Source organism: Dyella sp. (assembly GCF_035503745.1).
Taxonomy (GTDB): Bacteria; Pseudomonadota; Gammaproteobacteria; order Xanthomonadales; family Rhodanobacteraceae; genus Dyella_B.
In genome coordinates this window covers 1-57,671 of record NZ_DATJTC010000002.1, presented here as the reverse complement: position 1 = coordinate 57,671, position 57,671 = coordinate 1, and the positions used below count along the sequence as shown (strand labels likewise).

At 64.0% G+C, this 57,671-nt stretch carries 46 protein-coding genes and 2 pseudogenes (1 of these 48 running past the window's edge); 29 read left to right on the top strand and 19 right to left on the bottom strand.

Annotated features, from left to right (window positions below):
* Together VME63_RS00455 and ttcA are read right to left on the bottom strand one after the other, a co-directional pair.
* Positions 1-1,118, bottom strand: the 5' portion of a protein-coding gene (locus VME63_RS00455) for an amino acid aminotransferase (RefSeq protein ID WP_325429124.1). Its footprint begins 82 nt before the window's first position; the window shows 1,118 of its 1,200 coding nt (coding positions 1-1,118); its start codon is at positions 1,116-1,118; its stop codon lies off the left edge, out of view.
* Between the two features lie 55 nt (positions 1,119-1,173).
* Entirely contained in the window at positions 1,174-2,058 is an 885-nt protein-coding gene (gene ttcA, locus VME63_RS00450) for a tRNA 2-thiocytidine(32) synthetase TtcA (RefSeq protein ID WP_325429122.1), read from the bottom strand.
* A 106-nt stretch (positions 2,059-2,164) separates the two neighbouring features.
* On the opposite strand from ttcA, the gene VME63_RS00445 reads away from it, so the two are divergent.
* A complete protein-coding gene (locus tag VME63_RS00445; RefSeq protein ID WP_325429120.1) occupies positions 2,165-2,371 on the top strand; it encodes a YdcH family protein in 207 nt (68 codons plus the stop codon).
* A gap of 4 nt (positions 2,372-2,375) precedes the next feature.
* Positions 2,376-2,987 carry a GNAT family protein gene (locus tag VME63_RS00440; protein ID WP_325429118.1) on the top strand — a complete coding sequence of 204 codons (612 nt, stop codon included), beginning with the start codon at positions 2,376-2,378 and terminating at the stop codon, positions 2,985-2,987.
* Here VME63_RS00440 and pssA read toward each other — a convergent pair.
* Positions 2,971-4,368, bottom strand: a complete 1,398-nt coding sequence (gene pssA, locus VME63_RS00435) for a CDP-diacylglycerol--serine O-phosphatidyltransferase (RefSeq protein ID WP_325429116.1) — start codon at positions 4,366-4,368, stop codon at positions 2,971-2,973. The two genes, VME63_RS00440 and pssA, sit on opposite strands and share 17 nt — an antisense overlap.
* A 612-nt stretch (positions 4,369-4,980) precedes the next feature.
* Between pssA and VME63_RS00430 the strand changes: the two genes are divergently transcribed.
* The 11 genes from VME63_RS00430 to ilvA all read left to right on the top strand — a co-directional run bounded on the left by VME63_RS00430 (position 4,981) and on the right by ilvA (position 17,568).
* Positions 4,981-6,588, top strand: coding sequence for a 2-isopropylmalate synthase (locus VME63_RS00430; protein ID WP_325429114.1), 1,608 nt, complete (start codon positions 4,981-4,983; stop codon positions 6,586-6,588).
* The gene (locus VME63_RS00425; protein WP_325429112.1) at positions 6,585-7,589 is read left to right on the top strand and encodes a branched-chain amino acid transaminase; all 1,005 of its coding nucleotides are present in this window, start codon (positions 6,585-6,587) and stop codon (positions 7,587-7,589) included. Before VME63_RS00430 ends, VME63_RS00425 begins: the two co-directional genes overlap by 4 nt.
* Positions 7,586-8,998 carry a 3-isopropylmalate dehydratase large subunit gene (gene leuC, locus VME63_RS00420; RefSeq protein WP_325429110.1) on the top strand — a complete coding sequence of 471 codons (1,413 nt, stop codon included), beginning with the start codon at positions 7,586-7,588 and terminating at the stop codon, positions 8,996-8,998. Before VME63_RS00425 ends, leuC begins: the two co-directional genes overlap by 4 nt.
* Entirely contained in the window at positions 8,995-9,579 is a 585-nt protein-coding gene (gene leuD / locus VME63_RS00415) for a 3-isopropylmalate dehydratase small subunit (protein ID WP_325429108.1), read from the top strand. The genes leuC and leuD overlap by 4 nt, the downstream gene beginning before the upstream one ends.
* Positions 9,576-10,667, top strand: a complete 1,092-nt coding sequence (gene leuB / locus VME63_RS00410; RefSeq protein ID WP_325429106.1) for a 3-isopropylmalate dehydrogenase — start codon at positions 9,576-9,578, stop codon at positions 10,665-10,667. The genes leuD and leuB overlap by 4 nt, the downstream gene beginning before the upstream one ends.
* An 11-nt stretch (positions 10,668-10,678) precedes the next feature.
* On the top strand, positions 10,679-12,391 hold the full coding sequence (ilvD, locus tag VME63_RS00405) for a dihydroxy-acid dehydratase (protein ID WP_325429104.1): 1,713 nt from the start codon (positions 10,679-10,681) through the stop codon (positions 12,389-12,391).
* Positions 12,388-13,404, top strand: a complete 1,017-nt coding sequence (gene ilvC / locus VME63_RS00400) for a ketol-acid reductoisomerase (protein WP_325429102.1) — start codon at positions 12,388-12,390, stop codon at positions 13,402-13,404. The genes ilvD and ilvC overlap by 4 nt, the downstream gene beginning before the upstream one ends.
* Positions 13,405-13,485: 81 nt before the next feature.
* Positions 13,486-13,800 (top strand): hypothetical protein, encoded by a 315-nt coding sequence (locus VME63_RS00395; RefSeq protein ID WP_325429100.1) that lies wholly within the window; start codon positions 13,486-13,488, stop codon positions 13,798-13,800.
* Positions 13,801-13,864: 64 nt separating this feature from the next.
* Positions 13,865-15,739, top strand: a complete 1,875-nt coding sequence (gene ilvB / locus VME63_RS00390; RefSeq protein ID WP_325429098.1) for a biosynthetic-type acetolactate synthase large subunit — start codon at positions 13,865-13,867, stop codon at positions 15,737-15,739.
* Between the two features lie 27 nt (positions 15,740-15,766).
* Entirely contained in the window at positions 15,767-16,006 is a 240-nt protein-coding gene (gene ilvN, locus VME63_RS00385; protein WP_325429096.1) for an acetolactate synthase small subunit, read from the top strand.
* Entirely contained in the window at positions 16,003-17,568 is a 1,566-nt protein-coding gene (gene ilvA, locus VME63_RS00380) for a threonine ammonia-lyase, biosynthetic (protein WP_325429094.1), read from the top strand. Before ilvN ends, ilvA begins: the two co-directional genes overlap by 4 nt.
* A gap of 15 nt (positions 17,569-17,583) precedes the next feature.
* On the opposite strand, the gene VME63_RS00375 is transcribed toward ilvA, so the two are convergent.
* Positions 17,584-17,958 (bottom strand): VOC family protein, encoded by a 375-nt coding sequence (locus VME63_RS00375; RefSeq protein ID WP_325429092.1) that lies wholly within the window; start codon positions 17,956-17,958, stop codon positions 17,584-17,586.
* A gap of 262 nt (positions 17,959-18,220) precedes the next feature.
* Between VME63_RS00375 and ubiA the strand changes: the two genes are divergently transcribed.
* Positions 18,221-19,120: a 4-hydroxybenzoate octaprenyltransferase gene (gene ubiA / locus VME63_RS00370; RefSeq protein ID WP_325429282.1), complete on the top strand. Its 900-nt coding sequence runs from the start codon at positions 18,221-18,223 to the stop codon at positions 19,118-19,120.
* Between the two features lie 10 nt (positions 19,121-19,130).
* Here ubiA and VME63_RS00365 read toward each other — a convergent pair whose 3' ends face one another.
* Complete coding sequence (locus VME63_RS00365) at positions 19,131-19,841, bottom strand: ComF family protein (protein WP_325429090.1); 711 nt, start codon at positions 19,839-19,841, stop codon at positions 19,131-19,133.
* Positions 19,842-20,059: 218 nt separating this feature from the next.
* On the opposite strand from VME63_RS00365, the gene bioB reads away from it, so the two are divergent.
* Genes bioB through bioC form a run of 5 tightly spaced genes read left to right on the top strand, consistent with a single transcriptional unit; the run spans position 20,060 to position 24,727 of the window.
* Positions 20,060-21,103 carry a biotin synthase BioB gene (bioB, locus tag VME63_RS00360; protein ID WP_325429088.1) on the top strand — a complete coding sequence of 348 codons (1,044 nt, stop codon included), beginning with the start codon at positions 20,060-20,062 and terminating at the stop codon, positions 21,101-21,103.
* Positions 21,090-22,274 (top strand): 8-amino-7-oxononanoate synthase, encoded by a 1,185-nt coding sequence (gene bioF / locus VME63_RS00355; RefSeq protein WP_325429086.1) that lies wholly within the window; start codon positions 21,090-21,092, stop codon positions 22,272-22,274. The genes bioB and bioF overlap by 14 nt, the downstream gene beginning before the upstream one ends.
* A 28-nt stretch (positions 22,275-22,302) precedes the next feature.
* Entirely contained in the window at positions 22,303-23,079 is a 777-nt protein-coding gene (locus tag VME63_RS00350; RefSeq protein ID WP_325429279.1) for a sulfurtransferase, read from the top strand.
* Positions 23,076-23,849: a pimeloyl-ACP methyl ester esterase BioH gene (bioH, locus tag VME63_RS00345; protein WP_325429084.1), complete on the top strand. Its 774-nt coding sequence runs from the start codon at positions 23,076-23,078 to the stop codon at positions 23,847-23,849. Before VME63_RS00350 ends, bioH begins: the two co-directional genes overlap by 4 nt.
* On the top strand, positions 23,846-24,727 hold the full coding sequence (gene bioC, locus VME63_RS00340) for a malonyl-ACP O-methyltransferase BioC (RefSeq protein ID WP_325429082.1): 882 nt from the start codon (positions 23,846-23,848) through the stop codon (positions 24,725-24,727). The genes bioH and bioC overlap by 4 nt, the downstream gene beginning before the upstream one ends.
* A gap of 31 nt (positions 24,728-24,758) precedes the next feature.
* On the opposite strand, the gene VME63_RS00335 is transcribed toward bioC, so the two are convergent.
* From VME63_RS00335 to VME63_RS00325, 3 genes are all read right to left on the bottom strand, one after another.
* Positions 24,759-25,340, bottom strand: coding sequence for a DNA-3-methyladenine glycosylase I (locus VME63_RS00335; RefSeq protein WP_325429080.1), 582 nt, complete (start codon positions 25,338-25,340; stop codon positions 24,759-24,761).
* A complete protein-coding gene (locus VME63_RS00330) occupies positions 25,337-25,528 on the bottom strand; it encodes a hypothetical protein (RefSeq protein ID WP_325429078.1) in 192 nt (63 codons plus the stop codon). The genes VME63_RS00335 and VME63_RS00330 overlap by 4 nt, the downstream gene beginning before the upstream one ends.
* Before the next feature lie 839 nt (positions 25,529-26,367).
* Positions 26,368-26,724 (bottom strand): hypothetical protein, encoded by a 357-nt coding sequence (locus VME63_RS00325; protein WP_325429076.1) that lies wholly within the window; start codon positions 26,722-26,724, stop codon positions 26,368-26,370.
* Positions 26,725-27,095: 371 nt separating this feature from the next.
* On the opposite strand from VME63_RS00325, the pseudogene VME63_RS00320 reads away from it, so the two are divergent.
* Positions 27,096-27,856, top strand: a pseudogene (locus tag VME63_RS00320) (transposase); the annotation flags it as partial.
* A gap of 279 nt (positions 27,857-28,135) precedes the next feature.
* On the opposite strand, the gene VME63_RS00315 reads toward VME63_RS00320, so the two are convergent.
* On the bottom strand, positions 28,136-29,413 hold the full coding sequence (locus VME63_RS00315) for an IS110 family transposase (protein ID WP_325429074.1): 1,278 nt from the start codon (positions 29,411-29,413) through the stop codon (positions 28,136-28,138).
* 100 nt (positions 29,414-29,513) lie between these two features.
* Here VME63_RS00315 and VME63_RS00310 point away from each other — a divergent pair.
* Positions 29,514-29,805, top strand: a pseudogene (locus tag VME63_RS00310) (integrase core domain-containing protein); the annotation flags it as partial.
* Positions 29,806-29,909: 104 nt separating this feature from the next.
* On the opposite strand, the gene VME63_RS00305 reads toward VME63_RS00310, so the two are convergent.
* The 4 genes from VME63_RS00305 to VME63_RS00290 form a co-directional block, all read right to left on the bottom strand.
* Entirely contained in the window at positions 29,910-30,308 is a 399-nt protein-coding gene (locus VME63_RS00305; RefSeq protein ID WP_325429072.1) for a hypothetical protein, read from the bottom strand.
* 14 nt (positions 30,309-30,322) lie between these two features.
* Complete coding sequence (locus VME63_RS00300; RefSeq protein ID WP_325429070.1) at positions 30,323-34,789, bottom strand: RHS repeat-associated core domain-containing protein; 4,467 nt, start codon at positions 34,787-34,789, stop codon at positions 30,323-30,325.
* 990 nt (positions 34,790-35,779) lie between these two features.
* Positions 35,780-36,730 carry a pyridoxal-phosphate dependent enzyme gene (locus tag VME63_RS00295; protein ID WP_325429068.1) on the bottom strand — a complete coding sequence of 317 codons (951 nt, stop codon included), beginning with the start codon at positions 36,728-36,730 and terminating at the stop codon, positions 35,780-35,782.
* Positions 36,727-37,734: an aldose epimerase gene (locus VME63_RS00290; RefSeq protein WP_325429066.1), complete on the bottom strand. Its 1,008-nt coding sequence runs from the start codon at positions 37,732-37,734 to the stop codon at positions 36,727-36,729. The genes VME63_RS00295 and VME63_RS00290 overlap by 4 nt, the downstream gene beginning before the upstream one ends.
* Positions 37,735-37,800: 66 nt before the next feature.
* Between VME63_RS00290 and pepN the strand changes: the two genes are divergently transcribed.
* Positions 37,801-40,443 carry an aminopeptidase N gene (pepN, locus tag VME63_RS00285; protein WP_325429064.1) on the top strand — a complete coding sequence of 881 codons (2,643 nt, stop codon included), beginning with the start codon at positions 37,801-37,803 and terminating at the stop codon, positions 40,441-40,443.
* Between the two features lie 82 nt (positions 40,444-40,525).
* On the opposite strand, the gene VME63_RS00280 is transcribed toward pepN, so the two are convergent.
* Positions 40,526-40,711: a hypothetical protein gene (locus VME63_RS00280; RefSeq protein ID WP_325429062.1), complete on the bottom strand. Its 186-nt coding sequence runs from the start codon at positions 40,709-40,711 to the stop codon at positions 40,526-40,528.
* A 545-nt stretch (positions 40,712-41,256) separates the two neighbouring features.
* On the opposite strand from VME63_RS00280, the gene mnmG reads away from it, so the two are divergent.
* The 4 genes from mnmG (at position 41,257) to VME63_RS00260 (ending at position 48,467) form a co-directional block, all read left to right on the top strand.
* Positions 41,257-43,134: a tRNA uridine-5-carboxymethylaminomethyl(34) synthesis enzyme MnmG gene (gene mnmG, locus VME63_RS00275; protein ID WP_325429060.1), complete on the top strand. Its 1,878-nt coding sequence runs from the start codon at positions 41,257-41,259 to the stop codon at positions 43,132-43,134.
* A gap of 58 nt (positions 43,135-43,192) precedes the next feature.
* Entirely contained in the window at positions 43,193-43,975 is a 783-nt protein-coding gene (locus VME63_RS00270) for an RDD family protein (RefSeq protein ID WP_325429058.1), read from the top strand.
* Between the two features lie 137 nt (positions 43,976-44,112).
* A complete protein-coding gene (locus VME63_RS00265) occupies positions 44,113-46,443 on the top strand; it encodes a Tex family protein (RefSeq protein ID WP_325429056.1) in 2,331 nt (776 codons plus the stop codon).
* A 173-nt stretch (positions 46,444-46,616) separates the two neighbouring features.
* On the top strand, positions 46,617-48,467 hold the full coding sequence (locus VME63_RS00260) for an autotransporter domain-containing protein (protein ID WP_325429054.1): 1,851 nt from the start codon (positions 46,617-46,619) through the stop codon (positions 48,465-48,467).
* A 90-nt stretch (positions 48,468-48,557) separates the two neighbouring features.
* Here the strand turns inward: VME63_RS00260 and VME63_RS00255 are convergent, their stop codons facing one another.
* Complete coding sequence (locus VME63_RS00255) at positions 48,558-49,421, bottom strand: YbaY family lipoprotein (protein ID WP_325429052.1); 864 nt, start codon at positions 49,419-49,421, stop codon at positions 48,558-48,560.
* A gap of 580 nt (positions 49,422-50,001) precedes the next feature.
* On the opposite strand from VME63_RS00255, the gene VME63_RS00250 reads away from it, so the two are divergent.
* On the top strand, positions 50,002-50,586 hold the full coding sequence (locus VME63_RS00250; protein WP_325429050.1) for a helix-turn-helix transcriptional regulator: 585 nt from the start codon (positions 50,002-50,004) through the stop codon (positions 50,584-50,586).
* Positions 50,587-50,650: 64 nt separating this feature from the next.
* Here the strand turns inward: VME63_RS00250 and glyS are convergent, their stop codons facing one another.
* The gene (glyS, locus tag VME63_RS00245; RefSeq protein ID WP_325429048.1) at positions 50,651-52,798 is read right to left on the bottom strand and encodes a glycine--tRNA ligase subunit beta; all 2,148 of its coding nucleotides are present in this window, start codon (positions 52,796-52,798) and stop codon (positions 50,651-50,653) included.
* Positions 52,795-53,706 (bottom strand): glycine--tRNA ligase subunit alpha, encoded by a 912-nt coding sequence (gene glyQ / locus VME63_RS00240; RefSeq protein ID WP_325429046.1) that lies wholly within the window; start codon positions 53,704-53,706, stop codon positions 52,795-52,797. The genes glyS and glyQ overlap by 4 nt, the downstream gene beginning before the upstream one ends.
* 102 nt (positions 53,707-53,808) lie before the next feature.
* Between glyQ and VME63_RS00235 the strand changes: the two genes are divergently transcribed.
* Positions 53,809-55,629 carry a GspE/PulE family protein gene (locus VME63_RS00235; RefSeq protein WP_325429044.1) on the top strand — a complete coding sequence of 607 codons (1,821 nt, stop codon included), beginning with the start codon at positions 53,809-53,811 and terminating at the stop codon, positions 55,627-55,629.
* Between the two features lie 30 nt (positions 55,630-55,659).
* Positions 55,660-56,382: a glutamine amidotransferase gene (locus tag VME63_RS00230; RefSeq protein WP_325429041.1), complete on the top strand. Its 723-nt coding sequence runs from the start codon at positions 55,660-55,662 to the stop codon at positions 56,380-56,382.
* A 13-nt stretch (positions 56,383-56,395) separates the two neighbouring features.
* Here the strand turns inward: VME63_RS00230 and VME63_RS00225 are convergent, their stop codons facing one another.
* Entirely contained in the window at positions 56,396-56,719 is a 324-nt protein-coding gene (locus VME63_RS00225) for a DUF1820 family protein (RefSeq protein WP_325429039.1), read from the bottom strand.
* 9 nt (positions 56,720-56,728) lie between these two features.
* A complete protein-coding gene (locus tag VME63_RS00220) occupies positions 56,729-57,412 on the bottom strand; it encodes a rhomboid family intramembrane serine protease (protein ID WP_325429037.1) in 684 nt (227 codons plus the stop codon).
* Positions 57,413-57,671: the final 259 nt, after the last annotated feature.

The window sequence follows — 57,671 nt, the reverse complement described above, 5'->3', positions numbered from 1 at the left end:
CCGATCGCATAGATGGCGTGCTCTTCGCGCAAGCGGTCCACCTGTGCCTTGCTAAGGCCCGAATAGGAAAACATGCCTGCCTGCTGCTGGATGAAGCCAAATTGCGGTGCACCGCTGGCGGCCAGCTTCTCCACCATGCCTGCGCGCATGGCGTGGATGCGTTCGCGCATCTGCGTAAGCTCCTTCGCCCACATCGCGCGCAGCTCGACACTGTTGAGCACGCCGGCCACCAGTGCACCGCCATGCGTGGAAGGGCTGGAATAGATCGAGCGGATGATGCGCTTGACCAGCGACTGCACGCGCAGCGCTTCCTCGCGGTTGGCGCCCACGATCGACAACGCGCCCACGCGCTCGCCATACAGCGAGAACGACTTCGAATACGAGTTGGCGACCACGAACGATTCGATGCCCGACTCGGCGAACAGGCGCACCGCCGCGGCATCCTCATCGATGCCCTTGTCGAAGCCCTGGTACGCCATGTCGATGAACGGCACCAGGCCGCGATCCTTGACCTGCGCGACCACCTGCTTCCACTGCTCGACGGTGAGATCCACACCCGTGGGGTTGTGGCAGCACGCGTGCAACAGCACCACGGTGCCGGGCTCCAGCTTGCCAAGATCGGCGAGCATGCCCGCGAAATCCAGGCCGTGCGTGGCGGCATCATAGTAAGCGTAGTCGAGCACCTCGAAACCGGCCGCGGCAAACACCACGCGATGGTTTTCCCAGCTCGGCGTGCTGATGGCGACCTTGGCGTTGGGCAGCGCCTTGCGCAGCAATTCCGCGCCCACGCGCAACGCACCGCTGCCGCCGATGGTTTGCGAGGTCGCCACGCGGCCGGCCGCCAGCAGCGGCGACTCGGCGCCGAACACCAGTTTCTGCGTGGCCTGGTTGTAGGCCGGCAGGCCGTCGATCGGCAGGTAGCCGCGCGGCTTGGCCTCGCGCGCCAGCGCCTCTTCCACTTCGCGCACGGCGTTGAGCAGCGGAATGCGGCCGGTTTCGTCGTAGTAGATACCCACGCCCAGATTGACCTTGCCCGGACGCGTATCGGTCACGAACGCCTCGGTAAGGCCCAGGATCGGATCGCCCGGGGTCATTTCAACGGATGCAAAGGAGGACACGGCTTTACTCGATGTGATAAATGGATGGATGGACGTCCAAACGTCCGCTGGAAGATCAATGCTGGCCGTCGCTTTCGGCTCCTGCCAGCCAGCCATGCGCGTCGGCGCGATGGGCGCCTTCGCGCGAACCTAAATTCGCGAAGTCGAACAGCCGGCGGTCGGCAAGCTGGGAGGGTGCCACATTCGCCAGCGCGCGGAAAATGGTTTCGCTGCGTCCGGGGTGGGTACGTTCCCATTCATGCAGCATGCGGCCGACTGCCTTGCGCTGCAGGTTTTCCTGCGAGCCGCACAGGTTACAGGGAATGATCGGAAACTGCCTGTGCGCCGCGTAGTCGGCGATGTCGCTTTCCTTGCAATAGGCCAGCGGGCGAATCACCACATGGCGCCCGTCGTCCGAGCGCAATTTCGGCGGCATCGCCTTCAGGCTGGCCTGGTAGAACAGGTTCAGGAAAAACGTGCCGAGGATGTCGTCGCGATGATGCCCCAGCGCGATCTTGCTGACGCCGTTGGCCGCCGCCCACGTGTACAGCGCGCCGCGACGCAGTCGCGAGCACAAGCTGCACATGGTCTTGCCCTCGGGAATCACCCGCGTCACGGTGCTGTAGGTGTCCTGCTCGATAATGTGGAAGGGCACGCCGCGTTCGCTGAGGTACTGCGGCAGCACGTGCTCGGGAAAGCCCGGCTGTTTCTGGTCCAGGTTCACCGCGACCAGCTCAAAGCGCACCGGCGCCTTGGCCTGCAGCGACAGCAACACGTCCAGCATCGTGTAGGAGTCCTTGCCGCCGGACAGGCACACCATCACCTTGTCGCCGTCTTCGATCATGTTGAAGTCGGCGATCGCCTGACCCACCTGATGGCGCAGGCGCTTGGCCAGCTTGCCGGCCTCGTAGGCCTGCTTGCGTGTGGGTTCCGAAGGAATGAGGTCGGGATGGGCGGACATGGGCACAGCGTCGGACGGGCAAGCGCATAGTGTACCTGCCTCTCTCCCGCCATTTTTGCGCGCTACAATTGGCTATCTTCCGCCGCCCAAGCGATTGATTGCCCCCATGCAGGCCCAGGATCAGTCCCAGATCGTCCATCTCCTGGCCGAACTGCGCCAGGAGCATCGCGACCTGGACGCGGCAATCGAGCAGATGGGTCACTCGCTGGGCAGCGACGAGCTGCAGATCACCCGCCTGAAGAAGCGCAAGCTGCTGCTGAAAGACACCATCGCGCGGCTGGAAAGCAAGCTGATTCCCGACCTCGACGCCTGATCCGATGCCCACCCTGACTCCGGTCTCACTCCAGGACGAGCACGTCCTGCTCGAACCCCTCGCCCCGCATCACGCCTCCGACCTGGAAGCGGCCGCCGCGGATGGCCAGCTGTGGGAACTGTGGTTTACCAGCGCCCCGGCCCCCGGGCAGGCCCCGGCCTACATCCAGAAAGCGCTGGATGGCCTGGCCGCCAACACCATGCTGCCGTTCGCCGTGCGCGAAAAAAGCAGCGGCGAGATCGTCGGTACTACCCGCTTCTACGAATTCGATCCGGCGCTGCCGCGTATCGCCATCGGCTACACCTGGTACGCCCGGCGCTGGCAGAAAAGCCACCTGAACACCGCCTGCAAGCGCCTGTTGCTGCAGCACGCCTTCGAGCGCCTGCAATGCGTGGCGGTGGAATTGCACACCGACGGCCGCAATCTAGACTCGCAGCGCGCGATCGAACGCCTGGGCGCCCATCGCGATGGCGTGCTGCGCGCCCACAAGCGCCGTCCCGACGGCACCCTGCGCGATACGGTGTGCTATTCGATCATCGCCAGCGAGTGGCCGGACGTATCGCGCTGGCTTCAGATGCGCCTGGCGCGCCTGCACGCGCTCAAAGCAGCCGATTGAGCAACCGGTCCAGCCGCACCCGGCTGAGCCGGCGCAGCAGCCGGCGCACCTGGGGCGGATAGTGGCGCGGATTGTCCAGCGCGCTGTAATCGTCCAACCGGGTGGCGTGGCGGCGCAGGGCGGCCCACTCCGCTTCGTGACGCGCCGTCAGCAGATGCGCGGGATCGCGCAACAGCAGACCGTTCTCCAGGTCCAGCCCCCACCCGCGCGGATTGAGGTTGTTGCCGGTGAGCACGGCGACCTCCTCGTCGATCAGCAGGCCCTTGAGGTGATAACTGTTATCGCCGTCGCGCCACAGCCAGACATTGAGCTGGCCGCGCATGACGTGCGTGCGATGCAGTCGCAGAAAGCGGCGCAGATTGCTTTCGTATAGATACGGCAGCAAGCCGGTCTTACGGAAGGGTTCGCTGGGTGGAATGTAGAAATCGTTCGCGGTCTTGTCCCCCACCATGATGTCGATGCTGCAGCCGCGGCGCAGCAAGTGGCCCAGCACCGCGCGCACCGGCCGCGGCAGGTTGAAGTAGGGCGTGAACAGCACCACGCGCCGCCGCGTGTCGCGCAGCAACGCCAGCAGCACATCGTTGAGCTGGTTGTCGGTGCGGCCGAAGCCGACCAGCGGCGTCACCGCCACCGCCCCGTCCGGCAACGCCTCGTGCGGCACCTGGTAATGCGCCCGTTGCAATTGCCGGCGCAGGTGCCGGATCGGATTCTGCAGCTCGCGGGTGGGCGGCAACGGCGGCCGGTCCAGCCGGATCACCGCGTCGCTGCCCTTGAAATGCCGGTGCACGAAGCCGGCCAGGCTATCGGCAAGGCCCGCATGGCGCAGCAGATGGTAGCGATCGAGCCGGTAGCGTCCGTGCCGGGCCAGATAAACCTCGTTGAGGCTGGCGCCGCTGTAGAGCACTTCGTCGTCGATCACGAAACCTTTCAGATGCAGGACGCCGAACACTTCGCGGTTTTGCACCGGTACCCCGTGGATCGCCACGCCGTCGCCCAAGCGCGCGGCGTACTGGCGATACATCGCGGCATTGCCATCGCTGTCGGCATGGCCGATCAGTCCGCGCCGGGCGCGATGCCAGTCGACATAGATTTCCACTGCCAATGCGGGATTGGCGCGCTTTGCCGCATACAGCGCATCGAGCACTTCGCGGCCGACGTCATCGTCCTGCAGGTACAGCGCCACGATCACGATCCGCCGCTGCGCCCGCGCGATCGACGCCAGCAGCGCCGCGCGGAACGCGGCCGGGCCGTCCAGCACGCGGATGCCATCGGCCGGCACCGCAAAGGCGTGCAGCGCATTCAGTTGCGGACGCAGGAAACGGCGCAACGGCAACAACCGCCGAGTCAGGCGACGAGGCGTCAAGAGGCGGGAAACATTCATGTCGCTATGGTACCGAGTCCTCTCCAGAGCTCAATCCGGCGGGGCCGCGCTGCCTAACGCACATTGCTGCGGGACAGCCGACGCCAGCAACAGACTCGGGATCATCCGACCGCATGTCAGCCCCTGCATGCGCCGTGCTCGTCGCCTCATTGGGCCCCGATGGATGCATGCGCGACCGGCAAATTGGCAATCGTGCCTACATCGCGCGCTACTTTTTATTGGTTTCTTTTGAAACGAATAAATACGAAACACGTTGGTACATATGGACGTCCAGCCGTCCGTACGTGTGCGAATTGGCAATTCGGAAAATTTTTCATAAAAAAATGGTTGACAGCCTCATGAACGGTGCCTTAGGGTCAACGACATGCCGCAGCGCAACAGCCACCGCTACGTGACCCGAGCGATCCGTCCCCCGACGGTTACGGACACGCTGCCGTTTGCCGGCCTCCTTCTTATTTCCCTTGTACTCGTACTCCTTATTACCAACGGAGGTGCGGGCTGAGGGCGCGTGTCCAGGTAAAGCAAAACTGACCTAGATACCCCGAAGAACCCCGCACCCACCAGGATGCGGGGTTTTTTGTTGCCCTCGGCACCGTCCAAACGGAGCCAGGCATGACCACCGAAACGACACCACCCAAGCACCAGGACGAAGCCGGCGACAACGCCGAGGACCGCGTACGCATTTTCGACACCACCCTGCGCGACGGCGAGCAGGCACCGGGTTTTTCCATGGACCGGCGCGCGAAATTGTGCATGGCACAAGCGCTGGAAACGCTGGGCGTGGACATCCTGGAAGCGGGTTTTCCGCAGGCTTCGCCGGACGATTTCGCCGCCGTGGCGGAAATCGCGCGCACCTTGCGCACCACCACCGTGTGCGCACTCGCACGCTGCCAGAACGGCGATATCGACACCTCCGCGCGCGCGCTGGAACAGGCGCATCGCTCACGCATCCATCTGTTCCTCTCCACCAGTCCGCTGCATCGCGAGCACAAGCTGGGCATGAGCAAGGCGCAGGTGCTCGACACTGCGGTAGCGTCGATTGAACGCGCGCGCAAATACTGCGCCGATGTGGAGTTTTCCGCCGAGGACGCACTGCGCACCGAACCGGATTTCCTGGTCGAAGTGTTCAGCGCCGCCGTCGCCGCCGGCGCGACCACGCTCAACGCGCCCGACACGGTCGGCTACACCACGCCGGCCGAAATGGTGGAACTGTTCACCTATCTGCGCAAAAACGTGCGCGACGCGCACAAGGCGGTATTTTCCGCGCATTGCCACGACGACCTCGGCATGGCCGTGGCCAACAGCCTTGCCGCGGTCAGTGCGGGTGCGCGCCAGGTCGAATGCACCATCAACGGCATCGGCGAACGCGCCGGCAATGCGGCGCTGGAAGAAATCGTGATGGCGCTGAAGGTCCGCGCACCGCATTTTGGCCTGAACACCGGCATCGACACGCGCAAGCTCTACCCCACCTCGCGCCTGCTCACGCAGATCACCGGACAGGCCGTGCCGCGCAACAAGGCGGTGGTGGGCGAGAACGCCTTCGCGCACGAATCGGGCATCCACCAGCACGGCATGCTCAAGCATCGCAGCACCTACGAAATCATGCGCCCGCAAGATGTGGGCATTGCCGAAACGACACTGGTGCTGGGCAAGCATTCGGGCCGCCATGCCCTGCGCCAGCGCTTGCAGGCGCTCGGCCACGCGGTGGAGGAGGCGGCGATGGATGAGATCTTCGCGCGCTTCAAGGCGCTGGCCGATCGCAAGCGCGAGATCCGCGACGAGGACCTCGAGGCGCTCGCGCTGGGTCAGGATCCCGATGCCAAGGGCCCGTGGCACCTGGACCTGCTCAACACCCATTCGCACCTGGGCGGCAGCGCCTCGGCCACGGTGAAGCTGAGCCACGAAGACGGCCGCGTGGTGGGCGAAGCGGCGATCGGCGACGGTCCGGTGGACGCCGTGCTGCGCGCGATCGAGCGCGCCACCGGCACCGACATGGTGCTGACGCGCTTCCAGGTCCGCGCCATCAGCGAAGGCGGCGATGCGCAGGGCCACGCGCGGCTCACCGCGCGCCACGCCGAGCGCGACTGGAGCGGCAGCAGCGTCAGCACCGACATCATCGAGGCGACCGCGCACGCCGCGCTCGCCATCGTCAACCGCATCGAACGGCAGCCCGGCCAACGCCCTGCCCAGATCCCCACGTCACAAGGAGCTTCCGCATGAACACGCCGTTCCTGTGGCACAACGGGCGCATCAAGCCCTGGGCCGAGGCTACCGTCCACGTCAGCGCGCACGCCCTGCACTATGGCTCCTCGGTGTTCGAGGGCGAGCGCGTGTACAACACGCCGGACGGCCCGGCGTATTTCCGCCTGGCCGATCACACGCGCCGGCTGTTCGAATCGGCGCGCATCTACGACATCGAGATCGGCTACACCGAGCAACAGATCGACGAAGCGTGCGTGGAACTGATTGGCGCCAACCGCATGGCTTCGGCCTATGTACGCCCCATCGTTTTTCGCGGCGCCGGCGGGCTCGGCGTACTCCCCAGGGACGGCGCGCCCGTCGACGTCGCGATCCTCGCGCTGGAATGGGGCGCCTATCTGGGCGACGCCGCCGAAACCGGCGCGGATGTGTGCGTGTCCTCGTGGAATCGCCCCGCCCCGAACACCTTGCCGAGCTGGGCGAAGGCCGGCGGCAACTACCTCAGCAGCCAGCTGATCGGGCTGGAAGCGCGCCGCGGCGGCTTCGACGAAGGCATTGCCCTGGGCCACAACGGCCTGTTGAGCGAGGGCGCGGGCGAGAACCTGTTCCTGGTCAAGCGCGGCAAGCTGCTCACGCCGCCGTCGAGCGCGGGCATTTTGTCCGGTATCACGCGCGACACGGTGATCACGCTCGCCGACGACCTGGGCATCGCGGTGGAAGAACGCGATCTGCCGCGCGAGGCGCTGTACTGGGCCGACGAAGTGTTCATGACCGGCACCGCCGCGGAAATCACGCCGGTACGTTCGGTCGATCGCAAGCAGGTCGGCAACGGCACGCCCGGCCCGGTCACGCGCGCGCTGCGCGATGCCTTCTTCGGCCTGTTCGATGGTCGCACGCAGGACCGCTACGGCTGGCTCACGCACGTATCGAGCGCGCTCGCCGCCGACCGCGAAAATCAAAATGCGGCCAGTCACGGCCGCACGCCTCAACAAAGCCAGGCCACGATGGAGGCCGCGACATGAGTCCCCGTACGCTGTTCGAAAAAATCTGGGACGGCCACGTCGTCGCACCCGAAACCGACGCCACCCCCTCGGTGCTGTACATCGACTTGCATCTGGTGCACGAAGTCACCTCGCCGCAGGCCTTCAGCGAACTGCGCGCGCGCGGCCTGACACTGCGCCGCCCCGACCGCACGCTGGCCACGCTCGATCACTCCACGCCCACGCTGCCGCCGAGCGCGGACGGTGAACGCCCCTACGCCAACGCCGAAGCCAAGGCGCAGGTGGCGCAACTGGAAGTGAACTGCCGCGAATTTGGCGTGCGCCTGTACGGCTGGGATAGCCAGGACCGCGGCATCGTGCACGTGATCGGTCCGGAACTGGGCGCCACCCAGCCGGGCATGACCATCGTCTGCGGCGACAGCCACACCTCTACCCACGGCGCGTTCGGCGCGCTTGCGTTCGGCATCGGCACCACCGAGGTCGGCCACGTGATGGCTACGCAGTGCCTGCTGCAACGCAAGCCGAAAACCTTCGCCATCCACGTCGATGGCACGCTGCCGCGCGGGGTCGGCGCGAAGGACCTGATCCTGCACATCATCGGCGAGATCGGCGTGGATGGCGGCACCGGCTACGTACTGGAGTATCGCGGCCAAGCCATCGAAGCGATGTCGATGGAAGAGCGCATGACCGTGTGCAACATGTCGATCGAAGCGGGCGCGCGCGCCGGACTGATCGCTCCGGACGACACCACCTTCGCCTGGCTCAAAGGCCGCCCCGGTGCGCCGCAGGGCGCAGCATGGGACGCGGCCGTCGCTCGCTGGCGCGCGCTGCGCAGCGATACGGACGCGGTCTACGACCGCCAGGTGCGCATCGACGCCAGCCAGATCCGTCCCACGGTCACCTACGGTACGCATCCGGGCATGGCGATCGCGATGGACAAGCCGGTACCGGCCGCACGCAACGCGCCGGAACAGCGCGCGCTCGACTACATGCAGGCCAAGCCCAACCAGCCGATGCAAGGCACTGCCGTGGACGTCGTGTTCATCGGCAGCTGCACCAACTCGCGCCTTTCGGACCTGCGCGAAGCGGCCAACGTATTGCGCGGCCGACAGGTCGCCCAGGGCGTGCGCATGCTGGTGGTGCCGGGCTCCGAAGCCGTGCGCCGCGATGCCGAACGCGAAGGCCTGCACGAAGTATTTCTCGCCGCCGGCGCGGAATGGCGCATCCCGGGTTGCTCGATGTGCATCGCCATGAACGGGGATCTCGCACAGCCGGGGCAGCTGGTCGTCAGCACGTCCAACCGCAATTTCGAAGGTCGCCAGGGCAAGGGCGCGCGCACCGTGCTGGCCAGTCCCGCCACCGCCGCCGCCTCGGCCATCGCCGGCGCGATCGCCGATCCACGCCAATACCTGACGGAGGTGGCCGCATGAAGCCCATCACCCGCATTCATTCGCGCACCGCCGTGCTGGTCGATGAGAACATCGACACCGATCGCATCATCCCGGCGCGCTTCCTCACCACCACCGAGCGCAGCGGCCTGGGCAAGCACTGCTTCGAGGACTGGCGCTACAACCAGGACGGCAGCGACAACCCGGCATTTCCGCTCAACAAATCCGAAGCCCGCGGCTGCGGCATCCTCGTCGCCGGGCGCAATTTCGGCTGTGGCTCCTCGCGCGAACACGCGCCGTGGGCCTTGCTCGACTACGGCATCAAGGCGGTGCTGTGCAGCGAGATCGCCGACATCTTCCGCGGCAACGCGCTGAAGAACGGCCTGCTCGCCATTGTGCTGGACGAAGCCGAACACCGCTGGCTGCTGCAAAACCCCGGCGTGGAACTGTCCATCGACGTGCGCGAGCAAACCATCGAGTTGCCCGACGGCGGACGCATCCGTTTCCAGCTTGAGCCGTTCGCACGGCATTGCCTGCTCAACGGCGTCGATCAGCTCGGCTTTCTGCTGCAGCAGGAGGCGGCCATCGCTCATTACGAACAACAACAGGAGAAAGCGGCATGAAGGCGCGTATCGTTACCCTGCCCGGCGACGGCGTAGGTCCGGAAGTTACCGACGCGGCCGTTGCCGTACTGAAAGCCGTCGCCGAGCGCAGCGGCCACACGTTCGAATTTGAATCGCACGCGATCGGCGGCTGCGCCATCGACGCCACGGGCGAGCCGCTGCCGGCCGCGTCGCTGGCCGCGTGCAAGCAGGCCGATGCCGTACTGCTGGGCGCGGTGGGTGGCCCCAAGTGGTCCGATCCGCAGGCCAAAGTGCGCCCCGAACAAGGCCTGCTGGCCTTGCGCGCGGCGCTGGGCGTGTTCGCCAACCTGCGCCCGCTGCAGGTGCATCCGGCGCTGGCCTCGCTGTCGCCGCTGAAGAACGAAAAGCTCAAGAATGTCGATGTCTTGTTCGTGCGCGAACTGACCGGCGGCGCCTACTTCGGCGCCAAGACCCGCACCGCTGACGCCGCCACCGACGAATGCAAGTACACCGTCGCCGAAATCGAGCGGGTAACGCGCCGCGCCTTCGAACTGGCGCGCGAGCGCCGCCAGCACGTCACCTCGGTAGACAAAGCCAACGTGCTGGAAACCTCGCGCCTGTGGCGCAGCACCGTCACGCGCATCGCGGCCCAATACCCGGACGTGAAGCTCGAACACCAGCTGGTCGATTCGATGGCGATGCTGCTGTTGACGCAACCCTCGCGCTACGACGTGATCGTCACCGAAAACCTGTTCGGCGACATCCTCACCGACGAAGCCGCCGCGCTGGCCGGCTCGCTGGGCCTGCTGCCCTCGGCCTCGCTGGGTGACGGCAAAGTCGGCCTGTACGAACCCATCCATGGCTCGGCACCGGATATCGCCGGCCAGGGCGCCGCCAATCCGCTGGGCGCGATTCTTTCCGCCGCGCTGCTGCTGCGCCACTCGCTGGAACTGGACGTGGAAGCCACCACCATCGAGGCGGCCGTGAGCCACGTGCTCAGCAACGGTCCGCACAGCCGCGACATCGGCGGCAAGGCCGGCACCGCCGAGATCCGCGACGCGGTGATCCAGGCGCTGGACGACGTAGCCACGCCGGCCTTTCTGTGCGGCCTGCGCGCGTGCGGCTGAGCGAGGGCACGATGCGTAGCGACCTGATCAAAACCGGCCCCGACCGCGCCCCCGCGCGCGCCATGCTGCGCGCCACCGGCCTCAACGATGGCGACATCACCAAACCGCTGGTGGCCGTGGTGCACACCTGGTCCAACGTCAGCCCGTGCAACTTGAATCTGCGCGAACTGGCCGAGCACGCCGCCGCCGGCATCCGCGCCGCGGGCGGCACGCCGATCGAATTCAACACCATTGCCGTGACCGATGGCATTGCGATGGGCACGCCCGGCATGCGCGCCTCGCTGATCAGCCGCGAGGTGATCACCGATTCGATCGAGCTGGCCGTGGACGGCCATTGCCTCGATGCGATGGTGGTGCTGTGCGGCTGCGACAAGACCATTCCCGCCGCCGCGATGGCGATGGCGCGGCTGAACATTCCCGCGGTGGCGCTCTACGGCGGCAGCATCGCGCACGGCACGCACGACAACCATCCCATTACCATCCAGCAGGTGTTCGAGGCGGTCGGCGCGCACGGCGCGGGCAAGATCGACGATGCCGAACTCACCGCCGTCGAAAAAGACGCCTGCCCCGGTGCCGGCGCTTGCGGCGGCCAGTTCACCGCCAACACCATGGCGATGGTGATGCAGACGCTGGGCCTGTCGCCGATGGGCTTCAACGACATTCCCGCCACCCATCCGGCCAAAACGCACGCCGCCTTCCGCTGCGGCGAGCTGGTGATGGATTGCCTGCGCCAGCAGCGCAAGCCGCTGGATATTCTCAACGTCACCGCGTTCCGCAACGCCGCGCGCATGGTCGCCGCCACGGCCGGTTCCACCAACGCCGTGCTGCACTTGCTGGCGATCGCGCGCGAAGCGGGCGTGCCATGGACGATCGAGGATTTCGAACCGGCCTCGGTGCACACGCCGGTGATCGCCGACTTGCTGCCGGGCGGCCGCTATACCGCGGTGGAACTGTTTGGCGCAGGCGGCAGCGCGCGCGTGGCGCAGGAGTTGATCGCCGCGGGCATGCTTGAAGATCGTCCCACCGTCACCGGCCGCAGCCTGTTCGAAGAATGCGCCGCCGCCCCGCGCGCCGAGCAACAGGACGTGGTGCATCCGGTGCGCCAGCCGCTGAAACCGCGCGGCGGCTATTCGATTCTCTACGGCAATCTCGCGCCCGAAGGCTGCATCCTCAAGCTCGCCGGCAAAGGCGCCAATCACTTCGAAGGCGTCGCGCGCGTGTTCGAAAGCGAGGAAGAAGCCTTCGCCGCCGTGCAGGGCGGCCGCATCAAGGCGGGCGACGTCATCGTGATCCGCAACGAAGGTCCGGCCGGCGGCCCCGGCATGCGCGAAATGCTCGGCGTCACCGCGGCGCTGGTCGGTCGCGGCCTTGGCAATGATGTCGGCCTGATCACCGATGGGCGCTTCTCCGGCGCCACCCACGGTTTCATGGTGGGCCACATTGCACCGGAAGCCGCGCGCGGCGGCCCGATCGCGCTGCTGCGCGATGGCGACCGCATCGTTATCGACGGCGACCGCCGCGAGCTGCGCACCGATGCCGACCTGCAAAGCCGCCGCGCGCACTGGACGCCGCCCGCCGCCAAGGTCACCCACGGCGCGCTCGCCAAATACGCGCGTCTGGTCGGTTCGGCGTCCGATGGCGCCACCACCCATCCGAAAACCGCCGTTGCCGTTCCGCCTTCCCCTTCAACCACGCAAGACACCCAAGCAGGAGTTACCGCATGAGCAGCACCGCCACCACCGACACGCTGGCCAAGGCGCGCATCGCCGTTCTCGGCTACGGCAGCCAGGGCCGCGCCCACGCCCTCAATCTGAAGGATTCAGGACTCGATGTCGTGATCGGCCTACGCCCGAACGGCCCCACCTGGAGCAAAGCCGTCGCCGATGGCTTCCACGTCGTGGAAGCGGCCCAGGCGGTGCGCGGCGCCGACCTGGTCGCCGTGCTGACGCCGGACATGGTGCAGCCGAAGCTGTACGCCGAATCGATCGCGCCGAATATCAAGCCCGGCGCGGCGCTGTTGTTCGCGCACGGCTTCAACGTGCACTTCAAGCAAATTGAGCCGCGCAGCGACATCGACGTGATCCTGGTCGCGCCCAAGGGTCCGGGCGCGCTGGTGCGCAGCGAATACGAACGCGGCCGCGGCGTGCCGTGCGTGTATGCCGTGCACCAGGACAGCACCGGCCACGCCGAAGAAAAAGCCAAGGCCTATGCCGCCGGCATCGGCGGCGCGCGCGCCATGCTGATCAAGACCGATTTCAAGGAAGAAACCGAAACCGATCTCTTCGGCGAGCAGGCCGTGCTGTGCGGCGGCGCCAGCGAACTGGTGATCAAGGGTTTCGAGACCCTGGTGGAAGCGGGCTACCAGCCGGAGATCGCCTATTACGAAGTACTGCACGAGCTGAAGCTGATCGTGGACCTGTTCTACGAAGGCGGCATCACGCGCATGCTGCAATTTGTCTCCGAGACCGCGCAATACGGCGACTACGTCAGCGGCCCGCGCGTGGTGGACAGCGCCACCAAGGAGCGCATGAAGGGCGTGTTGCGGGACATCCAGGACGGCACTTTCGCGCGCAACTGGATCGCCGAATACAACGCGGGCTTGCCCAACTACACCAAGCTCAAGCAGGCGGACCTGGATCATCCGATCGAACAGGTCGGCGCCAAGCTGCGCGCGCGCATGCCATGGCTGCAAGCCGGCGCGAAGTCCGAGCCCGCACCGTTGAAGAAGGCCGGTTAAATCCATGCGGCGCTCTTCCTCACCCCCATCCCTCCGGCAGGAAGAGCGCCGCATGGCCCTTTTTACACAGGGAAATTGTCGATGAAACGCTTTCACATCGCCCTGGCCGTACGCGACCTGGACGCTTCCATCGCCGACTACAGCACGCGCCTGGGGCAACGCCCCAACGCGGTGGTGGCGGGCAAGTACGCGATGTGGCGCACCGAGCTTTTGAATTTTTCGATCAACCGGCACCCCGAGCGCGCCGGCCAGCTGCGCCATGTCGGCTTCGAAGACGAAGCCGCGCAAGGCTTTACCAGCACGCAGGACGTGAACGGGATCGAATGGGAACACTTCTGTGCCAGTGCGCAGGACGAGCGCATCGTGCAGACGTACGGCATACCGGTCGATGCGTAGCGCGCGGCCGGCATTGATCCAACAACAGCGCAACGCGCATTGCAAAAAACACCAAGGGACAGAAGTGAACACGCCACTGCCGAAACCATCGTTCGCCGCCGACGCCGATCCGCGCGCCGCGCGTCACCCGCTCGCAGGAAAGGACCTGAGCGGCGCGGACATCGTCGTACAAGTGCTGGCCGACGAAGGTGTCGAGGTACTGTTCGGTTACTCCGGCGGCGCGATCCTGCCGGTCTACGATGCGGTGTTCCGGCACAACGTGGAGCATGCGCGCGCCGACGGCCGCGAAGCGATGCCGCTGATCGTGCCCGCCAACGAGCAGGGTGCGGGCTTCATGGCCGCCGGCTACGCGCGCGCGTCGGGCAAGGTCGGCGTGGCCGTGGTTACCTCCGGCCCCGGCGCCACCAACATGGTGACCCCGGTGCGCGATTCGATGGCCGATTCGATACCGATCGTGGTGATCAGCGGCCAGGTCGCCACCCAGGCGATCGGCAGCGACGCGTTCCAGGAAGCACCGATCAGCAACATCATGAGCGCGTGCGCCAAGCATGTCTTCCTGATCACCGAAACGGCGCAACTGGAAGCCACCCTGCGCACCGCCTTCACCATCGCGCGCAGCGGACGGCCGGGGCCGGTGGTCGTGGACATTCCCAAGGACGTGCAGAACGCCCTGATCCGCTTCGAGGGCGAAGGCGAACTGCCGCTGCCCGGCTATCGCGCCCGCCTGCGCACCGTCGAACACGCGATGCTCGACGACGCCGACTGCGCGACATTTTTCGACGCCCTGTCGCATGCCAAGCGTCCGCTGATCTATGCCGGCGGTGGCGTCATCGCCGGTGGTGCGGCACCTGCGTTGCGGGCGTTCGTCGATGCATTCGGCCTGCCCGTCACCACCACACTGATGGGCATCGGCGGCTACGACACCACCCAGCCGCTGGCCCTGCACATGCTGGGCATGCACGGCACCGCCTACGCCAACTATGCGGTGGACGATTGCGACTTCCTGTTGACGCTGGGCGCGCGTTTCGACGATCGCGTAGCCAGCGTACCGGCGCAGTTTGCGCCGCACGCAAAGTTCATCGCGCACATCGACATCGACCCGGCGGAAATCGACAAGGTCAAGCAGACCCATTGGCATCACGTGGGCCCGCTGGACCGCGCGCTGCAGCGCCTGATCCAATACGGCAAGGACCATCGCGTGCGCCTGTCGCTGGGCGACTGGCACGCACACGTCGCCGCACTCAAGCGCACGCACGCGATGAACTACGACCACGCCAGCACGCTGATCCAGCCATACGCGGTGCTGGAGGAAATCAATCGCCACGCGCAGGGCCGCGCCATCGTCACCACCGGCGTGGGCCAGCACCAGATGTGGACCGCGCAATATCTCGATTTCCGTGCGCCACGCCATCTGCTGACCTCCGGTTCGATGGGCACGATGGGCTTCGGCCTGCCGGCGGCGATCGGCGCGCAATTGGCGCGGCCCGATGCGCTGGTAATCGACATCGACGGCGACGCCAGCATCCGCATGAACCTGGGCGAGCTGGAAACGGTCACCACCTACGGCCTGCCGGTGAAGATCCTGGTGCTCAACAACGTCGGCGACGGCATGGTGCGGCAGTGGCAGAAGCTGTTTTTCAAGGGACGCTTCGCCTCATCGGACAAAAGCCTGCATCGCAAGGATTTCGTCCGCGCCGCCGAGGCCGATGGATTCACCTGGTCGCGGCGCCTGGAAAACCCGGCGGAACTGGCCTCCACCATCGCCGATTTCCTGCACTTCGACGGCCCCGCCTTCCTGGAAGTGATGATCGATCCCGATGCCGGCGTGTATCCGATGGTTGGCCCGGGCAGCAACTACTCGCAGATGATCACCGGCCCATTCATCCCCGCACGGCACGCCTCGCACGCCGGCGACGCGGCCGCCACCGACAGCTTCTAACCCGCCCGAATCACCGGAGCCAAGGCCATGCAACACACGCTTTCCATCTTGCTGCAGAACGAAGCCGGCGCGCTGGTTCGCGTCGCCGGGCTGTTCGCGGCGCGCGGCCACAATATCGACACGCTGACGGTCGCGGCCACCCATGATCCGGCGGTCTCGCGGCTCACGCTCACCGTGCGCGGCGACGACGCCAAGCTGACCCAGATCCTGCAGCAGACGCGCAAACTGGTCGACGTGCTGCAGGTGGAGCATCCCGCGCAACCATGAATGCAAGGCTTGCATCCGGCGAAACCGAAACCGTGCTGACGGCCGCAGCGGTATTGCGGCGCGCCGAAGCGGCGCGCGTGTACGAGGTGGCGCACCACACCGCGCTGGAACCGGCCTCGCTGCTGTCCGAACGGCTGGGCGCCACCGTGCTGCTCAAGCGCGAGGACCAGCAACCGGTGTTCTCGTTCAAGCTGCGCGGCGCCTACAACCGCATGGCGCAACTCGATCCCGCGCAGCGCGCGCGCGGCGTGGTCGCCGCGTCCGCCGGCAATCATGCACAGGGCGTGGCGCTGGCGGCCGCGCGGCTGGGCGTCCAGGCCACCATCGTGATGCCGGTGACCGCGCCGCAGGTAAAGGTCGACGCCGTGCGCCGCCTGGGCGGGCGCCATACCGAGGTCGTGCTGGCGGGGGACTCCTACAGCGACGCACAAGCCCAGGCGCAACGCCTGCGCGATGCGCTCGGCGCCACCTTCGTGCATCCCTTCGACGATCTGGAGGTGATCGCCGGCCAGGCCACCATTGCGCTGGAATTGCTGGCGCAGCACCCCGGCTCCCTGCACGCCGTATTCGTGCCGATCGGCGGCGGCGGACTGATCGGGGGCGTCGCCGCGGTGATCAAGGCGCGCCGGCCCGATATCCGGGTCATTGGCGTACAGGCCAGCGATGCCGATTCGATGGCGCGCGCGCTCGACGCGGGCGAACGCGTGGTCCTGGACGACGTGGGCCTGTTCGCCGACGGCACCGCCGTCAAGCAGGTCGGCACGTTGACGTTTTCGCTGTGCCGGCAATACGTGGACGAGGTGCTGCGCGTGGATACCGACGCCATCTGCGCGGCGATCCGCGACATTTACCAGGATACCCGCAGCATCCCCGAGCCTTCGGGCGCGCTGGCGGTGGCGGGGCTCAAGCAATACGTCGCCGCGCATGGCGCAAAGGGCGGCGCGCTGGTGGCGGTGGTATCGGGCGCCAACATGAATTTCGACCGCTTGCGCTTCGTCGCCGAACGCGCGGAAGTGGGCGAGCAGCGCGAGGCCGTGTTTGCGGTGACCATTCCCGAACAACGCGGCAGTTTCCGGCGTTTTTGCGCCGCGCTGGGGCAGCATGCGATCACCGAGTTCAATTACCGCATCGGCGATGCGCAGGCGGCGCACATCTTCGTGGGTGTGCAGACTGGCCAGCGCGGCGAACGCGAAGCGCTGACCGAGGCCTTTCGCGCGAACGGTTTCGGGGTGCTGGATCTCACCGACGATGAACTGGCCAAGCTGCACCTTCGCCACATGATCGGCGGACGCTCGCCGCTGGCGCGCGATGAGCGGCTTTATCGCTTCGACTTTCCCGAACGCCCCGGGGCGCTGGCGCGCTTCCTGGAGCGCATGCATCCGGACTGGAACATCAGCCTGTTCCACTATCGCAATCATGGCGCCGACTACGGGCGCATCCTGGTCGGCATGCAGGTGCCGCCCAGCGAGCATGCCCTGCTCGGGGGGTTTCTCGACAGCCTGGGTTATCCGCACATCGACGAAAGCGACAATCCGGCTTATCGACTGCTGTTGCGCGCGTAAGGCGCGGCGTTTGCGTCAGGCGTCCAGCATGTCGTCGAACGACCGGCCCGCGTCCAGCTCGAACACGTGGTTGTCGTAATCCATGAAGTACAGCGCGGTGTCTTCTCGCGCCATGAAGTGTTCGACGTCGGAGGTGGCCAGTTTGTCCGCGCAGACCGCCAGCTCATCGCGACTCACGCCAAGTGCGATGTGGTCGCCGTTGCGGCACGAGGGCCCCGTGCCCTGCCGCAGCAGGAACCACACGCCGCCCAACCTGGCGCAACTTTGCTGATGGCCGTTGCCGTCGGGCCAATCGGCCACGACTTGAGCCCCAAGGACGCTGGCAAACAGCTCTGCGGTACGCGCAGGGTCACGCACGATCAGTGCAATGTGACTGATTGACGAGACCATGAACACCCCACCCCCCAAAACGGTGCACGATCCTAGACTGATCGCACCGGCAGGGGCAATGTACTCCCCCCGCGCGCCTGGTGGGACAACGCACCGTTTCCGGGCCGGAGCGGCACGCTACACTTGGTCAATGTCTCCCACTTCCCGCAAGCGCCCCCGGCGCAATCCCCCGGCGCCGACCTCCACGCGCACGCGCACCGCCGCCACGCCGACGGTGCGCAAGGCGCAAAAGCCGGCCGACAGCTCCACCCGTGCCGCCCGCGTGCTGGATGGGCTGCTGCGTCCGCTGCCCGAACGCCACCGCCAGAAAGCGCACGATATCCTGGTACTGACCCGCATGGACCGGCCGATCGGCGCCTTGCTGCTGCTGTGGCCGACCTGGTGGGCGCTGTGGCTGGCGGCTGGCGATTTTCCGCCGTGGAAGCCACTGATCATCTTTACCCTGGGCGTGTTCGCCATGCGCGCGGCGGGTTGCGCGATCAACGATTTCGCCGACCGCAAGCTCGACCCCCAGGTCGCACGGACGGCTGGACGGCCGATCGCGGCCGGACGGATCACGCCACGCCAAGCCCTGATCGTGTTCGCCGCCCTCCTGGCGTTCGCCTTCCTGCTGGTGCTGCTGACCAATCCGCTGACCATCAAACTCTCTTTCATTGGCGCGGGCCTGGCGGCGCTGTATCCGTTCACCAAGCGCTATACCGATCTGCCGCAGGTGGTGCTGGGCGCGGCATTCGGCTGGTCGATCCCGATGGCGTTCGCCGCGGTGGGCAACGGCGTGCCGCCGTTGGGCTGGCTGTTGTTCATCGCCAACATCCTGTGGTCGGTGATCTATGACACCGAATACGCGATGGTCGACCGCGAGGACGACTTGAAGGCCGGCGCGCGCTCCACCGCGATCCTGTTCGGCGACGCGGATCTTCTGATCATCGGCGTACTGATGGGCACCTTCATGGTGGCGCTGGCGATGATTGGCACCCGCGCGCACCTCGGCTGGCCCTACTGGCTGGCGGTGGCGGCCTGCGCGGGACTGTTCGGCTGGCAGCAGTGGCTGATCCGCCATCGCGAGCGCGACGCATGCCTGGCCGCATTCCGGCACAACAACTGGGTGGGCCTGACCTTGTGGATCGGCATCGCACTGGCCGTGGCCGTGGCCGTGCGTTGAATTTTCGATGCTAGCGACCGGGTATCGGCGCTCGCGCAAGCGCCCATACATCGACCCGCGCCACGCCGGCCCGCTTGAGCACAGCCGCGCATTCGGCGAGCGTCGCCCCGGTGGTGAAGACATCGTCCAGCACGGCCACGTGCGCGGGTAGCTGCGCACCCTTGCGCAGGGCAAAGGCGTTGCGCAAATTGCGGCGCCGTTCGATCGCCGTCAAGCTGGTTTGCGCGTCGGTATGTCGTACGCGTTGCAGCACGTCCCACCGGCACGGAATGCGCAGCGAGCGCGCCAGCGGCCGGGCCAATTCCAGCGCCTGGTTGTGGCCGCGCTGGCGCAGTCGCCGCGGATGCAGCGGAACCGGCAAGATGAGCTGCGGCAGCGCGCGCGGGGTTTCATGCCGCCACACCTGCGCCAGCGCCCGGCCCGCGGCGAGATCGCGGCCGAACTTGAAACGCGTTTCCAGCCGGTCCAGCGGCCATGCATAGCGGAACGGCGCCCACGCCGCATCCCACGGCGGCGCCTTGAGCAGGCAGCGGCCGCATTGCGGCGCCGATGCGGGCAAGGGCAATGCGCAACGTGCGCAGCATGGCGTGTTGCGTGGCCATTCGGCGATGCAGGCGGCGCAAAGGTCGATGCCGTCCATGCCCGCGTCGCCGCACAGCAGGCAGCGCCATGGCAGCAGCCAGCGGTGCCAGGCATCCAGCAGATGTTTTGCCGCGCTCATGCAGTGGGAGTGCCGGCCTAACCGCGCAACCTGGGTATGCGTGCGCGCGGCATACCGCCCTGGTCTGTAGCCACGAATCCTTTCCTTGGGATGGACAGAGGCCGGATGGTAGCGGGTTTGGCATCCCCTTCCGTCAACCATTCCACCCCGTATTGAGTTGACAGCCTTCCGGGTCACTTCCACACTTATGCGCCGCACGTTTTCCGGAACCGATGCCCATGTCCGTAGCCGCACTTCGCCATGACTGGACGCGCGATGAAGTCGTCGCCCTGTTCGCCCTGCCGTTCAACGAACTGCTGCACCGGGCGCACAGCACGCATCGCCAGCACCACGACCCGAATGCGGTGCAGGTGTCCACGCTGCTGTCGATCAAGACCGGCGGCTGCCCGGAGGATTGCGGCTATTGCCCGCAGGCCGCGCGCTACCACACCGGCGTCAAGGCCGAAAAGCTCATGTCGGTGGACGCCGTCCTGGCCCGCGCCCAGGCCGCCAAGGACGCCGGCGCCAGCCGCTTCTGCATGGGCGCGGCCTGGCGCAGCCCCAAGGACCGCGATGTCGCCCAAGTCGCCGACATTGTCTCGGCGGTCAAGGCGCTGGGCCTGGAAACCTGCGCCACGCTGGGCATGCTGACCGAGCCGCAGGCCAAGACGCTCAAGCAGGCCGGGCTCGACTACTACAACCACAACCTCGATACCGCGCCGGAGTTCTACGACCAGATCATCCACACGCGCCATTATCAGGATCGCCTGGATACGCTCGAACATATCCGCGAAGTGGGCCTTAAAACCTGCTGCGGCGGCATCGTCGGCATGGGCGAAACGCGTACGCAGCGCGCCGGCCTGCTGCAGACGCTGGCCAACCTGCCCGAGCACCCGCAGTCGGTGCCGATCAACCAGCTGGTGCAGGTGGAAGGCACGCCGCTGCACGGCACCGAGGCGCTGGATCCGTTCGAGTTCGTACGCACCATCGCCGTCGCACGCATCCTGATGCCGGCCTCGATGGTGCGCCTCTCCGCCGGCCGCCAGCAGATGGACGACGCGGTGCAGGCGCTGTGCTTCTTCGCCGGCGCCAATTCGATTTTCTACGGCGAAAAGCTGCTGACCACCGGCAACCCCGACGTCGAGCACGATCGCGCCCTGTTCCGCCGCCTGGACCTGCACGCACTGGAGGTCGCCCAGGACACCGACACCGTGCACGCCGACATCCTGGAGACCCAAGCGGGCAGCTGCGGCAACGGCTGCGGCTGCCATGCCGCGGCCTGAACTGCTTGCGCGCCTGGCCGTCCAGACGGCCGAACGCGCGCAAGCCCGGCTGCAACGGCACCTGCGCACCATCGCGCGCGCCGATGGCCCGTGGGTGGAAAGCCAGGGGCGCCGCCTGCTGGCTTTCTGCACCAACGATTACCTGGGCCTGGCGCAACATCCCCAACTGATCGCCGCATTGAAAGAAGCGGCCGATGCCGATGGCGTGGGCAGCGGTTCCGCGCACCTGATCTGCGGCCATCGCCGCGAGCATGCCGCGCTGGAAGAAGCGCTGGCCGAATGGACCGGCCGCGAACGCGCCCTGCTTTTTTCCACCGGCTACATGGCCAATCTGGGCACCATGCAGGCGCTATTGCAGCGCGGCGACCTGTGCGTGCAGGACAAACTCAACCACGCCTGCCTGCTCGACGGCGCGCAGCTTTCCGGCGCGGACCTCAAGCGCTACCGGCATGCGGACGTGGATGCCGCCGAGCGCCAGCTGCGCGGCAACCCGGACGCCTGCGCACTGCTGGCCACCGATGGCGTGTTCAGCATGGACGGCGACATCGCGCCCCTGCGCGAACTGGCCGCACTGTGTCGCCGCGAACGCGCCACCTTGATGGTCGACGATGCGCACGGCCTGGGCGTACTGGGCGATAACGGCGCCGGCAGCGTGGCGCACGCCGGATTGAACGCAGGCGAGGTGCCGGTGCTGATGGCCACGCTCGGCAAGGCGCTGGGATGCAGCGGCGCCTTCGTCGCCGGTTCGGCTGGTTTGATCGACGGACTGACGCAATTTGCGCGCACCTACATCTACACCACCGCCATGCCACCCGCGCTGGCGGCAGCGGCACGGCGCGCCGTGGCGCTCGCCCGCCAGGAAAGCGGACGGCGCGAAAAACTCGCCGGCCTGATCCAACGCTTTCGGCGCGGCGCCACCGAACTGGGCCTGCCCCTGATGCCCTCGCACACCGCCATCCAGCCGCTTTTGCTCGGCGATGCCGGGCGCGCCCTGGAAGCATCCAAGGCGCTGGAAGCGAAGGGTTTGCTGGTGGTGGCGATCCGCCCGCCCACCGTGCCGCAGGGCCAGGCGCGGCTGCGCATTACGCTGACCGCCGCGCACGAAGAAACCCACGTCGACAGGCTGCTGGAAGCGCTCGCCGCCCTGCGCCTGGCAGACGCGCCGGTATAATGGCCAGTCCAGCGTCCCCGCCTTGCCTATGTCGATCCTCAATATTTCCGCCTACCGCTTCGTCAGCCTGGACGATTTGCCGGCGCTGCGCGAACGCGTGCTGGCGCAATGCCATGCGCTCGCGTTGAAGGGCACGATCCTGCTGGCGCCGGAGGGCATCAACCTGTTCCTGGCCGGCTCCCGCCAGGCCATCGCAGCGTTCATGCGTTGGCTTGGCGAGGACACGCGCTTTGCCGACCTTGAGACGAAAGAATCGCTGTCCGACGAAATACCCTTCAAGCGCATGCGCGTGCGGTTGAAGAAGGAAATCATCACGCTGCGCCATCCCGCCATTCGCCCCGAAGGCGGCCGCGCGCCCGCGGTGGATGCCATCACGCTCAAGCGCTGGCTCGATCAGGGTCATGACGACGACGGCCGCGAGGTGCTGTTGCTGGACACGCGCAACGCCTACGAAACCGACGTGGGCATGTTTGCGCAGGCCATCGACTATCGCATCGCCAGCTTCACGCAACTGCCGGCGGCGCTGGCCGCCGATCGGGCGCGTTACGCGGACAAGACGGTCGTCTCCTATTGCACCGGCGGCATTCGCTGCGAAAAAGCCGCGCTGCACATGCAGGACGCCGGCATGCAGCGCGTTTATCAATTGGAAGGCGGCATCCTGAAATACTTCGAGCAAGTCGGCGCTGCGCACTGGCAGGGCGACTGCTTCGTGTTCGACGAGCGCGGCGCGGTGGATCACGCGCTGGCGCCGGCAGCGCCATCGGCCCGCGCGTGGGAAGACACCGCAAAGGCCGGCGCCGCATGAGCCTGCATATCCAGACGCACGGCAGCGGCCCGATCCCGCTGGTGATGATCCACGGCTGGGCCATGCACGGCGGCATCTTCGCGCCGCTGGTGCAGGCGCTGGCCGAACACTGCACCCTGTATCTGGTGGACCTGCCCGGACACGGCTACTCGCGCGATAGCGAGCTGCCATTGGATCCGGCCATCTGCGCGCACGCGATCGCCGACGCCACGCCACCGGCAGCGTGGCTGGGCTGGTCGATGGGCGGGCTGGTCGCGCTGCGCGCCGCGCTGGACCTCCCGCAACAAGTGCGTGGACTGGCCATGCTATGCGCCACGCCGCGCTTCGTCAGCGCGCCGGACTGGCCGCAGGGCCGCGAACAAGCGCTGGTGCAACAATTGGCAACGGATCTTGAGACCGACTACCACGCCACCGTCGATCGTTTCCTGACGCTGGAAGTGATGGGCAGCCGCGATCCGCGCGGCGAGCTGCGCAAGCTGCGCGAGCAGGTCTTTTCGCGCGGCGAACCGAATCTGCGCGTGTTGCAGGAAGGTATCCGCCTGCTCGATCAAACCGACCTGCGCGCCGCGTTGCAGCGCTTGAAACCGGGCAACAGCTGGTGGGCCGCCGGCCGGCTCGACCGCCTGGTGCATCCGCAGGCCATGGAATGGTCGGCCGCGGCGAGTGCCGGCCCCTTCCACGTCATCGCGCACGCCGGCCACGCCCCTTTTCTGAGCCATGCCGATGCCGTTGCCCAAACGCTGCTGCCCTGGCTCGAGGCCCACCGATGAGCGATTTCCACCTCGACACGCAACGCGTGCGCGCCAACTTCGGCCACGCTGCCGACAGCTACGAAAAACACGACGCCCTGCAGCGCGAGGTGCAGCAACTGTTGCTGGAGCGGCTGGATTTCTATCTGCAGCAACCGTCGCGGGTGATCGACGTCGGCGCAGGCACCGGGCGCGGCTCGGCGCTGCTGAAAAAGCGCTACGCCAAAGCGCAGGTGATCGCCGTGGACGCCGCGCTGCCGATGCTGCGCACGGCCAGGGCACACGCCGGTTGGCTCAAGCCGTTTCTGCGCGTGTGCGGCGAGGCGACGGCGTTGCCGCTGCCCGATCACAGCGTCGAGGTGCTGCATTCGAACCTGTGCTTTCAGTGGATCGACGATCTGCCCGCGTTGTTCGGCGAATGCGTGCGCGTACTCAAGCCCGGCGGCATGCTGCTGTTCTCCACCTTCGGCCCGGACACCTTGCGCGAGCTTCGCGCCGCATGGGCCTCGGTGGACCAGCATTCGCACGTGGGCCGCTTCCTGGACATGCACGACCTGGGCGATGCGATGATCGCGGCGGGGCTGCGCGATCCGGTGCTGGACGTGGATCGCTACACCCTCACCTATAGCGATCCGCAGGCGTTGCTGCGCGAACTCAAGGGCCTGGGCGCCACGCATGCCGACCGCGGACGCGAGCGCGGCCTCACCGGCAAGCGGCACTTCCGCGGCATGCTGGCCGCCTACGAAGCGATGCGCGTGGACGGGCTCATTCCCGCCACCTGGGAAGTGGTGACAGCGCATGCCTGGGGCCCGCCGCCAGGGCAATCGCGTCGCGCGAAAGACGGCGGCGAAATCGCCAGCTTTTCCATCGACAGCCTGCGCGGCTCGCGCCGCCGCTGAAACGCCCCGCCTGGCGATGCAAGCGTGACCGCTATGCGCGCTTGGCGGCGCACGCCTTGTGCCGGAAGCAATCCACCAGATGATCGTTGACCATGCCGGTGGCCTGCATGAAGGCGTAGCAGATGGTGGTGCCGACAAAGCGGAAGCCGCGCTTTTTCAGATCCTTGCTCATGCGATCGGACAGCGGCGTGCTGGCCGGCACCTCGCCCTTCGCGCGCCAGCGGTTCTGCACCGGCTTGCCCTGGACGAAAGACCACAGATACGCATCGAGACTGCCGAACTCCTCGATGACCTGCAGCGCCGCCTTCGCATTGCCGCGCGCCGAGGTCATCTTCAGGCGGTTGCGGATCAGGCCGGGATCGAGCAGCAACTTTTCCAGCTCGCGATCCTTCATTGCCGCAACGCGCGCGATGTCGAAATTGTGGAAAGCGCCCCGATAATTGTCGCGCTTGTGCAACACCGTACGCCACGAAAGCCCCGCCTGCGCACCTTCCAGGCACAGAAATTCGAACAGCATGCGATCGTCGTGCAGCGGCACGCCCCATTCGGCGTCGTGATACGCCTGCATCAACTCCCCATCGGCCGCCCAATGACAACGTATGCGTGTGGTCACCGCAACTCTCCCCTTTTGGCAATCTCAAATAAAATCTCGCCCATAATTTCCCCAACCGCTCGTCGATAGGCTCTGAAATCATCGTCGTCACAGGTCTCTTGAACCCCTCGAACGGACTCATTCAGTTTTGCATTTATCTCAAGCATCAGAGCGCTAATTTCACTCTCCGCTATCTTATTTTTGATCATAACCTCTTCTCGAAATTGAGTTATGGGGATAAGCCACGTGTTTATTGCGAGCTGCACTTGCGTTCGAGAATGGGACTCTCCTTGCAGGGGAACAGACATCCCGACAGTCACATTTAACAAAGGGACCAGACCAGATGACAGCGACAGCATGAAACGCTGGGAAACCTCAGGTTCTGACTCCTTTGTTCTCGTTGTTCTTGTCGCGAAAACCGAACGGTGTAGGAGCGCTTTGCGGCTACCTAATGACCACATCAGAGACCGGGAGTAGGACCAGCACCGCGAAGACAGCGGCACTGACGAGAGAGATTATTAAGAACGCGCTGGCGACCTTTGCACGCCTAACGCCTCCTTTAGACTTTATGAATAAAAGCATTGTGACCGCGATAATGGTTGCCAATGAAAAATATGAATAAACGCCAAGTCGGCCGAAGCTAACCAGATGCGGCTGCACTTCTCCTGTTTTATACGCCATGATCGCGACGTGATAGAGCTGACCAAAAGTGTAAGCACATTGAACTGCCGCGACGAACGCGACAGCGGTCAGGAAAATGGATATCAGCCCACCCCTCAATGTCGGTGACATATGCGCCATTTTCCTGGTGGTACGACCAATTTTCCGTAGCAGGTCACGAGTGTTCCAAGCGGCTGATCAAAGGGCAACAGCCAAGACCCAGGGATGAGCGATCTTGCGCCTTATCGGCAATCGTCGTTGTCATCGTGCGGCCGAGAAAATTTTCAATGTTTTTATAGAGAGTGTTGCTGTATGAATTTCTGCTCACCGTAATGCACCGATCGCAACGGTTTTCCGTGGCACGACCGCTTATGGTGTTCGGGCAGTCCTAGTAAGCGCCGTAGCATTTCCACGCTTTGGCACTTTCCCTGTACACACATTGGTTCGTACCGGGACCCGTATAAGAAAACGATAGCTCATAACCGTTATCGACTTGTCGATACTTAAACGGCGTTACTTTTCTATCTGGCGTGGTAGCTACCAACCTATCGCCGGCAATGAACTTTGGAACTAGCTGATTCAACGAAGAGGGATAGGCATCATTGACCTGATGATACGCGTCAAGTGCTTTAATCACAGGTGCAGCGGCTGCATAGCCGCTCTTTGCCTTGACGCCATCTCCAGGTGCGACACATGCAGAAAAAATCACGACACCGGATATCAGAAAATTCTTCACAATGTTCATTGTTTGCACTCGCATGAACCTTCGATTAAACGTGGCTTGGTTTACATCTCCACTCCGTTAGCTTCGAATACACATAGCTCTGCCACATCTGTGCTTGTGCTTCATAATTACCGTTCTTATACCTAGCTTAGAACTGAGCAAGGTTGGCGGCCGGATTATTTATTGACCGGTCATAGGAATGCGGATCACTGTCGCCGGCCGAACTGGCCCAGCAGTTTGATGTGCATCGGGTCGGCTTGCGGGAAGCGTCCCGACGCCGAGTCGTAATAGCGTGCGCCGTTGTATTCGAGCCCGGTCTCTGCGTAAGCTCCCCCAGTTCCTGGACACACAGCAAGTAGAACTTTCTGGCATCTTTTCCGCTAGGAGGTTCCATGAAGAAATCCAAATTCAGCGAGGCGCAGATCGTCTCGATTCTCAAGCAGGGTGATGCCGGTGTACCGGTAAAGGATTTGTGCCGGCAGGCGGGGATCAGCTCGGCGACGTACTACCAGTGGAAATCGAAGTACGGGGGCATGGACGCTTCGGACCTGAAACGGGTCAAGGAGCTGGAAGCGGAGAACGCCAAGCTCAAGCGAATGTATGCCGAGCTGGCGCTGGACAATGCGGCGATGAAGGACCTGATCGCAAAAAAATTGTAGGGCCGGCGCAGAAGCGCGAGGCGGTGCGTTTTCTCGTTGAGGTGCATGCACGCCCCTTGCGCCGGTCCTGCGACTGCGTCGGCCTGTCCCGCGCGGCGTGGTACGCGCCGCCATTGGATTGGACGGTGCGGGACGCTGAGGTTATCGCGGCATTGTCCAAGTTGATCGAGGCCAAGCCTAGCCGCGGCTTCGACAAGTGTTGCCAGATCCTTGAAAGAACCCATCCGCAATGGAACCACAAGCGTATTTACCGGGTGTACTGTGACATGAAACTCAACCTGCGCCGGGCCGCGACGCGGCGCTTGCCCAAGCGTGAACGTGTGCCCTTGTACGTGCCGGAGCGCCCGGACATGGTGTGGTCGGCCGACTTTATGCTGGATGCCCTGATCTGCGGGCGCCCATTGCGTACCTTCAACATCGTCGATGACTTTAATCGCGAGGCTGTGCATATCGAGATCGATACCTCGATCACGTCGGCACGCTTGGTGCGCATCTTCGAGCGTATCGCCCAGGAGCGTGCGTTGCCTCAAGTGCTACGAACGGACAACGTGCTAACTCTGGAGTCAAGTACGTAATCAGGTTACAGCAATGCGCAGCCGCTTTTAGCGTCTGTTGGACAACTACCGCAACCTTCATCCGCGATGTCCCATGGGCTTCCACGTCGTCAAGGTCTCCTAATCTAACCATAGTGAACACGAGGTCCGAAGCGGCCTCGAACGTGCCTAAAACAGCATGGAGAACCCGTGGAAGGTCCGAGCATTATCTACAGGATCCTAAGCGGTCCCAACGGCCCTACTGAGCGGGATCGATCCACGGGGTAAAGCGGTCTCGAAGTAACAGCGGTAAAGGGTCTGATGCTTGACTAATCCATAAGCGACGCGCGCCATTTTGGCAGCGACGGCGGTGAGCGCCTTACGTTTTCGATCAGCATTTTTCGGGTCATTTTGGATATAGCGCTCATACTTGTTTCGGAAGCTGTTTTCACGCATCCGCACAGCGATAGTGGCCGCAAACCAAAAGGCAAAACGGAGTCTCGCATTGCCTCGTTTGGACAAGCGCTCCTGACCGCGGCGTTCGCCTGATTGAGACTTGGCCAGGTCCAGTCCGCAGTACTTGAGAAATTGTCGATGATGAGCAAAGCGACGCATGTCGCCGGCCTCAGCCAAGATGGTCAACGCGATGACTGGTCCCACGCCTGGGAGAGAACACAGGACGTCATAATCGGGGTTGCCATTCAAAAGTTGATGGGCTTGTGCGGACAAAGCGTCGCGCTGCTCAATCAGTACTTGGTATCGCTCAAGTTGAAGGCGAAAGGTCGTGATCGCCAGTGAGTCCTCAGCAACGGGTAAACCGATACTGTGGCCTGCACAATCGTACAATTCGCTTAGCCACGTTGTCTTATTCACCTTTCTTCCCACCAGTTCCCAGGCTTGTTGCCGGAAGGTTTCGCGGTCGAGTCGATGAACCGAAGCGGCAGTGGGAAACCGGAGCAGGAAGCGAACAAACCAATCTGCATGAGACGTGTTGAAGTAGCGCTCCATCTCGGGAAAATACAGTGGAAGGTAATGGGTTAGAAGGCTGTGCTGCAGCCGTGTGCGAGCAAGGCTAATCTGGTAATACGTTTTGGACAGCTCCTGCAAGCCATGATGCCCCGCTACGAGTGGATCGACATAACGCATCGTCATCCCCTGCTTGAGCAAGGCCATGATCACGCTTGCGTCCTTGGGATCGTTCTTGTCCCACGAGTTGAACATGGCCTCTCGATAGCGAGCCCCGGCAATCGATGAAACGAGGAAAACGTCAAAACCTTCATCAACCAGCCGATAGGCCAAAGTGCGGTGACAGTCACCAGTCGGCTCCATGGCGACCCGGATGGGCTGAGGTAATGAGTGGAGCAATGCGACCAATGCTTGGTGATCTTCAGATGAACTAGCCATCCTAAAACGTCGGCGCTTCTCATCCGGCACTTCGATCAACACCGCATGGTGGCGTTTGGCGATATCAATCGCCACCCAGGTGGCAACGGGCGTAGCATCAGTAGGGGCAGTCATCGTCGTTGAACTCCTAAGGCGTGTGAGAACCCTCAGGATGATCTCAATGACGGTGACTGCCCATCTGCTAACCATACTTCCAGATGTACTATGGGCCGGAGTTCCTTGGCGAAGTGTTCACGCAATGGGCCAAGGCGCATGGCATGGCCATCCGGTACACCCAGCCGGGAAAGCCGAACCAGAACGCTTACATCGAACGCTTCAACCGCACCTATCGTGAAGAGGTGCTCGATCAATACCTTTTCACCCGTCTCGACGACGTGCGCGAGGCCACGTGGCAGTTCCTCATCGACTACAACGAGCAACGTCCCCATGATGCACTCGGCGCTATGACGCCGGCCGAATATCGCGATCACTACGCCAAAAGTTCTACTTCTGAAATGTCCGCTTGACGGGGGAGCTTACGTCTGCATCGAAGTATTGCCCCCGGGAATCGGATGTTCCAAAACAAAAAAGCGCCCGTATGGCGCTTTTTTTTCAGCACCCTGTGGCGCGATCATTTGGCAACGAATTGGACAGAACCATCAGATCCAAGACCAAAACCAAGCACCAAATATGTAATACCACTAGTTAGCTTTAATGCCTTTGTTCTTTCAATGAAACCCGCAGGGACTTGGCCATAATTGACTTTTGACAACTCTTTTCCCGTGCCAGGAGGAAGATCGAATGCCCAGACGGGATGCTTATAGTCCCACTGCCCGGCGTCATTCTTCTTGACTACGGAGAACGAGTTGATTTCAACGCTTTCACCAAGTAGGCCATGGCTTGTCCTTTTGATTACAAAAGAGGGTGCTTGACCTTGTGACTGAGATACCACGATAGCGAATCGAGATGAGAGCCCGCAAAGTAAGACGACAAATAACAGGGCAACGCAGACCTTTGAAATGAACTTCATCAATCGTCCCTCTCTTAATTGTGGTTCATGCCAAGGCCCATAGGACCAAGCAAATTTTCAAATCCGCTCAGATCAGGAGTTCCTTGATGCAAGGCAACGAAGTAGTCATGGACTATCGCAGCTTGCTGCTCGTATCGGTAATCAGTGAAGCATTTGTGTTCTGTCAGCGAGTAGTCGTAGACATGCTTGCCATACTTCCACGTTTCTCTCATGGCTTTTCCGTATGTGTAGCCCGGTTCATTTTGGTGCTGAAAAATGTGTGTCACTTCGTGTGCAAGCCACGCCTGATCACTCAAGTCACCCTGTGAGAAGTCCGGCAGGTACTGCGATGATGGAAAGTGAATCGTGTTGTTTATCGTTACGGCATCACCGTTAGCCAGTGGTATGGCTGCGCGAAAATCACCATCTGTGCCCGATTCGATATCGACCTGCGAAAAATTTACTGTATTGTTGAAAATCGGAGTAAGCATCGCAACTTCACCGGCGGTCAATGGGCGGAGACCGAGAGAGTCAAATGTACTCAGTGGGTCACTGATGGCATATGCGTACGTACTTAGACCACCATTCAGACCAAACGGATCACTTTGCACGTACCGCCCAGTGCTTGAGTCGTAATCACGATTGACGTTGTAACTGAGCCCCGTTTCGGCGTCGAAATACTGCCCTGGGAACCCAAGGTTATAGACATAACCGCTACTCGTCGGCGCTACTTCGTTCCACGGATTACCCTGGTAGGCATTCTGCCACTCGGTGTTTCCGGAACTGTCTGCAATGGCGCGTGGCGTGCCTAACTGGTCGGCGGTGACGTAAGCGATCGTGCTTGTGCCATTGGCCGTGTCCACGTTGGCCACCGGAATGCCATCCATCCAGATATAGTCCCGGTTGGTAGCACCGTATTCGGCAAGTATCCCACTGCCTTCGTTGTAGTCGTAACGCTCGGCGTTGCTGCCGGCAACCTTCTGGATGCGCTGGTTCAGCGCGTTGTAGGTGTAGTTGGCAACCGTGCTCCCACCCAGTTGCGCGGTGCTCATGCGGTTGCGGTCGTTGTACCCAAAGCCATACGTGCTGCCGGCTTCGCTGATCGCCGTGGTGTTGCCGTCCGCATCGACCGTTCGTGTGGCGTTGCCCGTGGCAATGAGTTGATGCGTGTTCGGGGTGTAGCTGTAGGTGCCGGTAGCGAGGCCGCTGCCGGTCTTGGTCAGGCGATCACCCGTTTGGTTGTAGGTGACGCTTTCCAGCGTCGTGCCGTTGGCCTCCGTCACCGCCGTGAGGCGGTATAGCGGGTCGTAGCTATAGGTCTCCGTCGCCGGGCTGGCGCCGGGGCTGTTGCCGATGGCCGTGATGTCGCCCATCGCATCGCGTGCCACGTGCAGGGTGAACGCGGGGCTGGTGAGGTCCGTCAGCCGGTAGTTGGCGTCGTAGGTGCGGGCGATCTGCTGGCCGTTGCCCAGGGTGTAGCCGCTGACCGGGCCAAAGGGCTGGTAGGTGACCGCGCTCACCGCCGTGCCGGCGCTGCCGCTGGGCGGCGTCACGCTGATGCCGGTGATGCGCCCATCGCCATCCCGGCTGTAGCTGACCAGGGTGCTGTCGGGGTAGACGATGCCGCTGAGGCGGCCGGCGTTGGTGAGGGCGTAGCCGGTGGTGTCGGTGCCGGCGCTGGTGATCTGTTGTTTCTGGATCACGTTGCCGCGGGCGTCGTAGCAGTAGACGGTGGTGACGGCGCTTTCGATGATCCGCGTCAACCGGCCGACCGGATCGCTGGTGCTGCAGCCGGTGGTGCCGTTGGGATCGTCGTAGCTGTAGGTAACGTTCTGCGTGCTGTCGGGGTAGCGGGTGCTGACAAGCCGATCCAGTGCGTCGTAGGTGTTGCTGGCGGTGATGCCCTTGGCGTCGGTCCGTGTCAGCACATTCCCGGCGGCATCGAAGGTGCGACTGGTCGTGCCCGTATCGGGGCTCACCTGGCCGGTGGCGTCGCTGAGGCCGTCGTAGCTGTAGGTGGTGGCGAGGTTGCTGGGGTCGGTGACCTGGGTGAGGCGGTCCAGGCTGTCGTAGCTGTACTGGGTGGTGGTGTTCTTCGTTGCAGGGTCGCTGCCGTTGTAGTTGTCCAGGGTCTGCACCAGGCGGTTCAGGGCGTCGTAGCCCAATTGGCGCGCGATGCCCAGGCCGTCGCTGCTCTGGATCAGGTTGCCGTTGGCGTCGTAGCTGCCCGTGGCGCTGGCGTTGAACACGGTGTGGCTAAGCCCATCGACCACGCTGGTGAGCTGGCCCAGGGTGTTGAAGGTGCGGGTGAGGCTTTGGTGCAAGGTGCCCGACGAGTCATAGACCTGTTCGGCGGTTTTGTCGCCGGCGGCATCCAGGGTGTACTGGATGGTGTTGCCCAGGGCATCGGTGATGGTGGTCAGGCGATGGGCGGCATCGTAGCCGTAGGTGGTGGTGACGCCATCGGGATCGGTGACGGTTTGCACGGCCCCGTAGGCGGTATAGGTGAAGCGAGTGGTGGCCCCGCCCACCGTGCGCGAGGCGAGCCAGCCGCGCGGGGTGTAGGTGAGATCGGTGTTGACGCCGTTGGCGTCGGTGAGGCGGGTGATGCGGCCGTCGGCGTCGTAGGAGGCGATGGTGGTGACGTGGCCCAGGGCGTCGGTGACCTGGTAGAGATCGCCGGGCTGGTAGCAGGCGGCGCCGGGCGTGCCGCAACCCGTCGTGCTGCTGCTGGTGTAGTAGCTGTAGCTCGTCGTCTGGGTGAGATCGGTACGGGGGCCGGTGGCGGTGAGCATCAGGCCCACCAGCGGGCAGTTACTTCCGACGGCGGTGCAGTAGGTGTAGGTGCGGCGGCGCACGCCGGCCGGCACCGCGCCGGTGTTCGAGCAGCTGTAGCCGCTATCGGCGCTGTTGGCCGGGTCGATGTCGCAGCGGGCCAGGGTCTGGCCGGTGGCGTTGTAGACCCATTGCGTGTTGCTCACTGTGTTGCCGTTGGCATCGAGCACGGTGCGCGTCAGCGGTACGCGCAGTGTGGTGTTCCAGGTGAAGTTGGTGGTGCGCTGGGCCGGAGATCCGGACGCGTCGATCTGTTGATCGAGCAGGCCGTTGACGTCGTAGGTGGTGGTAGTGACGTTGCCGTTGAAGTCCGTGGCACTCGCTGGATTGCCATTGGCGTCATACGTACGCGCCGCCGCCGTCTGATCACAACCCGGTCCGCAAGGCTGGCTCACTGACGCGATCTGCGCTCGGCCATAGGGGGTTGCAAATCCAATCGTGGTTTGGACTCCGCTCGGATAGGTAACGGCAGACGTTCCATCCGAGTTGTAAGCCACCTGAGTGAGATTGGCTATGCCTCCTATCTGCGACGACATGGCACGACCCTGGCTGTCGTAGTGGATGTCCACATAGCGTTGCCCCGCCTCATCAATAATGCCCGTCAAAAGATTCGGTGACCCCGATGGGGCATTGCCACTTTCGTCGTACTTGTAGACGCGCGTACGGCCATCCGGATAGGTCACTTGAGTCAAGTTTCCAGACGTGTCGTATGCATACGCAAGCGTGCCGCCGTCAGGCAGGGTGATCTGCGTGATCTGGCTACTGGCGTTGTAAACGAACTGGAGCTGTCGCCCGCTGGGTGCCGTGACGGTAATCAATAACCCGGCCATCGGTGCGATGGTCGTGGGTGTCGTCCCATCGCTATACGTCAGTGTTGTAACTTGACCGCTCAGATCAACGATCGAGGTTAGCGCGCCGCCTGCGTTGTAATTTTCGTATTGCTGCGTCTGGGCATCGAAATATGTCCAGCTTTGAACCTGGCCTAGGGCATTGTCGCTCTCAGTGAGCGTATCGCTGACATCTGGATCAGCGGCCCACACCCCATTGACCTTCTGGAAGGCAAACTCTTTCCCATCGGGTCGAAAAACAGTCGCGACAGGGGTGGTGCTGGTCTGATATTGAATGCTGCGGTCGTAATTATCCAGCCACTGCGCGCCGATGTTGGTCGGGGTAATCGAATTGCTGCTGTTGTAGTAGCGTTCGAACCGTAGAGAGTCACTGGATGAGTAATCCTTTTGATCCTCGTATTCGTTACCGGTACCCAGATTGATGGGGTCACCCGCTACGCTACAGGAGCAGCCATTGTTCTTGCTTGGGCTAAACGTAGGAGCGCACCAGAAGTACCAACCCGCCCAACCACCATCGTCATGATTTGGCTCGGAATAAACCGTATAGGCATAGCTGTAATTTACGCCTTCAAATGGCTTGCCTAGACAAGGTGGACTAGGCGGAGAAGATCCGCGAACCACATCCTCGCACGTGTAGTAGTAAGGTGGACTCAGAGGTCCGTGCGAATTCAACCACGCAACAAACCCATTACACGCTGCATATGCCTCACCTTGAGTCTCATACGTACCAGATTGATCGGCGGCATGCGCGTTTATCGAAATGGCGCTGCAAGAAACAGCCAACAGCGCACCGAGAATCAGTCCAAAAATACGAGTCATTTGATATCCCTGTCAGTTCGTGTCATTGGAGTTGTCGATGGTTTGCACAAGCGATTGATCACGTCGCAACCTAACTGCCGTTGGATACCTAATCCGCCCATGCCCTGCACCTGGTTGCCGTCCGCGTCGCAACTGCCGCTCGCACTGGCGTTGAATAAAGCGTGGATCGAGCCATTGAACGACCAGGCTGCCCTAGGTACTCGGAACCCCTCAAAGTCCAAACCTGCCTTCATACTTTAACGGAGTCAGCGCGCGAACCGCGCAGATAGCAAGGTTTGATGAGCGTCCAATGCGTCACGGCCTGCATGTCTTGCACGCAGTTTTCATATTGACCTTCGAAGCTGTAGAAGCATCCGTAGGGTGAAATGCAGGAAGCACTGTCCGCCATGACGGATGCCGGGTGGCTGATGGCTACTAACGCAAGCGCGAGCAATGCGCCTAAGCGCTGGAAACCTGGGCCGGGGATTCTTGATCGCTGACGGGTGGCAGCGTTGCCCCGAACATTCCATGCCCAACCCAGACACATCCGCAGGATGCACCGAACCAAATCCATTTGCTTGTCCTTCCCACCCCTTGCGATGTCGGGAAACGTAAGCACCAACTTGTGAAGGAATCGTGATAAGTAGCCTACAGGGCGACCGTTACGATATTTCTGGCGCGGATATAAGGGTTTTCCTACAAGAGCGGCCTTGGAAAGAGGGTCAAAGGATACGCACCACGCTCAGTGGCAAGACCGCGCCGTCATCGCTGGATCGGATGAATCGACAGCTCCGTACCGACCGTCTCAACCGATTGATGCCATGATTCCTACGACTACGCGCTGGCCAAGCCCATCAACGGACTCTACAAAGCGGAGCCGCCCCTCGACGCTCTTGGCGCAGGCTCCAGCCAAACCAGCCAGGGACAGTTGTTTGGATAATCCCGCGCCTACACGGTCGGTTGAAAGTAACGCACCGCTAAAACGTGCTCGCCGGGCGATGCGACGCACCATTACCAGGGCAGCGCATCAAGATCGACATTGCCGCCGGTAAGTACCAGCCCCACGCGTTTGCCGGCGAAACGTTCGCGCTGCTTGAGCACGGCGGCGAATACCGTGGCGCTCGACACTTCCACCACGATCTTCAAGGCCTGCCATAGCTGGCGCATTGCGGCGACGGTTTCCTCGTCGCTTACGGTGATGACGCTGACGCCATGCTCGCGCAGCGCTTGCAGGTTCGGTTCGCCGACGAAAGCGCGCAGGCCGTCGCACATCGTGTCCGGCGTGAAGCTGTCGATGCGCGCGCCGCGCGCCAGCGATTGCGCGGTATCGGCCGCGCCGGCCGGTTCCGCACCGTAGATCGCGATGGATGGCTGCAAACCGTGCGCGGCAATGGCGCAGCCGGCGGAGAGGCCGCCACCGCCGATCGGCGTGACCAGGGCATCGAGGCTTGCGCACTGGTGCAGCAGCTCCAGCACCAGCGTGCCCTGCCCGGCCATGACGCGCGCATCGGCATAGGGATGCACCATGATCGCTCCCGTGGCCTGCTGCACCTGGGCCGCCTTGGCTTCGCGCGCGGCGATGGTGGGGGCGCAGCGATGCAGGATCGCGCCCGCGCGCTCGATCGCTTCGAGCTTGGCGCGCACGGCGCCTTCGGGCACCACCACATGTGCGGGAATGCCGCGCGTCGCCGCCGCCAGCGCGAGTGCGTTGCCGTGATTGCCGGACGAGTGCGTCACCACGCCATGGGCGGCCTCTTCATCGCTCAACGACCACACCGCGTTGCACGCGCCGCGGAATTTGAACGCACCGCCGCGCTGCAGGTTTTCGCATTTGAAGTGCAGCTGGGCACCGGCCACGGCATCGAGTTCATCGCTGCGCAACACCGGTGTCAGGGTGGCGTAGGGCGCGATCCGCGCGGCGGCATCGCGAATGTGCTGGAGCGTGGGTAGCGATGCGCTCATGCCGGGTCGATCTCCACGCCGCAGCGAAACAGCCGCTCCGCGCCCGGTTCCAGGCGGACGGCGCTGGCGCAATCGGCACGGTTGAAGGCGTCGGACATGCTTTCCATCGGCTCCAGCGCCACCGCACGGCGCGCGTCGCGCGTCACCGTATCGGCGGTGAACACCAGCATGACGCCGCTCTCTTGCCATACATGGATGCGCATGCCGCTGACCGGGTCGCGCAGGCTGGTGCGCGCGCGGCCATCGGCATCTTTGGCGAGATTCGCGTAGGCGTGGTTGATGTCGGTGGCACCGATCGGCCTGGCGCGACGGAAGTCCAGTTCGCGCGGCGCTTCGTCGAGCGGTTGATACGCTTGCGCGCCCGGCAGCGGAATGAAATCGCCATCGGTGCGCACCAGCGTCGTGGCAGGAACCGTAAGCTCCCACGCATCGATGCCCTGATCGCCCAGCCGGAAATACGGATGCCAGCCGAAGAAACACGGTGCCGCGGTTTGGCCGACGTTGCGCAGGTGCGCCTGGAGAGTAAGTCCGCTGGCATCGAGCGTATAGGTCACCAGCACATCGACCGCAAACGGATAGCCGTCGAACTTGCCGGGCCGGATCACCGAGGTGGCGAAGGTGACATGCGCGCCCGATTCGTCCGCATGCTTGTGCGCGACGTCGAAATCCACGCCGCGCACGAAACCGTGCCGGGCGGCGCGTTGCGCGCCTTCCACCCCCGGCTGCAGGTCGTAGTCACGGCCATCGAAGCGGTAGCGCGCATCGGCGATGCGATTGGCGAACGGCGCCATGATGGCGAAGCGCGAGCTGGGGCGGCTTTCCAGCTCGGCACTGTCCCGATAACCGTCCGCAAGCTGGCGCACGCCCCCGTCCACCGCCTGCTCCAGACCGATCAGGACGGCGCCGCGGCGCGCCAGGCGGACGCAGCGACCACGCTTAATGTCGCGCAAAACGAGTATTTCGTGCGCGCCCAGCTGGTCCGACTCGATGCTGAATACGGTCATGCGCTTGTCCCGACGGGAAAAACCCGCATGTTAGCCTGATCCAACTTTGCCTTGTCCACGTGCCGCATGACCCTCGCCAACGAAACTGCCCCCGCCCCCATCCGCCTGCACGACTACCGCCGACCCGCATGGAGCGTGGACGCCATCGAACTGGACGTCGACCTGGGCATCGACAGCACCGAGATCAGCGCCCGGCTCAACGTGCGCCACGATCCCACCCAGCCCCAACCGCTGCGACTGGATGGCGAGGGCCTGGAGCTGTTGGCGATCTCGCTGGACGGCCGCCCGCTCGATACGGGCAGCTACCGCATCCACGACAACGGGCTGGAAGTGGATGGCGCACACGATGGCAGCGTGCTGGAAACCCGCGTACGGGTTAAGCCGGCCGCCAATACCACGCTGGAGGGCCTGTACCTGTCCGGTTCGCGCGAGAGCGGCTTCCTTCTGACCCAATGTGAAGCGGAAGGCTTTCGTCACATCACTTTTTTCCCGGACCGTCCCGATGTGCTCGCCCGTTTCACTGTGACGCTGCGTGCCGATCGCGCACGCTTTCCCGTGCTGTTGGCCGGCGGCAATCCCGATGGCAGCGGCGAGTTGCCGGAGGGGCGTCATTGGGCGCGCTTCGTCGATCCGCATCCCAAACCGAGCTACCTGTTCGCGCTGGTGGCCGGGCGGCTGGAAAGCATTCAGCGCGATTACCTTGCGGCGGACGGTCGCGCGGTAAAACTGGTGATGTGGTCCGAAGCGAACGTCATCGACCGCTGCCACTACGCGCTGGATGCGCTGGAACGCTCGATGCGCTGGGACGAGCGCAACTATGGTCGCAACTACGACCTGGATGTATTCCACGTCGTGGCCACGCACGACTTCAACATGGGCGCCATGGAAAACAAGGGCCTGAACATCTTCAACGCGAAGTACCTGCTGGCCGATCCTGACAGCAGCACCGACGAGGAATACCGCGCCGTCGAAGCGGTGGTCGCCCACGAGTATTTCCATAACTGGACCGGCAACCGCGTGACCTGCCGCGACTGGTTTCAACTGTCGTTGAAGGAGGGCCTTACCGTGTTCCGCGAGCAGCAGTTTTCCGCGGACATGAACTCCGCGCCGCTCAAGCGCATCGAAGACGTCTCGCTGCTGCGCCGCACGCAGTTTCCCGAAGACGCAGGCCCCCTGGCGCACCCGGTGCGTCCGGCCGAGTACCGGGAGATCAACAACTTCTACACCGCCACCGTCTACGAGAAAGGCTCCGAACTGGTGCGCATGCTCGCGGGCCGGCTTGGACCTGAAGGTTTCCGGCGCGGCATGGACACCTATTTCGAACGCCACGACGGCAGCGCGGCGACGATCGAGGATTTCCTCGGCGCGCTAGGCGATGCCAACGGCACCGACTTGATGCCGTACCTGGCCTGGTATGCGCAAGCCGGTACGCCGCATCTGCACGCGCACGGCGACTACGACGCGGCCAAACGCCAATACACGCTGACCCTCTCGCAACACACGCGCGCCACGGCCGGACAGCCGGAGAAAGCACCCGTGCCGATTCCCGTGAAGCTATCGCTGTTCGATCGCAACGGACAGTTGCTGCCGCTGCACCTGGAGGGAAGCGACGGCGGCACGGAAACGGTCGTAGTGATCGACAAAGCATCGCAGCAGCTTGTTTTCCGCGATGTCGCAAGCCACCCGGTACCTTCGTTGCTGCGCGACTTCTCAGCGCCCGTGGTGCTGCAATACAACCACTCGCCGGCCGAACTGGCGCTGCTGTTGACGCACGACGCGGATGGCTTCAATCGCTGGGAGGCCGGCCAGCAGCTGGCTGTGCTTGCGTTCGAAAGCTTGCGCGAGGGCGAAACGCAGGCATGCAAAGCCTGGTGCGATGCCTTGGGCGTGTTGTTCGAGCAGGACACGATCGACGATGCCCTGCTGGCCGATCTGCTTACACCGCCCGGCGAAATCGAATTCGCCGATCGCCAGGCCGAAGTGGATCCGGTCAGCATTCACGCGCAACGCCAGGCGTTGCAGCATCATCTGGCCAAACACATCGGCGCGCCGGCATTGCTTGCGCGCTATCGCGCACTGGCATCGCAGGCCGGCCAGTCGCTCGATGCCGACAGCCAGGCCCGGCGCCGGCTCAAACGCCGCGTGCTCGAACTGCTGGCCCTGGTGGATGCCGACGGCGCGCATGCGCTGGCGGCGCAGCAATACGCAACGGCCAGCGGCATGACCGACCGCCTCGCCGCACTGGGCGTACTGGTCCGCGATCGCGCGGCGCAGGCCGCGGCGGCGCTTTCGGATTTCCGCCAGCGTTATGCCGACAACCCGCTCGCGCTGGATAAATGGTTCGCCGTGCAGGCGCAGGTGCCCGGCGAGCCGGCGCTCGCCATCGTCAAGGCATTGGAAAGCGATCCGGCCTTCACGCTGAAAAATCCCAACCGCGCGCGCGCCGTGATCGGCGCGTTCGCCAGCAACAATCCCAGTGGCTTCCACCGCGACGATGGCGCCGGTTATCGCTGGCTGACCGAACGGCTGGCCGCGCTGGATGCACTTAACCCGCAGATCGCCGCGCGCATGGCCACGGCCTTCAACGGGTGGCAACGGCTGGAGCCGGTTCGGCGGGAAGCGGCGCATGCGGCGCTTGAGGATCTGGCCCGGCGGCAGGACTTATCGCGCAACCTGGGCGAGATCATCGGCAACGTGCTGCAGCGCTGAGCCTCTTAACGCCCGCCTGAGACTTGGACGGCGCCCTCCCACAGGGGGCGCCGTCGCAGGGCGGCACTGAAAAAGGGCTTGTTCAGCCGGGCAGATGATCCAGCTCGGTGAGCAGATGATTCATGCGCGATTCCAGGCGCGGGCGCAGCTGCTGCTGTTGGGCAGGCTCGCGCTCGACCAGATGATCCATCGCCATTTCAAGGCGACCGATTTCGATCATCAGATCGTGCCGCAGGTAAACCGGTGCGAACTCGTTACTGTTATCCATGACACCCCTCCGACTTTTGCTTGCACGGAAGCGCTGCATTAGGCGTGCCAACTTGTGATGCACATCACACAACATTTTTGCTCTCGATCACGCTGTGACCTATTACGTCATCAGCTGCCAAATACCGGCATATTTTTGCGTTTTAGTCACCCAATGTTCACACGTACGGGGCGATGATCGCCCTACGCCAAGGGGATGCCATGGTTGCCATGCAGCCCGTGATGCGTGACGGTTTTTCAGTTTCTGGCGCCCGGCAACACGGTCATCCTGGATTCCCCCTGTTCCTGAGACCGCCGGGCGCCAGATCTCTCTTGCAAGAGATCAAAAATAACGACGGCGCCCTTTCGGGCGCCGTCTTTGCTTCCTGTCCCGGTACGCGAAGGGGCCCCTGTCGCCCTATCTCAGCGCGCGAATTGCGCGGCATCTGCCCGTGAAAGTGCGGTGATTAGCAAGCAGAAAACATGCCATGTTTAGGTAGGCGACCCCCTACAAGGCCTGCTGGGTTATCATAAGTCCTTGTCCCAACCTTAATTTTCCGCACTTCGATGCTCCATCCACGCACCTATGACGTGATCGTGATCGGCGGCGGCCACGCCGGCACCGAGGCCGCGCTGGCCGCGGCGCGCTGCGGCGCGCGCACGCTGCTGCTGAGCCACAACATCGAGACGATCGGCCAGATGAGCTGCAATCCGGCCATCGGCGGCATCGGCAAAGGCCACTTGGTGAAGGAAATCGACGCCTTGGGCGGCGCCATGGCCCAGGCGGCCGACCGTGCCGGCATCCAATGGCGCACGCTCAACGCCTCCAAGGGCCCGGCGGTACGGGCCACGCGCTGCCAGGCCGACCGGGTGCTCTACAAGGCGGCGATCCGCCGGATGGTGGAAACCCAACCGCATCTGGACCTGTTCCAGCAGGCGGTGGACGACCTGCTGATCGAGCAGGGCCGCGTGGTCGGGGTGGTGACGCAAATGGGCCTTTCCTTCCGTGCCAGGTCAATTGTGCTCACGGCGGGCACCTTCCTGGCCGGAAAAATCCATATTGGCCCCGCGCAGTACGCGGGCGGACGCGCCGGCGATCCACCCGCCAGCACGCTCGCCCAGCGCCTGCGCGAGTTGCCGGTGGCCGCCGACCGCCTCAAGACCGGCACGCCGCCGCGCATCGACCTGCGCAGCATCGACTTCAGCGGCCTGGACGAGCAGCCCGGCGACGACCCGGCGCCGGTGTTCTCCTACCTGGGCTCGCGGGCCGAGCACCCGCGCCAGGTCAGCTGCTGGATCACCCATACCACCGAGCGCACCCATGAGGTCATTCGCGGCGCGCTCGACCGCTCGCCGCTCTACACCGGCCAGATCGAAGGCGTGGGCCCCCGCTACTGTCCGTCGATCGAGGACAAGGTGGTGCGCTTCGCCGACAAGGCCTCGCACCAGATCTTCATCGAGCCCGAAGGCCTGGACAGTTTCGAGATCTATCCCAACGGCATCTCCACCTCGCTGCCGTTCGACGTGCAGATGGCGCTGGTGCAGTCGATCAAGGGTTTCGAGCAGGCGCACATCACCCGCCCCGGCTACGCGATCGAATATGACTATTTCGACCCGCGCGGCCTGCACCCGTGGCTGGAGACCAAGACCATCCCCGGCCTGTACTTCGCCGGCCAGATCAACGGCACCACCGGCTACGAGGAAGCCGCCGCGCAGGGGCTGATCGCCGGCCTGAACGCGGCGCTGGCCGTGCAGGGCAAGGCGCCGTGGTACCCGCGCCGCGACGAGGCCTATATCGGCGTGCTGATCGACGACCTCACCAGCAACGGCACCATCGAGCCCTACCGCATGTTCACCTCGCGCGCCGAATACCGGCTGCACCTGCGCGAAGACAACGCCGACCTGCGCCTGACCGAAACCGGCCATGCGCTGGGCGTCGTGCCGCAGACCCGGTTTGACGCATTGCGCGCCAAGCGTGAAGCGGTGGAACGGGAGATCCAGCGACTGGCGGCGCTCTGGGCCGCGCCGAACAACGCGCTGGGCGCGGCCATCGAGCGCCAGCTGGGCATTGCGGTGAGCCGCGAAACCAATGCCCTGGATCTGCTGCGCCGCCCTGAGCTGGACTACGCCCGGCTCACCTCGGTGGCCGAACTGGGCCCCGCGGTCGAGCGCGAGGACGTGGCCGCCCAGGTCGAGGTGCAGACCAAGTACGCCGGCTACCTCGAACGTCAGCGTGAGGAAATCGAACGCCAGCGCCGGCACGAAAACACCGCCATCCCGTCCGGCTTCGACTACGACAAGGTGCGCGGCCTGTCCGCCGAGGTGCTGCTGAAGCTCAAGCGCAGCCTGCCCGCCACGATCGGCCAGGCGGCGCGCATCAGCGGCGTGACGCCGGCGGCCATTTCCCTGCTGCTGGTGCATCTGAAACGGCGCGCCGCGGCTTAAAGTCCAATCCGTCGCGGGCGCATGGCATCATGCGCGTCTGTTGAAAGAGGGATGCGCGATGGAAGTCTGGATCGGCCGACACGGCGAACGCCACGGTCCTTATCAGGAACAACAAGTGCGCGAATGGCTGCGCAGCGGGCAGCTGGGTCGCGACGACCTGGGCTGGTACGACGGCCTGGCCGACTGGCAGCCGCTTTCGGTGCTGTTCGCCGACGAATTTTCCAAGGCGCCACCGCCCTATCCTCCGGCGGCCGCGCCCGTATCGGCTTACTCCGCGCATGCCGCGCCCCAGCCATCGGCCACGGTGAGCTACGCCGGTTTCTGGAAGCGCGTACTGGCTTACCTTATCGATGCCTTCGTGCTGTATTTCCCTTTCTCGCTGCTGGAAATTCCTTTCGGCATGCGCAAGGCCTATGTCGCGCTGAACCAGCAAGTGCTGTCAGCCGGCACTGATTTCCAGGCGGCGATGACGGCGTACCAGCATTTCTACGTCGAACAGTGGCCGTATTTCCTGACCACGATGGTGGTCGGCTGGCTGTATTTCGCGGTGTGCGAAAGCTCTTCGTGGCAGGCCACGATCGGCAAGCTGGCGCTGGGCATGCGCGTGACCGATCTGAACGGCGGACGCATCAGCTTCGCACGTGCACTGGGACGCTACGGCGGCAAACTGATCAGCAGCTTCATGCTGTGCGTCGGCTTTCTGCTGGTGGCCTTCACCCAGCGCAAGCAGGGGCTGCATGACATGCTGGCCAACACGCTGGTGGTCAACGGCCGCGCCACCGACGCCCATCGCAACGCACCGCCGCCGGCGCAGGACGACCGCACTTCGTTCACCGCCTGATTTGCCGCGCAGAGGCCAGCGGCGACGGAGCGATCCGGCGCCGTTTTTCTGCCCATTCACCGCGCCTTGCTATCATCGGCGCTTTCTTCACCGCATGCCGGCGCCGCGACGCCGGCACAAGGAATCGTCGCTCCATCATGCTCAGCATCGAACAACGCATTGCCCAGGACATCGCCGCCAAGGCGGAACAAGTTCACGCCGCCGTGGACCTGCTTGACGGCGGCGCCACCGTGCCGTTCATCGCACGCTACCGCAAGGAAGCCACCGGCGGCCTGGACGACACCCAGCTTCGCCTGCTCGAAGAACGCCTGCGCTATTTGCGTGAACTGGAAGAACGCCGCGAAGCGATCCTGGCCAGCGTGCAAGAACAAGGCAAGCTCACCGATGCATTGAAGGGCGACATTCTCGCCGCCGACACCAAGGCGCGCCTGGAAGATCTGTACCTGCCCTACAAGCCCAAGCGCCGCACCAAGGCGCAGATCGCGCGCGAAGCGGGCCTGGAGCCGTTGGCCACCGGCCTGCGCGAGGACCCCACGCAGTCGCCCGAAGCCTTCGCCGAAGCCTTCGTCGATGCCGGGAAGGGCGTGGCCGACGTGCGTGCCGCGCTCGATGGCGCGCGCGCGATCCTGATGGAAAGCATCGCCGAAGATGCGCAGCTGCTGGGCGACCTGCGCGACTGGCTGTGGGACAAGGGCCAGATCCGCGCCAAGGTGGTCCAAGGCAAGGAAAACGAGGGCGCGAAATTCCGCGACTACTTCGACCACATGGAAGCCATCGGCAAAATTCCCTCGCACCGCCTGCTTGCGCTGATGCGCGCACGCAACGAAGGCGTGATCGAGCTTGAGCTTGCGCCGACGGCCGACGCCGAGCAAGGACACCAGGAAGGCGAAGGCCGCGTGGCCGCGCACACCGGCATCGTCGATCGAGGCCGCGCCGCCGATGCGTGGCTGCGCGAGACCGTGCGCCTGACCTGGCGCGTGAAACTGCATCTGCATCTGACGCTCGACTTGTTCGGCCGCGTGCGCGAGAGCGCCGAGGACGAAGCCATCCGCGTCTTCGGCGACAACCTCAAGGATCTGATGCTGGCCGCACCGGCCGGCGCGAAAACGGTGATGGGCCTGGACCCGGGCATCCGTACCGGCGTGAAAGTGGCGGTGGTCGATGCCACCGGCAAGCTACTGGCGACCGATACCGTTTATCCGCACGAGCCGCGCAATCAATGGGACCAGTCGCTGGCGCGGCTGGCGCTGCTGAGCAAGCAGCACGGCGTCAACCTCATCGCCATCGGCAACGGCACCGCCTCGCGCGAAACCGACAAGCTGGCCGGCGAACTTATCAAGAAGCACGCCGACCTGAAGCTTTCCAAGATCGTGGTGAGCGAAGCGGGCGCTTCGGTGTATTCCGCCTCGGAAACCGCGGCGAAGGAATTTCCCGATCTCGACGTGAGCCTGCGCGGCGCGGTATCGATCGCGCGGCGCTTGCAGGATCCGCTGGCCGAGCTGGTGAAGATCGAGCCCAAGGCCATCGGCGTGGGCCAGTACCAGCACGACGTGAACCAGGTGAAGCTGGCGCGCGCACTCGATGCCAAAGTCGAGGACTGCGTGAACGCGGTCGGCGTGGACGTGAACACCGCTTCGGCGGCGCTGCTTTCGCGCGTGGCCGGCCTCAGCCCGAGCGTGGCCGACAACGTGGTGAAGCATCGCGACGCCAACGGGCCATTCGCCAATCGCAGGGCGCTGTTGAAGGTGCCGCGCCTGGGTGACAAGGCGTTCGAACAATGCGCGGGCTTTTTGCGCGTTCCCAGCGGCGACAATCCGCTCGATGCCAGCGCGGTGCATCCGGAAGCGTATCCCGTGATCGAGCGCATCATCGCGCAGTGCGGGCGCGAGGTGAAAAGCATCATCGGCGATACCGGCTTCCTGCGCGGCTTGAAACCCGAGCAGTTCACCGACGAACGCTTCGGCGTGCCGACCGTGCGCGACATCCTCAAGGAGCTGGAGAAACCCGGCCGCGATCCGCGTCCCGAATTCGTCGCGCCGAGCTTTGCCGAAGGCGTGGAAGACCTCAAAGATCTCAAGCCGGGCATGATTCTGGAAGGCCGCGTCACCAACGTGGCCGCGTTCGGTGCGTTCGTGGACATCGGCGTGCATCAGGATGGACTGGTGCACGTTTCGGCGCTGTCGCATACCTTCGTCAAGGATCCGCGCGATGCCGTCAAAGCCGGCGACATCGTGAAGGTGAAAGTGATGGAGGTGGACATTCCGCGCCAGCGCATCGGCCTCTCCATGCGGCTGGACGACGAGCCTGGCCAGGCTCGCGGCGGCCGGCCGGCGGGCGGCAGCGAGCCGCGCGGCGGTTCGCGCGACAACCGCGGACCGCGCCCTGGTGGTTCCTCTGTCGCAAAACCCTCCGCGCCGCCCACCAATAGCGCGTTCGCCGACGCGTTCTCGCGTGCGCTGAAGCGTTGACCATCGCCAATCGGGCATGCCAAGTGCCTGATTCGAAACATCATACAAGGCCCACGTGCGCGGCCGCGCACGCGGGCCTGCTGCTTTACGCGGTTTGCGTGCAACGCAGCATGCGCTTACGTATGGATTGCATTAACGTAACATCCCTATAACAAACGCAGGAGCACTAACCCATGGCTCACCCACGCAGGATCGCTGGCGCCATTGCGCTGGCACTCGGACTTATCGGCGTTTCGCACGCTACGGGGAATCCGAAGTCAACCTTCGATAACGTCATCACTTTCGGCGACAGCCTGAGCGATGCGGGCAATCTTTCGCTGTCGGAGGTTCCCGGCTTTCAGCCGCCGCAGAAGTTCACCACCAATCCCGGCAATGTCACCGTGCAGAACGTCGCCGCAGGGCTCGGCTACTCGTTGACGGCCTCGCTGGCCGGCGGCAACGACTATGCGTGGGGCGGCGCGGGCATCAATAACAATTCGCCGGGTACGCCCACCGGCGTGCCGACCATCACCACGCAGATCGACACATACCTGGCCAGCCACCCCACCCTGGACAGCCGCGCGCTGTACACCATGTGGGGCGGCGCCAACGACATCTTCTACGCCACCACCACGCCGGCCACCGCGCAAGCGCAGATCGTGGCGGCCGCGCAGCAGGAAGTGAAGCTGCTGGGCGCACTGCAGGCGGCGGGCGCGAAGAACATCGTAGTGTTCAACCTGCCCAATATCGGCCTTACGCCCGATGCCACTGAAGCGGGCGCGGCGGCAGCCTCCAATCTCACCACGCTCAGCGTGATCTACAACAACCAGCTCAATGCCGGCATCGGCAAGCTGGGCCTGGGCATCATTCCGGTCAATGCGTTCGCGCTGCTGAACCAGGTCATCGCCAACCCGGGCCTGTACGGCTTCAGCAACGTCACCACGCCCGCGTGCGGCGTGGGTTCGGACTCCGTGCTTTGCGGTCCGCAGGGCTCGGGCCTGCCCTACACCTATGCGCCGGGCACCAACAACAGCTACTTGTTCGCCGATGGCGTGCATCCCACCACCGGCGCGGACAAGATGCTGGCACAGGTGGTGCTGTCGGAACTGGCCGCGCCGCAGCAGATTTCGCTGCTGCAGGAAGCGCCGCTGGCGGCGGTCACCACGCAGACCTCGGCCATCCGCAACCAGATGACGGCCGATAACTTCGGCAGCACCACGCGCGCCTTCGCCAGCATTAACTACTCCAACCAGCAATTCGACCAGAGCGCCGGCGCACCCAAGACCACCAGCAACAATGTCGATCTCACGGTGGGCGCCGACGTGCACGCCACCGACAGCATTTCGGCCGGCGTGGCGCTGGGTGTGGGCGAGCACTATGCCGACGTCAGCGGCGGTGGTGGCTACGATCTGCAGGCGCTCACGGGCCTGGGCTACCTGACCTGGCATGCCGGCGGCGCCTATGTGGGTGCGTACGGTGATTTCGGTCAGGCCAGCTACACCAACATCAACCGCGTTTTCATGGTCGGCGACGACAGCACGCATGAAAGCGGCAAGACCGATGGCTCCTACCTGGGCCTGGGTTTCCATGGCGGCTACTGGTTCGACGTGGGCAGCTTGAAGACCGGCCCGCTGGTCAATGTCGAATATCAAAACATCAAGATCGACGGCTACAGCGAAGGCGGCGACGACGCCACCTCGATGTGGTTCGCCCGCCAGGAACGCAATGCACTGATCAGCACGCTGGGCTGGGGCCTGCAGGGCCATTGGCAGACCCGCGGCATGGATCTGACGCCTTTCGTCGACCTGGGCTGGAATCACGACAGCCGCGCCAGCACCGACATGGTGACCGCGGGCGTGAACGGCTTGAACGGAAGTTTCGAAATGGCCGGCTTCACGCCCGACAAGAACTGGGGCTCGGCCAATGTCGGCGTCCAGGCGCAGATCACGTCCAACATCGTGGGCTGGGTCAGCTATGACGGTCACTTCTCCGATGACAGCCAGCGCTACAACAGCATCAACCTGGGGGTGAAGTTCGGCTTCTGAGCCGGCTTCACGCGGCCCACAAAAAAGCCGTCCGCATGCGGACGGCTTTTTTCATGTGCATCGAGGTGATCGAAGGGCTGTTCGATCCGCTTACTTGCCCTTGCCGCCCGTGGCCAGGCTCAGGATGTCCTTGGCCTGCTGCTGCAAGCTGCCCGCATCGCTGTCGCTCAGGGTGCTGGAGGTGCCGCCAGCATCGTGCGTCTTCAGCACCAGCGTGCCGTCATCGGCCCAACCGGCGGTATCGATCGAGCTAGGCTTGGCGTTTTGGCTGGCCATCTTCTTCTGCTGCACCACCCACGGCTTGCCGTCCTTGTAGGCGTAGTCGGTGCTGGTGAAGCCTTTGTCACCGTAATCGACCAGCTCGCGGATGAACTTCACTTCCAGGCCATCGCGGAACACCTGCCAGGCGCGCGAGACATTGGGCTCGAGCTTGGTGCCGCTCGAACGCTTCATGCCGCCGATCTGCTTCTGCACGTTCTGGAACGCGGCAAGCATTTTTTCGCCGGGCGTCTGTTCGGGCATCAGCTCGATCGCGATGTTGCTGGTCGGGTGGCCCTGCGTCAGCACCGGGGCCTGCAGCGGCATCACATAGTGACGATCGCCATCGGTGAGCGTGGCTTCCACCACGTACATGTCGTTGGGAACGACATTGGCCGGATTGAAGTCCAGCTGGAACTGCTGCGGGAAGGTGGTTGCCGACGCGATGTCCTTGGTCGCCAGCGGCGCAGAACCTTGCGCGGTCACATCGACCAGCTTGATATCCAGCGTGTCCTGGGCGGACGGCTTGATGTCGCCACGAATGGAGACCGTACCGGTGACACTGGTTGCCTGTGCGGCGGGCGCCGGTGCGGCCGCGCCGTCACTCGAATTCGTCGACGACGAATTGGAGGCATTATTGCAGCCGGCCAGTGCAACTGCTGCCACTGTCATCAGCGACCATACAACGCTGCGCATGGAAGAAACCTCAGGTTTGGATCGATTCGAACGCGATCCGCGTGACGCTACGGCGCCGCCACGATCGCGGGGGAGCCTCAGAGAATAGCCGAAAGTCACGGCATGGAAAAGTCAACCGGCTAAAAGTTCCCATTCGCAGGCGTATGTAACCATCTGATTTGTAGGATCTGTCTGGCAGTTATGTCATCCAATGCCAGGGACTGCTGCACGAAGGGCTCAAACGCGCCGTCGATTTTTGCCGGGTTCGGCCTGGCGATCCGGTAGTTATCGCCGACGCAGGCATCGACGCCATGGCATGCCCATGCGCAGCGCCCGGCGCCCGCCGTCAGGCCGGCCGCAAAAGCTCGGGGCGGAGAGCCCGCAGTTTCTTGCCCTGTGTCGCACCCAAATGTCAACGCAGAAAGAACTGACGCGTTTATGCGTCCAAGGATGACATGACGTGCCGGATTTCGCAAAATAATGCGAATTCAGACCAAAATCTCGCGGTGCCCCACGCCCTGAAAATCCGCAAAACATCAGAAAAATAAGGCACTTAGTAAAATCCTGCCGCCCACCTGCCAGAAAAGCGCGGAAAATTGCGATGAATCTGCAAGCCACTACGATCCCCGATACGTCTTCCACCTTCGCCGACCGCATCAAGTTATTGATCCAGCGCGTAGGCAGCGTCACCGAAATCGCGCGTATGTGCGGATTTTCCGAAGGAGTCGTGCGCAGTTGGCGCGACGGCAACACCGATCCTTCGCGAGCGCGCTGCGTGACCCTGGCGCGAACCTTGGGCATCTCGCTCGTATGGCTGGTGGCCGGCGAGGGATCGATGCAGATCGATCCGGGCTCCTTGGTGCCCGACGATGGCGGCGGCAACAGCGCCGAAACCATCGCCCACCGCCATCGCGCCAAGCTGCGCGCTGTGACCGATGCGCTCGATGCCAGCGGCGTGGCGATGGATGCACAGCGCCTCAACACAGCGCTGCGCATCCTGCAGTCGGAACTGGACCTGGCAGGCAGTCCGCTGACCCTGGCTGAAAATTCCGACATGCTGGCCGAGCTTTACGAGATTCTCGGTCCCGGCGGCAACGACGTGGATGCCGCGGCGATGGTCGCGTTCAATCATCGCCTCGCCGAGCGCCTGAAGAGCCATCGCGCCACCACGCGCCTGATGAGCTGACTGGCCACCTTCAAGCCCATAAAAAAGCAGCTTTACGGCTGCTTTTTTATGGGCTGCGCCAACGCTAGAGGCGTGCGATATCCGCGATCGCCGTGAACTGCGCCTTGAGCCGCCCCAGCAGCGCCAGTCGGTTGGCGCGCACGGCCGGATTCTCGGCGTTCACCAGCACGTTGTCGAAGAATGCGTCGACCGGCGCCTGCAGCTGCGCCAGCCGTGCCAGCACCGCGGTGTAGTCGCGACGCTGCAACGCCACGACGTTGTCTGCCTGTGCCGCTTCCAATGCCTGGGCCAGCGCACGTTCCGCATCCGCTTCGAAGTGGGCGGGATCGACCTGTGTGCCGACGCTCTGTGCACCATGCTCCTCCTGCTGCTTGCGCAGGATGTTCGCCACGCGCTTGTTGGCGCCCGCGAGACTGGCCGCTTCCGGATAGCGGCCGAATTCGACCACGGCGCGCAAGCGGCGATCGAAGTCGACCAGGCTGACCGGAGTCACCGTCGCTACGGCTTCGAACTGCTCGGTGGTAAATCCCTGCTCGGCGTAGTACCCGCGCAGACGTTCGAGCACGAAATCGGCAAGCTCGTTCACCAGCGCGGCGCGACGCTGTCCCACGTCGAGCGCCGGCATCTTGCCGTCCTTGCCCGGCTTGAGCCCGGCGGCGAACGCCGTATCCGGCAGCAATTCCAGTGCTTCGGCGAAAAGCGCCTTGTGATCGAGATCCAGACCGCCTTCGATGAGCGTGCGCGCCAGACCCAGCGCGGCGCGGCGCAATGCGAAGGGATCCTTGTTTCCACTTGGCTTCAAGCCAACGGCGAAGATGCCGGCGAGCGTATCGACGCGCTCGGCCACCGCCAGCACTTGCCCGACCTTGCCTGCCGCGATCGAGTCGCCGGCGAAGCGCGGCTGGTACACGCTGTCGAGCGCATTGGCGACTTCGGCCGGCTCGTATTCGTGTTGCGCGTAGTAGCGCCCCATCACGCCCTGCAATTCCGGAAACTCGCCGACCATGCGCGTGAGCAGATCGCACTTGGCCAGGCTTGCCGCGCGCGTGGCCTGCCCGGCATCGACACCGACGCGGTTGGCCACCACGCGGGCGATTTCGGCCACGCGTATGCTCTTGTCCCACAGGCTGCCGAGCGCCTGTTGGTAGGTGACGTTCTTCAGCGCCTCCTGATAGCTTGCCAGCGGCGTCTTCAAATCTTCGTCCCAGAAGAATTTCGCATCGGCAAAGCGCGGGCGGATCACGCGTTCGTAGCCTTTGCGGATTTCGCCGGGCTGCTTGCTGTCGATGTTGGCAATGCCGATGAAGTGTTCGGTCAATGCGCCTTTCTCGTCGAACACGGGAATGAACTTCTGGTTCGCTTCCATCGTGGTCACCAGCGCCTCGGGCGGTACGTCGAGGAATTGGCGATCGAACGCGCAGGCAATGGCCACCGGCCATTCGGTGAGGTTGGCGATTTCGTCCAAGAGCGCCTCGTCGAGCCGCGGCGTGCCGCCGGTCTGCTTGGCCACGCGTGCGACTTCGTCGCGAATGCGCTGGCGGCGCTCTTGCGGATCGGCCATGACCTTGGCCATGCGCATGGCGTCCAGCCAGCTGTCCGCATCGGCCACGTGCACCGGTTGTGGATGCATGAAGCGATGGCCGCGCGATTTGCGCCCGCTCTTCAGACCCAGCACCTGGCCATCGATGATGTCCGCACCATGCAGCATCACCAGCCAGTGCACCGGGCGCACGAACGTGTAGTCGTGATCGGACCAGCGCATCGGCTTGGGAATGGGCAGGCCCTTGAGCGCTTCGTCGACGATCTCCGGCAGCAACGCGGACACCCGCTGGCCCGGCTTGACCGTGCGGAACACGAACCACGCGCCCTTGTCCGTTTCGAGCTTTTCCAACTGCTCCACGCCGACGCCGCACGATTGCGCAAAACCCACCAGCGCCTTGCCGGGGTTGCCATCGGCATCCATCGCCGCGCTTACCGCCGGACCGCGGCGTTCCAGCGATTGCTCCGGCTGCGCCACCGCGACATCGGGGATATGGACGGCCAAACGCCGTGGCGTGGCGTAGAGCGTCGCCTGCTCCAGCAACGCGCCGACACCGCGCTTGCTTAAACCCTCGCAAATGCCGCGCAGGAACGACGCGCCCAGTTCATCCAGCGCCTTGGGCGGCAGCTCTTCGGTGCCTAGCTCGATGAGCAATGACTTGGCGGCGCTCATGCGGCCTGCTCCTTGTGGGTGTGCCGGAGGCCCGGGAAGCCGAGTTTCTCGCGCTGCGCCACGTAGGCCTCGGCAACGCTGCGCGACAAGGTACGCACGCGCAGGATGTAGCGCTGGCGCTCGGTCACGCTGATCGCGCGGCGCGCATCGAGCAGGTTGAAGGTGTGGCTGGCTTTCATCACCTGCTCATACGCCGGCAGCGGGAGCCCCGCGGCGATCAGCTTGCCCGCCTCGCTTTCGCATACGTCGAACCAGCGCAGCAGCTCGGCGACGTTGGCATGTTCGAAGTTGTAGGTGCTCTGCTCCACTTCGTTCTGATGGAATACGTCGCCGTAGGTGACCTTGCCGTGCGGGCTTTCCGTCCAGACCAGGTCGTAGACGTTGTCCACGTTCTGCAGGTACATGGCCAGGCGTTCCAGGCCGTAGGTGATCTCGCCGGTGACCGGCCGGCATTCCAGGCCGCCAGCCTGCTGGAAATAGGTGAACTGGGTGACTTCCATGCCATTGAGCCACACCTCCCAACCCAGGCCCCACGCGCCCAACGTGGGCGATTCCCAGTTGTCTTCCACGAAGCGCAGGTCGTGCACCTGCGGATCCAGGCCCAGTTCCTTCAACGAGCCGATGTACAGCTCCAGGATGTTTTCAGGGTTGGGCTTCATCACTACCTGATACTGGTAGTAGTGCTGCAGGCGATTGGGATTTTCGCCATAGCGCCCGTCGGTGGGGCGCCGCGAGGGCTGCACGTAGGCGGCGGCCCAAGGTTCCGGACCCAGCGCCCGCAGGAAAGTAGCGGGGTGGAAGGTGCCGGCGCCGACCTCGGTATCGAGCGGCTGCAGCAGTACGCAGCCCTGCGCCGCCCAATAGCGGTTGAGGGTCTGGATCACATCCTGGAAAGTAGGTGCGGACATCGCTTTCCGTAACCGTGTGTAAAGCGCGCTAGTATAGCCGCAGCGCATCTTTCCGCCGATTTTTCGCGTGGATGGATGCCTAAATGAAGGGATCTGAAGCCGATGGCAGCTACTCCACAAATCGCCTCCTTGCTCGGCCGCCGCGGCCGGCTGGCCCTGGAAGATGTGCTGGCCGCCCTGGTGGTCGATGGCCATTTGTCCTCCGATGACGCCAAGCAATTGCGCATGGGCAGCCGTGCCGGCACCACGGCGGTGGAGCTCAATCCCCTGGTGGTGATCGCCAACGCCAAGTTCATCAACCAGCGCGACCCGGGACGCCCGCTGAGCCTGGAGGGCCTGACCGAATGGCTGGCCGGCCACGCCAGCCTGCCGTATCTGAAAATCGACCCGATGAAGATCAATGTCGCGGCGGTCACCCAGGTGGTCAGCCATGCGTATGCGCTGCGCCATCGCATCCTGCCCGTGGCGGCGGCGACCGGTGAAGTGACGTTCGCCACCGCCGAGCCGTTCGACAACGCCTGGGCGAAGGATCTGGCGCAGATGCTGCGCCGGGACGTGCACCGCGTGGTGTCCAGCCCGATCGACATCAATCGCTACCTGCAGGAGTTCTACGGCGTCCAGCGCTCCATCCAGCTGGCCAAGGACGCCAAGGGCCAGGGTTATGACACATCCGCATTGCTCAACTTCGAGCAGCTGCTGGAACTGGGCAAGGCCGGCGAGGTGGGCGCGGACGACCGGCACGTCGTGCACATCGTGGACTGGTTGCTGCAATACGCGTTCGAGCAGCGCGCTTCGGATATCCACCTGGAGCCGCGCCGCGAAGCCGGACGCATGCGCTTTCGCATCGACGGTGTCATGCACAAGGTGTTCGAGCTGCCACCGCCGGTGATGACGGCGGTGACCTCGCGCATCAAGATTCTTTCGCGCATGGACGTGGCGGAAAAGCGCCGCCCCCAGGACGGCCGCATCAAGACCCGCGCCACGTCCGGGCGCGAAGTGGAACTGCGCATTTCCAGCATGCCCACGGCATTCGGCGAAAAACTGGTGATGCGTATCTTCGACCCCGACATCGTGGCGAAGGATTTTTCCCAGCTGGGCTTTTCGGCTTCCGAAGCCGCGCTGTGGCGTCGCCTGGTGGAGCGCCCGCATGGCATCGTGCTGGTGACCGGCCCTACCGGTTCGGGCAAGACCACCACGCTGTATTCCACACTCAAGCACTTGGCGACGCCCGACATCAACGTGTGCACGGTGGAAGACCCGATCGAAATGGTTTCTCCCGAGCTGAACCAGATGCAGGTGCAGCCGGCGATCGACCTGGACTTCGCCACCGGCGTGCGAACCCTGCTGCGCCAGGACCCTGACATCATCATGGTCGGCGAAATACGCGACCTGGAAACGGCGCAGATGGCCGTGCAGGCATCGCTTACCGGACACCTGGTGCTGTCCACGCTGCATACCAACGACGCGCCGAGCGCGGTGACGCGCTTGCTGGACCTTGGCGTTCCCCATTACCTCATCCAGTCCACGCTGAGCGGCGTCGTGGCACAACGCCTGGTGCGCACGCTATGCCCGCACTGCAAAGCCCCGACGCAACAGGATCCGCACGAGTGGACCGCGCTCACGCACGGGTGGTCGATTGCGGTTCCCGAGCGCGTGTTCAAGCCGGTCGGCTGCCTGGAATGCCGTCATACCGGGTTCATGGGACGCACCGGCATTTATGAAATGATGGAGCTGACGCCAAGGTTGCGCGGACTGGTCGGCGCCCAGCTCGACCTGATCCAATTTGGCGAGGCGGCGCTGGCGGACGGCATGCGGCCCCTGCGCATCTCCGCGTCCGACCAGGTCGCGCGCGGCCTCACCACCGTGCAGGAGGTGCTGACGGTGATCCCTCCCGTCGAACATCCCGAAGATATCCAGCATTAAGCTGCATTTGCCTCATTCGTCATTGGCTCCATGAAACCGATCCTGATCATTCGTACCGGCCACGCCCCCGACAACATCCGTGCTCGCCACGGCGATTTTCCGCATTGGTTTCGGCTAAGCGCCCGGTTGCCGCTGCCGCGCGTGCGCGTCGTCAACGTGGCGGCCGGCGAAGGGTTGCCGCCACCGCAGGAAGTGGCTGGCGCCATGATTACCGGCTCCGCGGCGATGGTGACCGAACGTGCGCCGTGGAGCGAGCAAACGGCCGGCTGGATTCGCGCTGCCATGGATATCGATCTGCCGCTGCTGGGCGTTTGCTACGGCCATCAATTGATGTCGCATGCACTGGGCGGACGCGTCGACTATCTGCCCGGCGGCCGCGAAATCGGCACTCTGCCGATCGAATTGCTGCCCGGCGCCGAACGCGATCCGCTCACGGCGCATTTGCCTGCCCAGTTTCGCGCGCATACCACGCACGAGCAAAGCGTGCTTGAAGTGCCCAAAGGCGCCCAGGTGCTGGCCCGCTCGGCGCGCGACCCGCATCATCTGCTTCGCTACGGGCGCAACGCGATCAGCGTGCAGTTCCATCCGGAATTCAACGCCGATGTGATGCGCGCGTACATCAAGCGCAAGCATCACGACATGCGCCGCGAAGGCTTCGACCCCCACCACGCCTTCCGGCAGGTGGCCGCGACGCCCAATGCGCGCCGGCTGTTAAGGATGTTTTCGCGGCGGCACGGGCTTAGTCACGACTAGGCCCTGAGCACGCTCAGCGGCTGCGGGGCGGCATCGGGAAGGGCGTTACCTTCTGGCCGTCCGCGGCGTCGCGTATGGCAAGCGCCCCTTTGCGCTCCACTTCCTCGATGCGTACGACCGCCTGCATCGGTAAATGCAGCACACGCGTATCCTTAAATTCCTCGCGCAGGCGTTCTTCCGTGGGATCGACGACCAAGCCATCCCCGGCCGGCTCGAAAACCAGATCGCCGATTTCGGTGAAGCCCCATAGCCCGCTCGATGCCACATGCTGCGCATACAGCTCGTAGCATTTGCCCAGGTGCAGAAAGGTGACTTTGTAGAGTTTCTTGGTACGCATGGCGGCATTTTAACGCCGCATGCGGCGCATGATCGCGCCGCGCGACAGAAGTGCGAATACGGCTCCAAACAGGAAGCCGGCCACGTGCGTCCACCATGCATAACCGCCGTAGCTGGGTCCGACGTAGCTGAAGAGCAGTTGCAGCAACGCCCAGATGCCGATCAGCAGAAACGCCGGCACGCGCACGAATTCAAGATAAAAACCGAGCGGCAGCACAAGCCCCAGGCGCGCGCGCGGGAACAGTGAAACATATGCGCCAAGAATGGCCGACACCGCGCCGCTGCATCCGATGATCGGTCTGACCACCCCCGCCAGGGAAACCGCGCCGGCGAAATTGGCCACGACCCCGCCCAGAAGAAACAGCACCAGGAAGCGCACCGACCCCAGCGCGCGTTCAGCCGGCACGCCAAAGATCATCAGGAACAACAGGTTGCTTAGCAGGTGTAACCATGCGACATGGATGAACAGCGCCGTCACCAGGCGCAGCAGTGCTGGATCGCGCAACTGCTGCCAGACCGGCTGGTGAGTATCGAAGATGTTGGCGGGAACCGTGCCCCACTCCAGCAGGAAGGTGACACGTCGAGGCGCAGGCATCAATGCGAGCACGACGAAGGTCACCACGCAAATACTGATCAGCAGCATCGCCGCCCAGTGGATGCGCGGTTGACGTCGCGTTTCAACATTGACGAACACGGCGCTTCTCCTCGGCACTCGCTCAGTTGTAGCCGATCCGAAGCTGCATGATAGGCGATAAGGGGGTGCCGGTTGTGCGGCTGGGCGGCGGCGGTGCTTGGGTGCGTGTCTGCGCGGCCCGGCGGGCGGGGCCTTTTGCCGGGCCCCTAAAGCCAAACGCCTTCCGGTGAGGGAAGGCGTTTGAAGGATAAAGCCCCTGGCGGTGACCTACTCTTGCATGCAAGTGCACACTACCATCGGCGCAGCTGCGTTTCACTTC

Bases quoted from the DNA above. Each gene is read 5' to 3' on its own strand.
- ttcA (WP_325429122.1), bottom strand. From the start codon at position 2,058: ATGTCCGCCCATCCCGACCTCATTCCTTCGGAACCCACACGCAAGCAG.
- VME63_RS00445 (WP_325429120.1), top strand. From the start codon at position 2,165: ATGCAGGCCCAGGATCAGTCCCAGATCGTCCATCTCCTGGCCGAACTG.
- VME63_RS00440 (WP_325429118.1), top strand. From the start codon at position 2,376: ATGCCCACCCTGACTCCGGTCTCACTCCAGGACGAGCACGTCCTGCTC.
- pssA (WP_325429116.1), bottom strand. From the start codon at position 4,368: ATGAATGTTTCCCGCCTCTTGACGCCTCGTCGCCTGACTCGGCGGTTG.
- VME63_RS00430 (WP_325429114.1), top strand. From the start codon at position 4,981: ATGACCACCGAAACGACACCACCCAAGCACCAGGACGAAGCCGGCGAC.
- VME63_RS00425 (WP_325429112.1), top strand. From the start codon at position 6,585: ATGAACACGCCGTTCCTGTGGCACAACGGGCGCATCAAGCCCTGGGCC.
- leuC (WP_325429110.1), top strand. From the start codon at position 7,586: ATGAGTCCCCGTACGCTGTTCGAAAAAATCTGGGACGGCCACGTCGTC.
- leuD (WP_325429108.1), top strand. From the start codon at position 8,995: ATGAAGCCCATCACCCGCATTCATTCGCGCACCGCCGTGCTGGTCGAT.
- leuB (WP_325429106.1), top strand. From the start codon at position 9,576: ATGAAGGCGCGTATCGTTACCCTGCCCGGCGACGGCGTAGGTCCGGAA.
- ilvD (WP_325429104.1), top strand. From the start codon at position 10,679: ATGCGTAGCGACCTGATCAAAACCGGCCCCGACCGCGCCCCCGCGCGC.
- ilvC (WP_325429102.1), top strand. From the start codon at position 12,388: ATGAGCAGCACCGCCACCACCGACACGCTGGCCAAGGCGCGCATCGCC.
- VME63_RS00395 (WP_325429100.1), top strand. From the start codon at position 13,486: ATGAAACGCTTTCACATCGCCCTGGCCGTACGCGACCTGGACGCTTCC.
- ilvN (WP_325429096.1), top strand. From the start codon at position 15,767: ATGCAACACACGCTTTCCATCTTGCTGCAGAACGAAGCCGGCGCGCTG.
- ilvA (WP_325429094.1), top strand. From the start codon at position 16,003: ATGAATGCAAGGCTTGCATCCGGCGAAACCGAAACCGTGCTGACGGCC.
- VME63_RS00375 (WP_325429092.1), bottom strand. From the start codon at position 17,958: ATGGTCTCGTCAATCAGTCACATTGCACTGATCGTGCGTGACCCTGCG.
- VME63_RS00365 (WP_325429090.1), bottom strand. From the start codon at position 19,841: ATGAGCGCGGCAAAACATCTGCTGGATGCCTGGCACCGCTGGCTGCTG.
- bioB (WP_325429088.1), top strand. From the start codon at position 20,060: ATGTCCGTAGCCGCACTTCGCCATGACTGGACGCGCGATGAAGTCGTC.
- bioF (WP_325429086.1), top strand. From the start codon at position 21,090: ATGCCGCGGCCTGAACTGCTTGCGCGCCTGGCCGTCCAGACGGCCGAA.
- VME63_RS00350 (WP_325429279.1), top strand. From the start codon at position 22,303: ATGTCGATCCTCAATATTTCCGCCTACCGCTTCGTCAGCCTGGACGAT.
- bioH (WP_325429084.1), top strand. From the start codon at position 23,076: ATGAGCCTGCATATCCAGACGCACGGCAGCGGCCCGATCCCGCTGGTG.
- bioC (WP_325429082.1), top strand. From the start codon at position 23,846: ATGAGCGATTTCCACCTCGACACGCAACGCGTGCGCGCCAACTTCGGC.
- VME63_RS00330 (WP_325429078.1), bottom strand. From the start codon at position 25,528: ATGATCAAAAATAAGATAGCGGAGAGTGAAATTAGCGCTCTGATGCTT.
- VME63_RS00325 (WP_325429076.1), bottom strand. From the start codon at position 26,724: ATGAACATTGTGAAGAATTTTCTGATATCCGGTGTCGTGATTTTTTCT.
- VME63_RS00315 (WP_325429074.1), bottom strand. From the start codon at position 29,413: ATGACTGCCCCTACTGATGCTACGCCCGTTGCCACCTGGGTGGCGATT.
- VME63_RS00305 (WP_325429072.1), bottom strand. From the start codon at position 30,308: ATGAAGTTCATTTCAAAGGTCTGCGTTGCCCTGTTATTTGTCGTCTTA.
- VME63_RS00300 (WP_325429070.1), bottom strand. From the start codon at position 34,789: ATGACTCGTATTTTTGGACTGATTCTCGGTGCGCTGTTGGCTGTTTCT.
- VME63_RS00295 (WP_325429068.1), bottom strand. From the start codon at position 36,730: ATGAGCGCATCGCTACCCACGCTCCAGCACATTCGCGATGCCGCCGCG.
- VME63_RS00290 (WP_325429066.1), bottom strand. From the start codon at position 37,734: ATGACCGTATTCAGCATCGAGTCGGACCAGCTGGGCGCGCACGAAATA.
- pepN (WP_325429064.1), top strand. From the start codon at position 37,801: ATGACCCTCGCCAACGAAACTGCCCCCGCCCCCATCCGCCTGCACGAC.
- VME63_RS00280 (WP_325429062.1), bottom strand. From the start codon at position 40,711: ATGGATAACAGTAACGAGTTCGCACCGGTTTACCTGCGGCACGATCTG.
- mnmG (WP_325429060.1), top strand. From the start codon at position 41,257: ATGCTCCATCCACGCACCTATGACGTGATCGTGATCGGCGGCGGCCAC.
- VME63_RS00270 (WP_325429058.1), top strand. From the start codon at position 43,193: ATGGAAGTCTGGATCGGCCGACACGGCGAACGCCACGGTCCTTATCAG.
- VME63_RS00265 (WP_325429056.1), top strand. From the start codon at position 44,113: ATGCTCAGCATCGAACAACGCATTGCCCAGGACATCGCCGCCAAGGCG.
- VME63_RS00260 (WP_325429054.1), top strand. From the start codon at position 46,617: ATGGCTCACCCACGCAGGATCGCTGGCGCCATTGCGCTGGCACTCGGA.
- VME63_RS00255 (WP_325429052.1), bottom strand. From the start codon at position 49,421: ATGCGCAGCGTTGTATGGTCGCTGATGACAGTGGCAGCAGTTGCACTG.
- VME63_RS00250 (WP_325429050.1), top strand. From the start codon at position 50,002: ATGAATCTGCAAGCCACTACGATCCCCGATACGTCTTCCACCTTCGCC.
- glyS (WP_325429048.1), bottom strand. From the start codon at position 52,798: ATGAGCGCCGCCAAGTCATTGCTCATCGAGCTAGGCACCGAAGAGCTG.
- glyQ (WP_325429046.1), bottom strand. From the start codon at position 53,706: ATGTCCGCACCTACTTTCCAGGATGTGATCCAGACCCTCAACCGCTAT.
- VME63_RS00235 (WP_325429044.1), top strand. From the start codon at position 53,809: ATGGCAGCTACTCCACAAATCGCCTCCTTGCTCGGCCGCCGCGGCCGG.
- VME63_RS00230 (WP_325429041.1), top strand. From the start codon at position 55,660: ATGAAACCGATCCTGATCATTCGTACCGGCCACGCCCCCGACAACATC.
- VME63_RS00225 (WP_325429039.1), bottom strand. From the start codon at position 56,719: ATGCGTACCAAGAAACTCTACAAAGTCACCTTTCTGCACCTGGGCAAA.